Annotated in this window: 60 protein-coding genes and 1 pseudogene (2 of these 61 cut by a window edge); 34 read left to right on the top strand and 27 right to left on the bottom strand. The window is 70.0% G+C overall.

The window, feature by feature from the left end:
* Positions 1–515, bottom strand: the 5' portion of a protein-coding gene (locus tag ACGFY5_RS25295) for a TetR family transcriptional regulator (RefSeq protein WP_392723462.1). It extends 88 nt beyond the left edge of the window; 515 of the gene's 603 nt are visible here — the first part of the coding sequence; its start codon is at positions 513–515; its stop codon lies beyond the left edge, outside the window.
* A gap of 82 nt (positions 516–597) precedes the next feature.
* Here ACGFY5_RS25295 and ACGFY5_RS25290 point away from each other — a divergent pair, with 82 nt between their 5' ends.
* Positions 598–1977 carry a serine hydrolase domain-containing protein gene (locus tag ACGFY5_RS25290; RefSeq protein ID WP_392723461.1) on the top strand — a complete coding sequence of 460 codons (1380 nt, stop codon included), beginning with the start codon at positions 598–600 and terminating at the stop codon, positions 1975–1977.
* Positions 1978–1983: 6 nt separating this feature from the next.
* Here the strand turns inward: ACGFY5_RS25290 and ACGFY5_RS25285 are convergent, their stop codons facing one another.
* Both ACGFY5_RS25285 and ACGFY5_RS25280 read right to left on the bottom strand, forming a co-directional pair.
* Entirely contained in the window at positions 1984–2820 is an 837-nt protein-coding gene (locus ACGFY5_RS25285) for a DNA-3-methyladenine glycosylase family protein (RefSeq protein ID WP_392723460.1), read from the bottom strand.
* Positions 2817–3143: a MerR family transcriptional regulator gene (locus ACGFY5_RS25280; protein ID WP_392723459.1), complete on the bottom strand. Its 327-nt coding sequence runs from the start codon at positions 3141–3143 to the stop codon at positions 2817–2819. Before ACGFY5_RS25280 ends, ACGFY5_RS25285 begins: the two co-directional genes overlap by 4 nt.
* 93 nt (positions 3144–3236) lie before the next feature.
* On the opposite strand from ACGFY5_RS25280, the gene ACGFY5_RS25275 reads away from it, so the two are divergent.
* The gene (locus ACGFY5_RS25275) at positions 3237–3467 is read left to right on the top strand and encodes an NmrA family NAD(P)-binding protein (RefSeq protein WP_392723458.1); all 231 of its coding nucleotides are present in this window, start codon (positions 3237–3239) and stop codon (positions 3465–3467) included.
* A 239-nt stretch (positions 3468–3706) separates the two neighbouring features.
* On the opposite strand, the gene ACGFY5_RS25270 is transcribed toward ACGFY5_RS25275, so the two are convergent.
* On the bottom strand, positions 3707–3940 hold the full coding sequence (locus tag ACGFY5_RS25270) for a hypothetical protein (protein ID WP_392723457.1): 234 nt from the start codon (positions 3938–3940) through the stop codon (positions 3707–3709).
* 67 nt (positions 3941–4007) lie between these two features.
* Positions 4008–4955, bottom strand: coding sequence for a helix-turn-helix transcriptional regulator (locus ACGFY5_RS25265; RefSeq protein ID WP_392723456.1), 948 nt, complete (start codon positions 4953–4955; stop codon positions 4008–4010).
* Between the two features lie 115 nt (positions 4956–5070).
* Between ACGFY5_RS25265 and ACGFY5_RS25260 the strand changes: the two genes are divergently transcribed.
* The 4 genes and pseudogenes from ACGFY5_RS25260 to ACGFY5_RS25245 all read left to right on the top strand — a co-directional run bounded on the left by ACGFY5_RS25260 (position 5071) and on the right by ACGFY5_RS25245 (position 7361).
* On the top strand, positions 5071–5532 hold the full coding sequence (locus ACGFY5_RS25260; RefSeq protein ID WP_392723454.1) for a VOC family protein: 462 nt from the start codon (positions 5071–5073) through the stop codon (positions 5530–5532).
* Between the two features lie 69 nt (positions 5533–5601).
* Positions 5602–6304 (top strand): annotated as a pseudogene (locus ACGFY5_RS25255) (aldo/keto reductase).
* Positions 6305–6351: 47 nt separating this feature from the next.
* Positions 6352–6681 (top strand): ArsR/SmtB family transcription factor, encoded by a 330-nt coding sequence (locus ACGFY5_RS25250; RefSeq protein WP_392723453.1) that lies wholly within the window; start codon positions 6352–6354, stop codon positions 6679–6681.
* Positions 6681–7361 carry a cation transporter gene (locus ACGFY5_RS25245; RefSeq protein ID WP_392723452.1) on the top strand — a complete coding sequence of 227 codons (681 nt, stop codon included), beginning with the start codon at positions 6681–6683 and terminating at the stop codon, positions 7359–7361. Before ACGFY5_RS25250 ends, ACGFY5_RS25245 begins: the two co-directional genes overlap by 1 nt.
* A 15-nt stretch (positions 7362–7376) precedes the next feature.
* Here the strand turns inward: ACGFY5_RS25245 and ACGFY5_RS25240 are convergent, their stop codons facing one another.
* Positions 7377–7529 carry a hypothetical protein gene (locus tag ACGFY5_RS25240; RefSeq protein WP_392723451.1) on the bottom strand — a complete coding sequence of 51 codons (153 nt, stop codon included), beginning with the start codon at positions 7527–7529 and terminating at the stop codon, positions 7377–7379.
* Positions 7530–7695: 166 nt separating this feature from the next.
* On the opposite strand from ACGFY5_RS25240, the gene ACGFY5_RS25235 reads away from it, so the two are divergent.
* Positions 7696–9963 carry a protein kinase gene (locus ACGFY5_RS25235; protein WP_392723450.1) on the top strand — a complete coding sequence of 756 codons (2268 nt, stop codon included), beginning with the start codon at positions 7696–7698 and terminating at the stop codon, positions 9961–9963.
* 70 nt (positions 9964–10033) lie between these two features.
* The gene (locus tag ACGFY5_RS25230; protein WP_392723448.1) at positions 10034–12019 is read left to right on the top strand and encodes an amino acid transporter; all 1986 of its coding nucleotides are present in this window, start codon (positions 10034–10036) and stop codon (positions 12017–12019) included.
* On the opposite strand, the gene ACGFY5_RS25225 is transcribed toward ACGFY5_RS25230, so the two are convergent.
* The 3 genes from ACGFY5_RS25225 to ACGFY5_RS25215 all read right to left on the bottom strand — a co-directional run bounded on the left by ACGFY5_RS25225 (position 11987) and on the right by ACGFY5_RS25215 (position 14415).
* Entirely contained in the window at positions 11987–12814 is an 828-nt protein-coding gene (locus ACGFY5_RS25225; RefSeq protein ID WP_392723447.1) for an SAM-dependent methyltransferase, read from the bottom strand. The genes ACGFY5_RS25230 and ACGFY5_RS25225 overlap by 33 nt on opposite strands.
* A gap of 97 nt (positions 12815–12911) precedes the next feature.
* Positions 12912–13085, bottom strand: coding sequence for a CsbD family protein (locus tag ACGFY5_RS25220; RefSeq protein ID WP_392723445.1), 174 nt, complete (start codon positions 13083–13085; stop codon positions 12912–12914).
* A 94-nt stretch (positions 13086–13179) separates the two neighbouring features.
* Positions 13180–14415, bottom strand: a complete 1236-nt coding sequence (locus tag ACGFY5_RS25215) for an FAD-dependent monooxygenase (RefSeq protein WP_392723443.1) — start codon at positions 14413–14415, stop codon at positions 13180–13182.
* A gap of 43 nt (positions 14416–14458) precedes the next feature.
* Here ACGFY5_RS25215 and ACGFY5_RS25210 point away from each other — a divergent pair, with 43 nt between their 5' ends.
* Complete coding sequence (locus ACGFY5_RS25210) at positions 14459–15040, top strand: TetR/AcrR family transcriptional regulator C-terminal domain-containing protein (RefSeq protein ID WP_392723441.1); 582 nt, start codon at positions 14459–14461, stop codon at positions 15038–15040.
* Here ACGFY5_RS25210 and ACGFY5_RS25205 read toward each other — a convergent pair.
* Both ACGFY5_RS25205 and ACGFY5_RS25200 read right to left on the bottom strand, forming a co-directional pair.
* Complete coding sequence (locus tag ACGFY5_RS25205; RefSeq protein ID WP_392723440.1) at positions 15012–15641, bottom strand: trimeric intracellular cation channel family protein; 630 nt, start codon at positions 15639–15641, stop codon at positions 15012–15014. The two genes, ACGFY5_RS25210 and ACGFY5_RS25205, sit on opposite strands and share 29 nt — an antisense overlap.
* Before the next feature lie 21 nt (positions 15642–15662).
* Positions 15663–16226 (bottom strand): TetR family transcriptional regulator, encoded by a 564-nt coding sequence (locus ACGFY5_RS25200; RefSeq protein ID WP_392723438.1) that lies wholly within the window; start codon positions 16224–16226, stop codon positions 15663–15665.
* Positions 16227–16294: 68 nt separating this feature from the next.
* On the opposite strand from ACGFY5_RS25200, the gene ACGFY5_RS25195 reads away from it, so the two are divergent.
* Complete coding sequence (locus tag ACGFY5_RS25195) at positions 16295–16879, top strand: hemerythrin domain-containing protein (protein WP_392723436.1); 585 nt, start codon at positions 16295–16297, stop codon at positions 16877–16879.
* Entirely contained in the window at positions 16876–17562 is a 687-nt protein-coding gene (locus ACGFY5_RS25190) for an SDR family oxidoreductase (RefSeq protein WP_392723434.1), read from the top strand. The genes ACGFY5_RS25195 and ACGFY5_RS25190 overlap by 4 nt, the downstream gene beginning before the upstream one ends.
* Here the strand turns inward: ACGFY5_RS25190 and ACGFY5_RS25185 are convergent.
* A complete protein-coding gene (locus ACGFY5_RS25185) occupies positions 17551–18177 on the bottom strand; it encodes a TetR family transcriptional regulator (protein ID WP_392723433.1) in 627 nt (208 codons plus the stop codon). The genes ACGFY5_RS25190 and ACGFY5_RS25185 overlap by 12 nt on opposite strands.
* 84 nt (positions 18178–18261) lie before the next feature.
* Between ACGFY5_RS25185 and ACGFY5_RS25180 the strand changes: the two genes are divergently transcribed.
* A complete protein-coding gene (locus ACGFY5_RS25180) occupies positions 18262–19533 on the top strand; it encodes a glycosyltransferase (protein WP_392723432.1) in 1272 nt (423 codons plus the stop codon).
* On the opposite strand, the gene ACGFY5_RS25175 is transcribed toward ACGFY5_RS25180, so the two are convergent.
* Both ACGFY5_RS25175 and ACGFY5_RS25170 read right to left on the bottom strand, forming a co-directional pair.
* Complete coding sequence (locus tag ACGFY5_RS25175; RefSeq protein WP_392723430.1) at positions 19530–21014, bottom strand: aldehyde dehydrogenase family protein; 1485 nt, start codon at positions 21012–21014, stop codon at positions 19530–19532. The genes ACGFY5_RS25180 and ACGFY5_RS25175 overlap by 4 nt on opposite strands.
* Positions 21011–22267 carry an amidohydrolase family protein gene (locus tag ACGFY5_RS25170; protein ID WP_392723428.1) on the bottom strand — a complete coding sequence of 419 codons (1257 nt, stop codon included), beginning with the start codon at positions 22265–22267 and terminating at the stop codon, positions 21011–21013. The genes ACGFY5_RS25175 and ACGFY5_RS25170 overlap by 4 nt, the downstream gene beginning before the upstream one ends.
* A gap of 113 nt (positions 22268–22380) precedes the next feature.
* Here ACGFY5_RS25170 and ACGFY5_RS25165 point away from each other — a divergent pair, with 113 nt between their 5' ends.
* Genes ACGFY5_RS25165 through ACGFY5_RS25155 form a run of 3 tightly spaced genes read left to right on the top strand, consistent with a single transcriptional unit; the run spans position 22381 to position 23844 of the window.
* Positions 22381–22977, top strand: a complete 597-nt coding sequence (locus ACGFY5_RS25165; protein WP_392723426.1) for a TetR/AcrR family transcriptional regulator — start codon at positions 22381–22383, stop codon at positions 22975–22977.
* On the top strand, positions 22970–23467 hold the full coding sequence (locus tag ACGFY5_RS25160; RefSeq protein ID WP_392723424.1) for a hypothetical protein: 498 nt from the start codon (positions 22970–22972) through the stop codon (positions 23465–23467). Before ACGFY5_RS25165 ends, ACGFY5_RS25160 begins: the two co-directional genes overlap by 8 nt.
* A 47-nt stretch (positions 23468–23514) precedes the next feature.
* Positions 23515–23844, top strand: coding sequence for a hypothetical protein (locus ACGFY5_RS25155; RefSeq protein WP_392723422.1), 330 nt, complete (start codon positions 23515–23517; stop codon positions 23842–23844).
* A gap of 47 nt (positions 23845–23891) precedes the next feature.
* Here ACGFY5_RS25155 and ACGFY5_RS25150 read toward each other — a convergent pair whose 3' ends face one another.
* The 5 genes from ACGFY5_RS25150 to ACGFY5_RS25130 all read right to left on the bottom strand — a co-directional run bounded on the left by ACGFY5_RS25150 (position 23892) and on the right by ACGFY5_RS25130 (position 30923).
* The gene (locus tag ACGFY5_RS25150; RefSeq protein WP_392723419.1) at positions 23892–24812 is read right to left on the bottom strand and encodes an SDR family oxidoreductase; all 921 of its coding nucleotides are present in this window, start codon (positions 24810–24812) and stop codon (positions 23892–23894) included.
* Positions 24813–24866: 54 nt separating this feature from the next.
* Positions 24867–25889 carry a medium chain dehydrogenase/reductase family protein gene (locus ACGFY5_RS25145; protein ID WP_392723418.1) on the bottom strand — a complete coding sequence of 341 codons (1023 nt, stop codon included), beginning with the start codon at positions 25887–25889 and terminating at the stop codon, positions 24867–24869.
* Positions 25890–25897: 8 nt separating this feature from the next.
* Positions 25898–27649, bottom strand: coding sequence for a multicopper oxidase domain-containing protein (locus ACGFY5_RS25140; RefSeq protein WP_392723416.1), 1752 nt, complete (start codon positions 27647–27649; stop codon positions 25898–25900).
* Positions 27650–27732: 83 nt separating this feature from the next.
* Positions 27733–30432, bottom strand: coding sequence for an AAA family ATPase (locus tag ACGFY5_RS25135; protein ID WP_392723414.1), 2700 nt, complete (start codon positions 30430–30432; stop codon positions 27733–27735).
* Positions 30433–30455: 23 nt separating this feature from the next.
* Complete coding sequence (locus tag ACGFY5_RS25130; protein WP_392723413.1) at positions 30456–30923, bottom strand: GNAT family N-acetyltransferase; 468 nt, start codon at positions 30921–30923, stop codon at positions 30456–30458.
* 53 nt (positions 30924–30976) lie between these two features.
* Between ACGFY5_RS25130 and ACGFY5_RS25125 the strand changes: the two genes are divergently transcribed.
* From ACGFY5_RS25125 to ACGFY5_RS25100, 6 genes are all read left to right on the top strand, one after another.
* A complete protein-coding gene (locus ACGFY5_RS25125; protein WP_392723411.1) occupies positions 30977–31549 on the top strand; it encodes a TetR/AcrR family transcriptional regulator in 573 nt (190 codons plus the stop codon).
* A gap of 23 nt (positions 31550–31572) precedes the next feature.
* On the top strand, positions 31573–31776 hold the full coding sequence (locus tag ACGFY5_RS25120) for a hypothetical protein (RefSeq protein WP_392723409.1): 204 nt from the start codon (positions 31573–31575) through the stop codon (positions 31774–31776).
* A 25-nt stretch (positions 31777–31801) separates the two neighbouring features.
* Positions 31802–31966 carry a hypothetical protein gene (locus tag ACGFY5_RS25115; RefSeq protein WP_392723406.1) on the top strand — a complete coding sequence of 55 codons (165 nt, stop codon included), beginning with the start codon at positions 31802–31804 and terminating at the stop codon, positions 31964–31966.
* A gap of 97 nt (positions 31967–32063) precedes the next feature.
* Positions 32064–32357 (top strand): hypothetical protein, encoded by a 294-nt coding sequence (locus tag ACGFY5_RS25110; RefSeq protein WP_392723405.1) that lies wholly within the window; start codon positions 32064–32066, stop codon positions 32355–32357.
* 53 nt (positions 32358–32410) lie between these two features.
* Positions 32411–32995, top strand: coding sequence for an ArsR/SmtB family transcription factor (locus ACGFY5_RS25105; RefSeq protein WP_392723402.1), 585 nt, complete (start codon positions 32411–32413; stop codon positions 32993–32995).
* Positions 32996–33084: 89 nt separating this feature from the next.
* Positions 33085–34404: an alpha/beta hydrolase family protein gene (locus tag ACGFY5_RS25100; protein WP_392723401.1), complete on the top strand. Its 1320-nt coding sequence runs from the start codon at positions 33085–33087 to the stop codon at positions 34402–34404.
* A gap of 43 nt (positions 34405–34447) precedes the next feature.
* Here ACGFY5_RS25100 and ACGFY5_RS25095 read toward each other — a convergent pair whose 3' ends face one another.
* The 4 genes from ACGFY5_RS25095 to ACGFY5_RS25080 are packed head-to-tail and all read right to left on the bottom strand — an operon-like array spanning position 34448 to position 38991.
* Positions 34448–34828 carry a DUF3592 domain-containing protein gene (locus ACGFY5_RS25095; RefSeq protein WP_392723399.1) on the bottom strand — a complete coding sequence of 127 codons (381 nt, stop codon included), beginning with the start codon at positions 34826–34828 and terminating at the stop codon, positions 34448–34450.
* A gap of 19 nt (positions 34829–34847) precedes the next feature.
* Positions 34848–36038 (bottom strand): MFS transporter, encoded by a 1191-nt coding sequence (locus ACGFY5_RS25090; RefSeq protein ID WP_392723398.1) that lies wholly within the window; start codon positions 36036–36038, stop codon positions 34848–34850.
* 37 nt (positions 36039–36075) lie between these two features.
* The gene (locus ACGFY5_RS25085) at positions 36076–37056 is read right to left on the bottom strand and encodes a LacI family DNA-binding transcriptional regulator (protein ID WP_392723397.1); all 981 of its coding nucleotides are present in this window, start codon (positions 37054–37056) and stop codon (positions 36076–36078) included.
* Between the two features lie 15 nt (positions 37057–37071).
* Complete coding sequence (locus ACGFY5_RS25080) at positions 37072–38991, bottom strand: potassium transporter Kup (RefSeq protein WP_392723396.1); 1920 nt, start codon at positions 38989–38991, stop codon at positions 37072–37074.
* Positions 38992–39227: 236 nt separating this feature from the next.
* Here ACGFY5_RS25080 and ACGFY5_RS25075 point away from each other — a divergent pair, with 236 nt between their 5' ends.
* Complete coding sequence (locus ACGFY5_RS25075) at positions 39228–39584, top strand: hypothetical protein (protein ID WP_392723394.1); 357 nt, start codon at positions 39228–39230, stop codon at positions 39582–39584.
* Positions 39585–39764: 180 nt separating this feature from the next.
* Entirely contained in the window at positions 39765–39965 is a 201-nt protein-coding gene (locus ACGFY5_RS25070) for a winged helix-turn-helix transcriptional regulator (protein WP_392723392.1), read from the top strand.
* Here ACGFY5_RS25070 and ACGFY5_RS25065 read toward each other — a convergent pair.
* Entirely contained in the window at positions 39949–40236 is a 288-nt protein-coding gene (locus ACGFY5_RS25065; protein ID WP_392723389.1) for an NAD(P)H-dependent oxidoreductase, read from the bottom strand. The genes ACGFY5_RS25070 and ACGFY5_RS25065 overlap by 17 nt on opposite strands.
* 261 nt (positions 40237–40497) lie before the next feature.
* Between ACGFY5_RS25065 and ACGFY5_RS25060 the strand changes: the two genes are divergently transcribed.
* Both ACGFY5_RS25060 and ACGFY5_RS25055 read left to right on the top strand, forming a co-directional pair.
* A complete protein-coding gene (locus tag ACGFY5_RS25060; RefSeq protein WP_392723387.1) occupies positions 40498–40959 on the top strand; it encodes a hypothetical protein in 462 nt (153 codons plus the stop codon).
* Positions 40956–41279: a winged helix-turn-helix domain-containing protein gene (locus ACGFY5_RS25055; RefSeq protein WP_392723384.1), complete on the top strand. Its 324-nt coding sequence runs from the start codon at positions 40956–40958 to the stop codon at positions 41277–41279. The genes ACGFY5_RS25060 and ACGFY5_RS25055 overlap by 4 nt, the downstream gene beginning before the upstream one ends.
* Before the next feature lie 47 nt (positions 41280–41326).
* On the opposite strand, the gene ACGFY5_RS25050 is transcribed toward ACGFY5_RS25055, so the two are convergent.
* Both ACGFY5_RS25050 and ACGFY5_RS25045 read right to left on the bottom strand, forming a co-directional pair.
* A complete protein-coding gene (locus tag ACGFY5_RS25050) occupies positions 41327–42145 on the bottom strand; it encodes a mycofactocin-coupled SDR family oxidoreductase (RefSeq protein ID WP_392723382.1) in 819 nt (272 codons plus the stop codon).
* 1 nt (position 42146) lies between these two features.
* Positions 42147–43346, bottom strand: a complete 1200-nt coding sequence (locus tag ACGFY5_RS25045; RefSeq protein ID WP_392723380.1) for a cytochrome P450 — start codon at positions 43344–43346, stop codon at positions 42147–42149.
* Positions 43347–43473: 127 nt separating this feature from the next.
* Between ACGFY5_RS25045 and ACGFY5_RS25040 the strand changes: the two genes are divergently transcribed.
* On the top strand, positions 43474–44076 hold the full coding sequence (locus ACGFY5_RS25040) for a TetR/AcrR family transcriptional regulator (protein ID WP_392723379.1): 603 nt from the start codon (positions 43474–43476) through the stop codon (positions 44074–44076).
* Here the strand turns inward: ACGFY5_RS25040 and ACGFY5_RS25035 are convergent.
* On the bottom strand, positions 44056–47430 hold the full coding sequence (locus tag ACGFY5_RS25035; protein ID WP_392723377.1) for a pyruvate carboxylase: 3375 nt from the start codon (positions 47428–47430) through the stop codon (positions 44056–44058). The two genes, ACGFY5_RS25040 and ACGFY5_RS25035, sit on opposite strands and share 21 nt — an antisense overlap.
* A gap of 54 nt (positions 47431–47484) precedes the next feature.
* Between ACGFY5_RS25035 and ACGFY5_RS25030 the strand changes: the two genes are divergently transcribed.
* The 8 genes from ACGFY5_RS25030 to tuf form a co-directional block, all read left to right on the top strand.
* Positions 47485–47904 (top strand): MerR family transcriptional regulator, encoded by a 420-nt coding sequence (locus ACGFY5_RS25030; RefSeq protein WP_392723376.1) that lies wholly within the window; start codon positions 47485–47487, stop codon positions 47902–47904.
* A gap of 1 nt (position 47905) precedes the next feature.
* Positions 47906–48886: an SDR family oxidoreductase gene (locus ACGFY5_RS25025; protein WP_392723374.1), complete on the top strand. Its 981-nt coding sequence runs from the start codon at positions 47906–47908 to the stop codon at positions 48884–48886.
* Positions 48862–49308, top strand: a complete 447-nt coding sequence (locus ACGFY5_RS25020) for a hypothetical protein (RefSeq protein WP_392723372.1) — start codon at positions 48862–48864, stop codon at positions 49306–49308. The genes ACGFY5_RS25025 and ACGFY5_RS25020 overlap by 25 nt, the downstream gene beginning before the upstream one ends.
* Positions 49309–49399: 91 nt before the next feature.
* On the top strand, positions 49400–49948 hold the full coding sequence (locus ACGFY5_RS25015) for a carboxymuconolactone decarboxylase family protein (RefSeq protein ID WP_392723371.1): 549 nt from the start codon (positions 49400–49402) through the stop codon (positions 49946–49948).
* A gap of 57 nt (positions 49949–50005) precedes the next feature.
* Positions 50006–50605: a MarR family winged helix-turn-helix transcriptional regulator gene (locus ACGFY5_RS25010; protein WP_392723369.1), complete on the top strand. Its 600-nt coding sequence runs from the start codon at positions 50006–50008 to the stop codon at positions 50603–50605.
* Positions 50602–51777 (top strand): pyridoxal phosphate-dependent aminotransferase, encoded by a 1176-nt coding sequence (locus ACGFY5_RS25005; RefSeq protein WP_392723367.1) that lies wholly within the window; start codon positions 50602–50604, stop codon positions 51775–51777. The genes ACGFY5_RS25010 and ACGFY5_RS25005 overlap by 4 nt, the downstream gene beginning before the upstream one ends.
* A gap of 48 nt (positions 51778–51825) precedes the next feature.
* A complete protein-coding gene (locus ACGFY5_RS25000; protein WP_392723365.1) occupies positions 51826–52602 on the top strand; it encodes an SAM-dependent methyltransferase in 777 nt (258 codons plus the stop codon).
* A gap of 251 nt (positions 52603–52853) precedes the next feature.
* Positions 52854–53591, top strand: partial view of an elongation factor Tu gene (gene tuf, locus ACGFY5_RS24995; RefSeq protein WP_392723363.1) — the 5' portion only. It continues 453 nt past the right edge of the window; only the first 738 of its 1191 coding nucleotides appear in the window; it begins with the start codon at positions 52854–52856; its stop codon lies off the right edge, out of view.

Raw genomic sequence — 53591 nt, 5'->3', positions numbered from 1 at the left:
GAGCGGACGAGCGGGAAGGCGTCGGCCGGCAGGTCGTCCAGGCGGGTCTCCCGATCCTCGCCCCGGGCGCTGTGGCTCTGCTCCCGCCCGACCGACGTGGCGAGCAGGACGACGGTCTTCACGGCGGCGTAGGCGTCGGGCGTGGAGAGGCCGGCTTGGACGAACGCGGCAATGGCGATCTCGAACGACGCCGTGGCCCGCGCTCCCTGGACGGGTCGTTGCTGCAGGACGTAGAACGCGCCGGAATGGGTGGTGGCGATGTCGCTGATCGCGGCGAAGAAGCGGCGCGCCCACTCTTCCCACGACACCGGGCGCGTCGGCAGCTTCGCCTCGGTGAGAAGCACCTCGAGCATGCCGTCGGTGATCGCGTCGCGGGTGGGCACGTGGTTGTAGAGGGACGTCACGTGCACCCCCAGTTCGCTGCTGATGCGGCGCAGCGTGACGGCGTCCGGGCCCTGCTCGTCGGCGATGCGGATCGCGGCCCACAGGATCTGGTCACGCGTCAACGGGGGCATGCCGCCGATTATCCACTCCCCTTGACGCCTACCTACAGTGTAGGTACAAACGACCTACATTGTAGGTAGGGAAGTGGGAGCCATGGAACTCGAGAAGAAGCTGGCTGAGTTGATCGAGCGGCACGGGGTGCCCGGGGCGCAACTCGCGGTCCTCGACGGCGACACGGTCACCGAGGTGGCCGCCGGCGTACTGAGCCTGCGTACCGGCACTCCGACGACCACCGACGCGTTATTCCTGCCGGGGTCGATCGGCAAGCTGTACACGGCGACCCTCGTGTTGATGCTGGTCGACGAGAGGCTGGTGGAGCTGGACGCCCCGGTCCGCCGGTACCTGACCGATTTCGAGGTCGCCGACAGGCACGCACGGGACACCGTGACGATTCGCGACCTGCTGTGCCACACCAGCGGCTTCGACGGGGACGTGTTCGTGGACACCGGCCGCGGCGACGACGCCCTGCGGCGCTACGTCGACCGGATCGCCGATCTTCCGCAGATCTGTCCGCCCGGCACGGTCTGGAGCTACAGCAACAGCGGGTACGCGGTTCTCGGCCGCGTGATCGAAGTGATCACCGGCGTCCCGTTCGAGGAAGCCCTGCGGACCCGTCTGTTCGAGGCGCTCAGCCTCCACCACACCGTCGCGTTCCCCGAGGAGGCGATCCTGCACCCGGCTGCCGTCGGACACGTCCCCGACCCGCAGAATCCCTCGTCGCTGATGGTGAGCACCACCTGGGGGCTGTTCCGGTCCTGCGGTCCGATGGGGGCGTCGATCGTGGCGAGCGCGGGCGACGTGCTGGAGTTCGTGCGCCTGCACCTGCGCGACGGTCTGACGGCCGGCGGCACCAGGCTGCTGTCCGCCGACGCTGTCGCCGCCATGCAGGCCCGGCAGATCGACCTCGTCGACGACAGCGTCCTGGGCGACGGGTGGGGACTCGGCTGGATCCTGGACCGGTGGGGCGACGTCACGGTCATCGGCCACGACGGCAATTCGATCGGCCAGAACGCGTTCATGCGGGTCGCGCCTGAGCACCGATTCGGGTTCTGCCTGCAGACGAACACGGAAAGCGCCCTGAGCCTCTACCGGGAACTGGCCGCGTGGCTGTTCGGCGAACGGCTCGGCGTCGGCCCCCGGCCCGACCCCGAAAAGCTCACCTCTTCCGTCGTCGCCGACCCCGCGCGGTACGTCGGGACGTACGAACGCTCTGGCGTCCGCTTGGAGGTGGCCGAGTCCGAGGAGTCGAGTCTTGTCGCGTCGTTCCTCGTGACCCGCACCGGGCCGGACGTGGAGGACATGCCGCCGATGGTCGACCTTCCCCTGGAGCCGACCGCCCGCGAGGACGGTTTCCTGTTGAAGCTCCCGATCGCCGACACCGCTCTGTTGGCGGCCTTCTTCAACCCCGACGAACCGGGCGGCCGACCGACCTATGTGCACTTCGGCGGCCGCGCCCACCGGCGCATCGACTGAACCAGGTCAGCCGGCACCGAGTGCGCGGAGATGGACCGCTGCCCACGAGCGGAACGGGCGCCACGCGGCAGCGACGTCGTCGAGCGTGGTTCCCGGGCCGTAGCGACGCTCGATCTCCGCATCGAGGCGACGCTCGGCGCGCGGCAGGACGTCGACGGCGTTCGCTCCGCGGATCAGGACGAGGTCGGCGGCGAACGGACCGATGCCGGTGATCGACGACAGGCGGGCCCGCGCCTCCTCTTCCGGCAGGCCGCGGAGCACCGGACCGTCCAGCGCGCCGCCGAGGGCGGCCTCGGCGACCGCGACGAGGTACTCGCCCTTTCGGCCGGGAAGGACCAACCGCCCGCTCCCGACCGCCGCGATCAGGTCGGCGGGCGCGGGGAACGCGCCGCCGCGCCCGTGCTCGGCGATGACCCGTTCGCGCACCCGCGCGGCCTCGGACACCCGGGTCCGCTGGGACAGCACGGCCCATGCCGCGGCCTCGTACGGAGAGTGAAACCCGCAGGGCCGGAACCCGGGCAGCGTTCGCTGCGCATCCGCGATGACCGGATCCCGGTCGCCGATCGCCGGCCAGCCGGTCGCATCGACGTCCAGCGAGAGGAACCGGGTGACCTGCCCGGCCGCTGCGTCCAGGTCGCCGTCTCCGGACAACTCCAGGCGGGCCGTCGTGCCGTGCTGGGCCACCCGAGCCGTGACCGGCGTCCAGTCGTGCTCGCTCAGGAACTGGGCGTCGAGCACGTCGGGATCGCCGCCGGCCGGGATCGCCGCGGGTGCGAATTCTTCCCAGAACCGTTTGCTCGTCCGCAGCGACCACGGCCCGACGACCGGCAGTTCCGTCCTCATGCTTGGGCGACGAACCGTGTCAGCGCCTCGCTCGTCTCGCTCAGCCGACGAATCTTCTGGTCGATCTCGCCGCGGATCTCGGTCGCGTGCTCGACCAGCGCCGAGCAGTCCCCGACCGGTCCGGCATCTCCGGTACACGGGAGGATGCGCTCGACCAGTGCCGTCGGAAACCCCAGGTCGAGCAACGACCGGATCGTCAGGACGTCCGCGACGGCCGATGGACCGTAGTCACGGTAACCGTTCGGTCGCCTCGGAGCCCGGATCAAACCGAGCTCCTCGTAGTAGCGCAGCGAGCGAGGGCTAGTGCCGGTCGCCTCACTCAACTCACCGATTTCATCGTCGACCCATTTCGGGCTTGACCTTCACACCAATGTCAAAGTTTACCGTCGCTCAGTCACACTTAGTAAGGAGCGACAGTGAAGATCTTCGTTACCGGTGGGACCGGCTACCTCGGTTCGGTCCTCGTCGAGCACTTCGTCGAGGCCGGTCACGAGGTGAGCGCGCTCGCACGGTCCGAGACGAGCGTCCGGTCCCTCGCCGTCGCCGGCGCCACCCCGATTCCCGGGGCGCTGAGTGACGTCGATGTGTTGGAAAGCGCAGCAGCACAGGCGGACGTGACGGTGCACGCAGCCGTGGACTACACCTAGACGGAGGAATCCGACGCGATCGAGCTGGCCGCGGTCACCGCTCTCGTACGCGGCGCCGGCCCCAAACCGGTGCTGTACACCAGCACGGGTCGCCCACGGGCCCTGCTCGTCTCGACGACGTGCGCGCGGGCTCCTATACCGCTGGGCGCCCGTAAGTCTCCCGACCGGGGTCAAGGGACTCACGGGCGCCCGGCGTCGGTGGTGGGGGCCGGGCCGCCGACGGCCCGGTTCCCGCTCGGCTACGGACCTTCGTCGGTCGGCGGGTCGACCGGGCGCCCGCGACGCGACGCATTTTGGATGAAGATCAGGCCGACGACCAGGCCCACACCCGGACCTAGCGCGGTGCCAAGAGCGAGGTTTCCGAAGACAGTTCCAACCAGGACACCGAAGGCAGCGCCGAAGACGATCCAAACCCCGAGATTCATCCAGATCCCGGCGCCCTCGGAGCCTCGAGGCGTTTCGTTGTTCGTCATCGCATCTCCTGGGACGCGGACGGAAAGACTGACAATCTGGCGCCATCCTACCGATCCCGGTCAAGGCCTAACCGTCACCAGAGGCTCTGCTGAACCGGACAGCGAGGCGTGCGAACGCGTCGGTGAGTTCGGAGGGCCCGACGATTTCGATGTCGGCGTCGTAACGGGCGATGGCGGCGGCGAGGGCGGCCCAGGACCAGGCGCCGAGAGTGAGCCGGCAGCGGTGTGGGCCGGCTTCTTCGATGATGCCCTCGCGGGTGTAGAGGGCCACGGTGGCGGCGGGCAGGCCGAGGAGGACGGTGCCTTGACAGGGCCAATTTCCGTCGTTCGAGCCGCGGAACTTGCCGAGCACGTAGGTGGCGACGTCGCCACCGGGTAGCTCGCGCGGGGTGAAGCGGGGCCCGTTGGGCGTCCGCGGGGTGATCCGGTCGATGCGGAAGGTGCGCCAGTCCGCGCGGTCGAGGTCCCAGGCGACGAGGTACCAGCGTCCGCCCCAGGTGACGACGTGATGCGGTTCGGCGCGGCGCGGAAACTCGTCCGAGCCGTAGTCGAATCGCAGCATCTCGTGGGCGTGGACAGCAGCGCTGATCGCCAGGAGCACCTCCCCGTCGACGGACGGGGCCGATCGTTCGATCGCAGTGACTTGCAGGGCCTCGACGCGGTTGCGCAGCCGGGCGGGCATGACCTGCCGGATTGTGTTCAGCGCTCGGAGGGCGGCCTCGGCGAGGTTGTCGCCCGCGGTGGTGGCGGCGACCTGCAATGCGATGGTCAGCGCGATGGCCTGTTCGTCGTCGAACAACAGCGGTGGCAGTTCAGTGCCGGCGCTCAGCCGGTAGCCGCCGTCGGGCCCTTTCACCGCGGCGATGGGATAGCCGAGCTCGCGGAGCCGGTCGACGTCGCGGCGCACGGTACGCAGGCTGATGTCGAGGCGCTCGGCCAGCAGCGTGCCGGGCCAGTCCCGACGAGCCTGAAGCAGGGAGAGCAGCGCCAGCAGGCGAGCGGACGTCTTCGGCATGAACCTGATTCTCCCCGAAGTAGGTGACACAACCTGGCACCTATGCCTGCGAATCTTGGTTCACGGCCGAACGCGGCCGATTGACCGTAGGACAACGCACCAAGGAGTCATCACCATGGCGATCACCACCAACACGCACCTGAACTTCCGGGGCGACGCGCGTTCGGCGCTGGAGTTCTACCAGTCCGTGTTCGGCGGTCACCTCATGGCCGTCGCCTACAGCGACTTCGGCATGCCGAAGGAGCTGCCCGACGCCGACAAGATCGTCTTCGGTCAGGTCACCGCCGACAACGGCTTCACCATCCTGGCCTACGACGTTCCCAGCCACGCCGTCCCCACGGCTCCGCTGACCGCGACGACCCGGGAGAACAACCTGACACTGACCGGCGAGCGGTTCTTCGTCGCGATCGGCGGCGACACCGCCGAGGAGATCAGCGCACTGTGGGACAAGCTCTCCGACGGCGCCGAGATCGTCGAGAAGTTCGGCCCGTCGCACTTCAGCCCCGGCTTCGGGATGCTCACCGACCGCTTCGGCGTCACCTGGATCCTCCAGGTCAACGTCGCTCACGCCGGCTGATTCCCACCCGTACGCACTCGACCGCTCGGCCGTACCGGAATCCAGGTCAGCCCCTACTGCCTGGGCACCATGATGTTCGGCCCGTACGGCAATCCCGACCCCGACGACTGCATCCGAATCATCCACAGAGCACCCGACGCGGGCATCAATTCCATCGACACCGCCGATGTCTACGGCAGCGGCGGCGGTGACGGCGAAACCGAACGTATCGTCGGCAGAGCGCTGCGCGGTCGGCGCGACGACGTCGTGCTCCGATCGGCCACTCCAGCCTGCCCGCCGCGGAGATCGTGGAGGCCCAATGGGTCGCCGAGCGGCGCAACCTGGCCCGCTTCCGCACGGAACAACCGCCGTACTCGATCCTCAACCGCGGCATCGAACGCGACGTGCTGCCGGTCTGCGAACGCTAGGACTCGGCACCCTCGTCCGGAGCCCGCTGGCCATGACCGACGAGAGGAAGCTCGATGCCGTCGAGAAGCTCGTCCCGATCGCCGAGCAGGCCGGGCTGTCACTGACCCACCTGGCCATGGCCTTCGCCATCAGCCACCCAGCGGTCACCTCGGCGATCATCGGCCCGCGGACCATGGCCCACCTCGACGACCTGCTCGCCGGCGCCGATTCGGTCCTCGACGACGAAGTCCTCGACCAGATCGACGAGGTCGTCCCGCCCGGCGTGGACCTGAGTCCTCTCGACGTGTCGTACGTTCCGCCGGCACGGGCGCAACCCGAGCTGCGCCGCCGGCGGCGCAGCTCGGGTTGCGCCGCAAAAGGCTGAGAGAGTTCATGGTTCTCTGAATTCACTGTACGCTGTACTGTCAACGAATGGAGACGGCGACCTACGGCGAAGTTCTCGCCCGGTTCGGGCACGCGCTGTCGGACCCGGTGCGCGCCCGGGTACTGCTCGCGTTGCGCGACGGGCCGGCCTATCCCGCAGACCTGGCCGAGGCGCTGGGCACCTCGCGGCAGAACCTGTCCAACCACCTGGCCTGCCTGCGTGGCTGTGGCCTGGTCGTGGCCGCGCCGGAAGGCAGACGGACCCGCTACGAATTGGCCGATCCACGGCTCACGCATGCCCTGGGTGACCTACTCGGACTGGTCCTCGCCGTCGACCCGGCCGCGTGCCGGGACGCCGATGAGAAGGGCTGCTGCTGATGACGGTGCTCCGGCTCGGCCCCTCCCCTGCCCGCCGCGCCGTCCTTGCACGGCGGATCCGGCTGCTCGTGGCCGCGACGATCACCTACAACGTCGTCGAGGCCGTCGTCGCGATCACCGCAGGGCACATCGCGTCCTCGACCGCGCTGATCGGGTTCGGGCTCGACTCGGTCATCGAGGTGTCGTCGGCCGCCGCGGTGGCCTGGCAATTCGCCGGTCGGGATCCGCAAGCACGCGAGCGGGTGGCACTGCGGATCATCGCGGTCTCGTTCTACGCGCTCGCCGCCTACGTCAGCGTCGGGTCCGCGCGCGCCCTGATCGGTGGGGAGCGGGCCGAACACTCGACGGTCGGGTTGGTCCTCGCTGCGCTGTCCCTGGCGATCATGCCCGTGCTCTCCGCGGCTCAGCGCCGCGCCGGCCGTGAGCTGGGCTCGGCGTCCGCGGTCGCCGACTCCACGCAGACGCTCCTGTGTACGTACCTGTCGGGAGTGCTGTTGGTCGGCCTGGCCGTGAACTCACTGTTCGGCTGGTGGTGGGCTGATCCGGTGGCCGCGTTGGTCATCGCCGCGGTCGCAGTGAAGGAAGGCCGGGAAGCCTGGCGCGGCGACGCCTGCTGCGCGCCGACGACCGGGCCCGGTCACCCCCCAGGCGACGGGTGCTGCGGCAACGTCGCTTCCTAGCGGCCATACGGTTACTCAGCCGAACGCCGCAGCGTTCCGGGCCACCCAGCCGGCGAACGACCCCCGCGCCCGGTGCAGCACCGCCTCGACGTCCGGGCTGACCGCTCGTTCAGCTGGAAGCGGGGATCCGAGGACATCGAGGGAGCCCGCGGCCATTTCCTCAACCATGAACTGCGTCCTCGACCTGGCCGCGCTGCGGTTCGTCGATGTCAGGGGTACCCGGGCTGTTGCGGCCTCCGACGTGGGGGTGCAACTGGTAGCTACCATCACTTCAGCCCCAGTGGCGACAGTATCGTCGTAATCAGTCCTGAAGTGAACGCAGACAGAGTGGACGATGGTGATCATCGACCGGGCGCAGTTGGTGGCCGCGTTACCGCAGTACGAGGTCGGCGAGCCGATCGGACGGGGCGCGCACGGGGTGGTCTTCACCGCCAGACACCGGCGTCTGGGCTCGACGCACGCGGTCAAGGCGCTGATGACCGTCGAGAGCGACGCGGTGAGTGCCTCGCAGCGGTTCCTCACCGAGGCGCGGGTGCTGACGTCGTTGGACCATCCGCACATCGTCCGGGTGAACGAGTACGCCGAGCACGGCATGGTGCTGCTGCTGGTGATGGAGTTCCTGGGTGGCGGCACGCTCGCCGATCGGATGGGGCGGGCCGTGGATCCGGGGGTCGCGTCGGCGTGGATGCTCGCGGTCACCGAGGCGTTGTCCGTTGCTCACCGGCAAGGGGTCGTGCATCGGGACATCAAGCCGGCGAATCTGCTGTTCACGTCCGAGGGGTTGCTGAAGGTCGGCGACTTCGGGATCGCGAAGTTGTTTGCCGGGACCGATGCGTCGGCGAGCGTCAACATCGTGGGGACGCCGCGGTACATCGCGCCGGAGCAGATAGCGGGTGGGCGGATCGGGCCCGCGACGGATCTGTACGCGCTCGGGGCGACGTTTTACGAGTTGCTTGCCGGGCGGTCGCCGTTTCCGTCCGAGTTGCCGATGCCTGGGTTGTTGCATCACCACATGACGGTGCCGCCTCGGCCGATGGAGGGAGTTCCGCCGGCGTTGTCGGCGCTCGTTCTGCGGTTGTTGGAGAAGGATCCGGGGGATCGGCCGGAGTCGGCGCGGGACTTCGCGGTGGAGCTCGTTCGGGCCGCCGACCAGGACCTCGGTCACGACTGGATCGCCCGCTCCGGCGTCCCCTTACGGATCGACAGCGCCCTACTCCCCCGCGAACCAGCCCAGGCCTGGCGCTCCGCGCCCACAGTGTCCGCCGCGCCAGCCGCAGGCGACCCGTCCCCCGCAGGGCCGCCCCGGAATGGGCCGGCCTGGAACGGCCCCACAGCCAGCGCCCCGCCGAACGGCGCCGCGAGCAGCGGCCCGGATTCGGGCGGCGCCGCGGGCAGCGGGCCGCCGCCGAATGGGCTGGGCCAGGGCGGCGCGGCGGACAGCCACTCGCCCACCGATTCTGGGTCGCGGTCCGGGAGGAAGAGTCGCAACATCCTGATCGTTGTGGCGGCGGCGATTGCGGTGCTCATCGTCACCGGGGTGTCGGTGTTGGTGGCCAATCGGGACGTGTTCAACGCTTCGGAGGACGAGCCGGTCGTCTCGAGCCCGGCGCCGTCGGCCAGTGCCACCCCCGGCACCGGCGCGCCGACGAACCTGCTCACGTTCAAGGCCGACAAAGGCGCCGACCGCCTCGCGGTCAACTCCACCGCCAGCCAGGTGGCTTATGTCGGCTCCGACGGCCGGGCCTACGTCAGGTCGACCAAAGCGGACGGTCGCGTCATCGGCCCCCTCGGCGGCACCGCGACCAACGTCAACGACCTGGCCTTTGCAGTGGGCGCGGAAGAACCCGGGGGCGACGACCCGGCGCGCACGCCGGACGGCTCCGAACCGCTGCTGACCGGCGGCGACTTCGGCGACCTCAAGCAGTGGGACCCGGCGACGGGTACGCAGAAGGACGCGGCAGTCAGCAAGGGAGAGGGCCAGGTCGGAGCCGTCGCGTACAGCCTCGACGGACGCACGATGGCCGGCGCGGCCGACGACGGCGAAGTCTGGGTCTACGAGTCCGGCTTCGGCGACGTCAACGGCGACGGCCCGCTGCGCTCGCCGGAGAGCGAGGACCACGGCCACGACGTGGTCGCGTTCTCCCCCGACAAGAAGCTGGTAGCCACCGCCGGCTACGACGGCATACACATCTGGGACCTCACCTCCCACAAACTGGAACGCACGATCCGCAACTGGACCGGCGACCGCCTCATCGTCACGATGGCGTTCAGCCCGGACGGCACCCGCCTGGCCGCCGGGGTGGTCGGCCAGGGCGTGATGATCTTCGACCCGTCCACCGGCGAGCAGGTCGGCACGCTGATCGACCCGGGCAGCCAGGGCGGCGACGTGCTCACGCTCGGCTTCAACGCCGACGGCAGCCAGCTCTCGGTGTTCGCCGGGAACACGCTCACCCACTGGAGCGCGGACGACGCCAAGCCGGCGGGACGGTCGGTGACCATGCACACCAGGGCGGTCGCGAAATCCGCAACGTTCAACCACACCTCCGCGGTGATCGCGCTCGGCCTCGCCAACGGCGAAGTCCAGCTGTGGAAGGTCGCCTGACCCGCGGCGCGTCCGCCTGATCGCTGGACGTAGCGTGTCAGCGACAGTGCCATCGAGACCGGGACAGTTCATGGACGACACGGCCGACCACGTGGTACCCGCCGTGGTGGAGACACCGGCACCGGGCCAGCAGCCCACCAGCGGTCTCTCCCGGTGGTTACTGAAGCACCAGGTGCAGCCGGTCGGGCCCGCGGCCGGGGAGGCCCACGCCGAGCAGCACGCCTGGTGGAAGGTCATGTGCCTGACGGGCGTCGACTACTTCTCCAGTCTCGCCTACGTACCGGCGATCGCCGCGACCGCCGCCGGTGCGGTGTCTCCGCTGGCGACGCTGCTGATCGTCGCGCTGACGCTGCTGGGCATGTTGCCGATGTACCGGCGGGTGGCCAAGGAGAGCCCGCACGGCGCCGGGTCGGTCGCGATGCTCGAGGAGCTGCTGCCGTTCTGGCGCGGCAAGATCTTCGTGCTGGTGCTGCTGGGTTTCGTGTGCACGTCGTGGATCATCACGATCACGTTGTCCGCGGCCGACGCGTCACTCCACGTGCTGGAGAACCCGCACTTCCCGACGGCGTTGCACGGCCACGCCGTCGCGTTGACCGTCATCATGCTGTTGATCTTGGGCGGGGTGTTCCTGCTCGGGTTCTCCGAGGCGGTCAGCGTCGCGATTCCGCTGGTGACGGTGTTCCTGGGGCTCAACGCGGTCGTGATCGTCGTCGGTCTGGTGGACGTCGTGACGACCGACGGGGCGTGGTCGGCGTGGACGAGTGCGCTGACCGACGGAAGCGGCGGGCTGTTCTCGAACCTCGCGGTGCCGGCCATCCTCGCGTTCCCCGCCCTGGTGCTGGGCCTGTCGGGGTTCGAGACCGGCGTCAGCATGATGCCGCTGATCGCCACCGACGGCGCGGACGCCGAGCAGCGGCTGCGGTCGCGGATCCGCAATGCCCGCAAGCTACTCACCGGCGCCGCGCTGATCATGAGTGTCTACCTCCTGGCCAGCAGCTTCGTGACGACGATCCTGATCCCCGAGGCCGAGTTCGACGAGGGCGGCGAGGCCAACGGACGCGCGCTGGCGTGGCTGGCGCACGAGAAGCTCGGCGAGACGTTCGGCACGGTCTACGACATCAGCACCGTACTGATCCTGTGGTTCGCCGGTGCGTCGGCGATGGCCGGGCTGGTGAACATCGTGCCGCGCTACCTGCCCGGCTACGGCATGGCGCCGGAGTGGGGCCGGGCCGTGCGGCCGGTCGTGCTCGTCTACACGACGATCAGCGTCATTCTGACGATCGCGTTCGGCGCGGACGTCGACGCGCAGGCCGGCGCCTACGCCACCGGGATCCTGGCGATGATGGTGTCGGGTGCGTTCGCGGTGACGGTTTCCGCGGTCCGCCACGGTCGGCGACTGTCGGGCGTCGGGTTCGGTCTGCTCACCGCGGTGCTCGTGTACGCCCTGGTCGACAACGTCGTCGAGAAGCCCGACGGCATCGCGATCTCGGCGCTGTTCATCGCCGGGATCATCGTCATCTCGCTGATCTCCCGCGTCTCGCGGACCACCGAGCTGCGCGCGGACCGCATCACGTTCGACGAGACCGCGCGCCAGTTCATCACCGACACGATCGCCCACGACCACCGCATCAACCTGATCGCCAACCGCCGCCAGGCCGGCAACGCCGCCGAGTACGCGGACAAGGAACGCGAGCAGCGGGGCGACAACCCCGTGCCGGGCGGGGCGGACGTGATCTTCCTGGAGATCGCGGTGATCGACCCGTCCAGCTTCAGCAACACGCTCGAGGTGCGGGGCGTGGAGGTGGACGGGCACCGGGTGCTGCGTGCCGACGCACCGGCGGCCCCGAACGCGATCGCGGCGATCCTGCTGGCGCTGCGCGACACCACCGGCGTCCGCCCGCACTGCTACTTCGCGTGGGCCGAAGGCAGCCCGCTGGTGCACATGGTGCGCTACTTCCTGCTCGGCCGCGGGGACACTGCCCCGGTCACCCGCGAGATCCTCCGCGAAGCCGAGCCCGACCCGTCACGCCGTCCCGGCATCCACGTCGGCGCGTGAGACTTTGCGTGCCACGCCGCTGTAGACGGCCAGTTCGGTCGGGTGCGTGCCGGGTTCCGGGCGCCACAGCGGATTCGAGACGACGCCCGGCTCGACCAGCTCCAAGCCGTCGAAAAAGGCGGTGATCTGTTCGACGGTCCGCAGCGTGTAGTCGACAGCACCCTCGCTCTGGGCAGCCTCCGCCGCGTCGTCGTTCCGCGGGGTGGTGATGGTGTCGTTGATCGCGAGGTAACTACCGGGCGCCAGCGCGTCGACGATCGTGCGCACGACGTCTGCGGGACCCTCCTCGTCCGAGATGTGCCCCAGGATGCCGATCATCATGACCGCGACCGGGCGGGAGAAATCCAGCGTGGCCGCAGCGGCCCGCAGAATCGTCTTCGGGTCCCGCGCGTCGGCGTCGACGTAGTCGGTAGCGCCTTCCGGACTGCTGGTCAGCAACGCACGGGCGTGCACCAGCACCAACGGATCGTTGTCGACGTACACGACCCGGGAGTCGGGCGCGATGCGCTGGGCCACTTCGTGCGTGTTGTTGGCCGTCGGAAGTCCGGGCCCGATGTCGAGGAACTGGCGGATCCCGGCCTCACCGGCCAGGAACCCCACGGCACGCGCGAGGAACTGACGACCGGCCCGGGCGAACTCGGCCATCTCCGGCTGCTGCGCGACGATGGCGTCGGCGGCAGTGCGGTCCGCGGCGAAATTGTCCTTACCGCCGAGCAGGTAGTCCCACATCCGCGCACTGGCCGGCTGATCGGTGCGTAAGCGGGCCTGCAGGTCAAACTTGGGGCCACTGGTCATTCGTCTGCCTCCCGGGTCGGCTGAAGACCATCCTGCAACGATCAGCATAGTGACGGTCTCTCAGCCGACCCGGTTCAGCGTCGGTAGTGGAGGTCGATCAGGACTTGAAGACGTCCTTGATCTTCTCGCCGGCCTGCTTGAGGTTGGCGCCGGCCTGGTCGCCCTTGCCTTCGGCTTCCAGGTCCGGGTTGTCGGTCGCCTTGCCGGCGCCCTCCTTGACCTTGCCGCCGATCTCTTCGGCCTTGTTGTTCAGCTTGTCGTCGGCGCCCATAGGTGTGGCCTCCCTCTGCTGGCCTCGCGTTCTGCGAAGCACACACCATGGGCTACCCCGCGCCGCCGTATCCACGCCCTTGACGTGACCCTCCTCACCCTGAGAGAGCGAAGTGCCCGTCCGGCCGCACGACGCCCAGATCCGTGGTGACGTGCTGTCCGGTGCGCAGCGCAGCGAACAGACCGTCCCGGTCCGGCACGCGCCGACCCGACGCGTACGCCACGCTCAACCCCGACAGCCGCTCCGCCAGCTCCCGCGACAGATCCGGCGCGATCGCGATCATCTCGCTGAGCACCGACCGCAACGCCTGCCCTTCGGCCGAGTACGCGTTGATCAGCGCGGTCTGCGCCCGCGTGTGCCGCAGCAGCTCCGCACCGACCGGGTGACGCTCCTCGTGATACGTATCGAGCAGGCTCTCGTCGGCTCGGCCGGTGACCACTGCGGCGAGTTTCCAGCCCAGGTTGTGCGCGTCCTGAATGCCGACGTTCATGCCGACGCCACCGGTCGGGAAGTGCATGTGGGCAGCGTCGCCGGCAAGTAACACGTTCCCCCGACGGTACGAAGCTGCCTGCCGGGTCGCGTTGCCGAAGCGGGACAGCCACACCGGGTCGCGCATGCCGAAGTCGGTGCCAGCGATGCGTCGCACTGTCGCGCGGAATTCGTCGAACTGCAGTTCACCGGGGCGGTCGCCGACCGGATCGCCGCCGACGAACCGGTGGATCCCGCCGGGCAGCGGCACGATCATCAGGCCGCCCTCGACGCCGGCGATGCTGGCGAAGCCGCGCTCGGGCGGGGCGTCGAGCACGACGTCGCCGAGCCAGCCCCAGGTGGTGGCGTCGGTGCCGGGGAAGTCGATGCCGGCGGCTTCCCGCACCGTGCTGCGCACACCGTCACACCCGACGATGTACCGCGCCTCGATCACGCTGCCGTCGGCCAATTCCACGCCGGCCGCCGCGAGACCGACAACCGAACAACCCCGCCGAACGGTTGCGCCCAGAGAGACGGCGCGCGCCTCGAGCAGCTCCTCGGTCCGCGCCTGCACCAGCGCGAGCGTGAACGGATACGGCGTATCGAGCACCGAGAAGTCCATCCGATCCGGCAGCGCTCCGAAGTGTCCGTTCGGGATACGCAACCCTTCGGCCAGGAACGGCTCGACGACACCCCGGCAGTCGAAGATCTCGATCGTGCGCGGATGAATCGTCAGCGCCTTCGAGTTTGGATCCCGCTGGGCGCGCGCCTCCACGACCGTGACGGTTGCCCCACCGAGCCGCAGCTCACCGGCCAACCACAGACCGGTCGGCCCGGCCCCGACAACAACGACATCCACCATGCCTCATCCTCCTTGGTCACTGACCAAGTACTAGACTAGGTCAGTGACCAAGAGTCAAGAGGACGTCGTTCGAGCGGCAATCCACGTCCTGAACCAGAAGGGGGCCTCGGCGGTCTCGATGCGCACGATCGCCGACCGGCTCGGCGTCCGGATGAACACCGTCCTGTGGCACGCCAAGAGCAAAGCCCGGCTGATGGAGCTGATGGCCGACGCGATCGTCGCCGGCGCCTCACTCGAGGACCTACCGGAACACTGGCGCGACCGCGCCGCCGAGCTCATGCGCCGCTACCGCCGCGCCATGCTCGCTCACCGCGACGGCGCGATCGTCGTCAGCGGCACGTACGCGGCCGAACCGGCGACGCTGGACTTCGCCGAGGCGCTGGTCGGCGCCCTGCTCGAGGGCGGATTGCCGGAAAAAGAAGCCGTCTGGACCTGCTGGAGCCTCGTCTACCTGACGCTCGGCCTCACCCAGGAGGAACAGGCACAGGTCATCCGACCTCTCGACGTCGGTCCGCGCCCCGCGCTCCAACGCACCACGCCGAACCTGCTCGAGGAATCCTTCGACGAGCGCTTCGAGTTCGCCGTCGCGAAACTGCTCACCGCCGACGCGGCGTCGGGGCGTTGACCTGGTACTTCCACCCGATCAGCCGGACGACGATGCACACCAGCGCCCCCAGCACCGTGAACACCGCGCTGGTGCTCCCGACGCGGTGCGCGACGACGACGACCGCGGCCCCGAGGAGCGCCGGAACGGCGTACAGCCCCTCCCGGAGCACGGCCGGAACCTCGCGGAGCAGGACGTCACGCAGCATTCCGCCGCCGATCCCGGTCACCGCACCGAGGATGATCGCCTGGATCGGGCCGAGGCCGAACTGCAGCGCCTTGCTCGCCCCGGTCACCGCGACCAGACCGAGGCCGAGGGCGTCGAAGATCGTGACGCTCGACTCCGCCCGCTCCAGCAGATGGCCACCGAAGAAACACACCAGCCCGGCCGCCGCGGCGGCCACCAGGTAGCGCCAGTCGCGGAACGTGGCCGGCGGTGTCCCGATCAGCACGTCGCGAACGATTCCGCCGGTCATCGCGACGACCGTCGCCAGCACGACGACGCCGAACAGGTCGAGGTTCGCGCGCACTGCGGCCAGTCCCCCGCTGAGTCCGAACACGAACGTCCCCAGCAGGTTGAGGCTGAGGATGAGCAGGGGGCTCGCACTTCCGCTGATGTCCATTGACCAGCAGCGTAAGGGGGCTCAGCCGAACAGAATGCTCCGCAGTATCCGGGCGAGATGCGTGGTCAACTGCTCCGGCGGCATCGACGCCAACGGCTCGGTGCGCGCGATGTGACGCACGAACGCGACCCCGATCATCTGCGCTCCGACGAGCGTGACCCGGGCGTCCAGATCGTCGACCGGCAGGCCGCGCAGAACGGACCCGTAGACGTCGATGCTGTGTTCCTGCATCGCGGCGAGCAGGCTGGCCGCGGTGCGCTCGTCGGAGGCCGCGCTGCGGATCAGGATGATGAGCGGATCCGTCGTCGCACCGGCCTCCATGCGTTGCACGAACCCCTGCGCGAGCCGTTCCGGCAGGGTTTCCGGATCACCCACGGCGACGCTCGCCAAGTCGCTGTTGCCGGGCACCGCGGCGAGGAACAGCCGCTCCTTGGACGCGAACTGCTGCGTGATCAGCCCGTGGGTGACCCCGGCGCGGCGCGCGATCTCCCGGAGCGTCGTACCGGAGTAGCCACGCTCGCCGAACGCCTCCCGGGCCGCCGCCAGGATCGCCGCCCGATGCCCCTCGGGGTCACGCCTGCTCATCAGTCCCCTTTGCACGGTGAGTTAATATCCAACTGGATATTAGCCGAGCCACCTACCGGAGAACACTCGTGAGCCAAGCAATTGCCGAGACCCGGCTGCTCCACAAGATGCATCGCGCGGCAACGTCGTTGCTGGCCGATGCCGCCCAGCGGCCCAGCAGCCCGCACGATGCACTCACCGAGTTACGCGACTTCACCGTCGCGGCGCTGCGGCACCACCACGAGAGCGAGGACGACGTCCTCTGGCCACAGCTCCTCGCGGCCGGCGCCACCCTGACCGACTTCCACGAAGAACACGATGCGCTGGACGCCGCCCTCGGCCAACTCGCAGACGCACCCGTCCCCAGCGCACAGCTGGCCACGGCCGCCACCGAGGTACGCAACCTCGTCCACGAGCACCTCGAACACGAGGAGCCCGTGCTGTTCCCCGCGCTGGCCGCCCACATGCCCGACGAGACGTGGGCCCCGTTCGCGCGGTCGGTGATCGCGTCCTCCCCGCCCGTCGGCGCCCACCTCAACATCGGCTTCTTCGAACGGGTCGGAACCCCGGACGAACTCGCGGCCGTCGCGGCGAACATGCCGCCGGCTGCCCTCGAAGCCTTCCCCGTCCTGCGTGAGCAGGCCAACCGCACCCTGGAGAGCCTGAGCGCATGACCACCACGATCGTGATCGGCGGCAGCGGCGGAGTCGGCCGCGTGATCGCCCGGCGCTTCGCCGAGCGCGGCGACGACGTCGTCATCACCAGTCGCGACAAGGCGACCGCCGAGGCCGCCGCCGCCGAGGTCGGCCCCCGCACCGGAACGCTGACGCTCGACCTCGCCCGGCCCGAGACGCTCGACGCCTCACTGGCGTCCGTGCGCGAGGTCGACAACCTGATCATCACCGCCGTCGGCCAGGCACCCAACACGCTCGCGAACCTGAACGTGCCCGACGCGATCGCCGCGGTGACGATGAAGCTGGTCGGGTACGCGGAAGCCGTCCGCGTGCTGCGCGACCGGTTCACCCCGGGCGCCGCCGTCGTGCTGTTCGGCGGGCTCGCCAAGGAGCGCCCGTACCCCGGTTCGACGATCGTGACGACGTTCAACGCCGGCATCACCGGGCTGGTGAAGACGCTCGCGCTGGAGATCGCGCCGCACCGCGTCAACGCGCTGCACTCGGGCCTGATCGGTGACAGCCCGAAGTGGCGGGACGTGCCGAACCCGCCCCACGCCGACCGGACGCCGATCGGGCGCCTGGTCACGATGGCCGAGGTCGCCGACGCCACCGAATTCCTGCTCCGCAACACCGGGATGAACGCCCACGACCTCTACGTCGACGGCGGCATCCTAGCCACGTAGCAGTTCCAGGTACCGCTCGACCAGCCACTCCTGGTACTGCGCGGGCGTCCAGCCGGCGTGCGTCACCATGAGCGTGTAGGTGCTCGGGTGGGAGGCGGTCCAACCCAGGTCGACGGTGCGGACCAGGTCCACGGGCGCCGGACAGAGCCCCCAGTCGACGAACCGCTGGAACAGTTTGATCCCCTCGCTGCGCATGTCGGCGATGCGCTGGGCGAACGCGGCGGCGAGCGCCGCATCGGTGTTGGCGCCTTCGAGGAAGGCGGTCCAGAGGCCGACAGCGCGCCGGTTCGCGCCCACCACCGCAGCCACGACGTCCTCGACGACGTCCCGGAGCGTGGCCCCGGGCGGTGGTGAGGCGAGGTCGGGACGGTCGAAGAGCGGCGTGCCGTCGGTCAGGCCGCTCAGCGTCATCTCCAGCGCCCGCAGGAAGACGTCGGACTTCGACCCGAGGCTGTACATCGTGTCCATCGAGACACCGGCGGCGGTGGCGAGCTGCCGCATCGACGTCGCGGCGTAGCCCTGCGTGGCGAAGAGCGGCGCGGCCGCCAGACAGATCCGGACCTTCGTCTCCTCGGCCTGCTGCTCCCGGGCCGGGGAGCGGTAGGTGCGGGCCACGGGCCTCCTTTCGCGACTTGCGTCCATAGTCTACGGTTTCTAATTGACCAGAACAACGTTACGCTCAATTGAGGAGATCTTGTCGTGAGTCGTGTGATCGTGGCTTCTGTCCCCCTGGCAGGTCACGTCTTCCCGATGATCCAGATCGCCGGTGACCTCGTCGCCGCCGGCCACGACGTCACCGTCGTCACCGGCGAGCGTTTCACCGACTTGGCCGAGCGCGCGGGCGCCCGGATGCGTCCGCTGTCCGGCAAAGCCGCTTTCGACGACCGGCGCCTGAACGAGCTGTTCCCCGCGCGCGTCTCCCTGCCGCCCGGCCCGGCGATGCTCGTGCACGACTTCTCGCACGTCTTCGGCGATCCGATCCCGGACCAGCACGCGCTGCTCCAGGAGTTACTGGCCGAGGACCCGGACAGCGTGGTCGTCGGCGACCTGATGTTCCTCGGCGTGCTGCCGTCGATGCACGGAGCCGGAATCCGTCCCCGGCGCTGGATCTCGGTGGGCATCACGCCGGTCTACTACCCGAGCGACGACACCACGCCGTTCGGCCCGGCGCCCGCACCGGACGGCACCGACCAGGTCGAGGCCAACCGCGGGTTCAACGCCGGTCTGGCCGGCGCGGTGTCCGGTGCCAGCCAGTACATCGAGGACATCGTGCACAGCGTCGGCGGCACAGGCCTGTCGTTCCCGAACATCTTCGCGTCGCTCTACCACGAGCCCGACGTGCTCGCGCAACTCACCGTTCCGGAGTTCGAGTTCCCGCGCTCGGACCTGCCGGAGGGTCTGATCCAGTTCGTCGGCCCGCTGACGCCTGCCGTGCCGGAGGGCTGGGAGCCGCCGGCCTGGTGGCCCGAGCTGGACGGCACGCGGCCGGTCGTCGTCGTGAGCCAGGGGACGCTGGCCAACGGGGACCTGTCCGAACTGATCGAGCCGACGCTCGAGGCGCTCGCCGACCAGGACGTCCTGGTCGTGGCCGCACTCGGCCGCCCGATCGCGGACCTGGACGTCGAGGTGCCGGCCAACGTCATCGTCGAGGAGTTCGTGCCGTTCTCCCAGCTGCTGCCGCGGGCGGACGTCTTCGTCACGAACGGCGGGTACGGCTCCACGCAGCAGGCTCTCGCCGCCGGTGTCCCGGTCGTGGTGGCCGGCGAGACCGAGGACAAGCCGTCGACGGCGGCCCGCGTCGGCCTGCTGGAACTGGGCGTCGACCTGCACACCCAGCGGCCGAAGCCCGACCAGATCACCGAAGCGGTCCGCCACCTCCTGGACACCGCGTCCTACCGCGAACGGGTCACCCGCGTCGCCGAGGCGTACCGGAAGGTGGACGGACCGCGCATGATCCGTGATCTGATCTAGACGGGCAGCCCCAGGGTCTTGATCTCCAAGTACTCCTGGAACCCGTGCAGGCCGTTGCGGCGCCCGAGCCCGCTCTGCTTCGTGCCGCCGAAGGGACTGGTCAGCCCGAACGACTGTCCGCCGTTGATGTTGGCGCTGCCGGTGCGCAGCCGCAGCGCCACCGTCAGCGCCCGGTCCTCGTCCGCGCTGCTGACCTGACCGGCCAGACCGTAGATCGAGTTGTTCGCGATCGTGATCGCCTCGTCGTCGGTGTCGAACGGGGTGACGGTCAGCACCGGGCCGAAGATCTCCTCCTGCGCCACGCGGGCGTCGGGGTCGACGTCGGCCAGCAGCGTCGGCTGCACGTAGTAGCCGACCGGAAGGTCGGACGGGACACCGCCGCCGGTGACCAGCCGGGCGCCGGACGCGATGCCGTCGGCGATCAGGCCGAGCACCTTCGCGCGCTGGCCCTGGCTGATCTGCGGGCCCTGCATGTTCTTCGGGTCCCAGGGGTCACCGACCGGGAAGCCCTCCATCGTCGCCTGCAGGATCGCGAGTCCCTCGTCGTAGCGGGACCGCGGCAGCAGGATCCGGCTGGGTAACACGCAGCTCTGACCGGACATGATGCACGCCAGCATCGCTGCCATCGGCAGCGCCGCGGTCAGGTCGGCGTCGTCCAGCACGATGTGCGCGGACTTCCCGCCGAGCTCCAGCAGCGTCCGTTTCACCGTCGACGCTCCGGCGGCGAGGATCGCGCGGCCGGTCGCGGTGGAGCCGGTGAACGTGATCATGTCGACGCGCGGGTCGGCCGACAGGGCGGCGCCGACCTCGTTGGCGTTCGAGACGACGACGTTGAACACCCCGGCCGGGATGTCGGTCTCCTCGGCGACGATCCGGCCCAGCTCGCTGCCCGCCCAGGGGGTGAGCTGGGCCGGCTTGAGCACGACCGTGTTGCCGGCCATCAGCGCGGGCACGGTCTCGGCGACGTTGAGGTAGAACGGCACGTTCCACGGGGTAATCGCACCGACGACACCGACCGGGTCGTAGTGCAGCAGCCGCCGCGACGGCCCGGCCAACGACTGGTGCACGCCGGTGTCCTGCAGGTACTCGAAGTTCCGGCCGATCTCGGCCCAGTGGGCGACCTCGTCGATCGGGCTCTCGATGTGGCTGCCGGTCATGCTGACCGGGCAGCCGACCTCGGTCACCGTGATCCGCCGCAGTCGTTCCTTGTTGCGTTCCAGAGCGGTGTGCAGCTGGGTGAGGCAGTGGTAGCGGAACTCGACGTCGCGCGACCATTCGGTGGTGTCGAACGCGCGCCGTGCGGCGGCGACCGCGCGGCCCAGATCCTCGACGGTGCCGTCGGTGGCCCGCCCGGCGACCTCCTCGGTCGCCGGGTGCACGACGTCGAACGTCGCACCGCTGCCGGTCAGCTGCAGCTCACCGTCGATGAGCATCCGCTCGTCGCCGGCGAGCACCCCGCTGTCGGTCTCCGTGGTCGTCATCGCGACGCGGCCTCGTACATCTTCGCCCACTCGGCGCGGGGCCGGATCGAGACGTCCACATCGGTGGCGGTGGCGCGCAGGGCGCCGACAGTGGCGTCTTCTGCCGAGATGTGCTTGAACGGGTCCCAGCCGAAGAACCGGGCGCTGTTCTGCCAGGTGATCATGTTGATCTCTTCGTCGTTCACGCCGGCGTTGTTCATCTCGTTGAGCACGAACTCCGGCGCGTTCGGGAAGATCGAGTCCGAGTGCGGGTAGTCGCACTCCCACGCGATCGTCTCGATGCCGATCTCGTGCCGGTTCTTCAGCGCCGCCGGGTCGGTGACGTAACACGCCAGCGAGTGGGCCTTGAACACCTCGCTGGGCAGCGAGCCACCGAAGTCGCGGCGCAACCAGCGCTGGTTCGTGTAGTGCCGGTCGCTGCGGTCGAGGTAGAACGGGATCCACCCGATACCCGCCTCCGACCAGGCGATCTTCAGGTCGGGGAATGTCCGCATGGCCGGGCCCCACAGCAGGTCCTGCGCCGCCAGCACCGACACCTGGGTGGCCAGGATGATCATGTTGTCGATCGGCGCACCCGGGGTGAGCTTCAACGCGCCGAGGCCCGCGCCGATGTGCAGGCACATCACGGTGCCGGTGTCGCTGCAGGCCTGGAACACCGGGCCCCAGTAGTCCATGTCGTGGTACGACGGCACACCCTGCAGGTGCGGCAACTCCGGCATCGTCACCGCGCGTACGCCCTTGGCCGAGAGCCGGTGGATCTCCGAGACCATCTGCTCCTGGTTCCACACCGGCGAGATGCCGATCGGGATCATCCGGCCCGGGTAGGCCGCGCACCACTCGTCGACGTGCCAGTCGTTGTAGGCCTGCAGCATCGCGAACGCGAGGTCCTTGTCCGGGGCCTTCTGGAAGAAGCCGGCGGAGAAGCCCGCGAACGTCGGGAAGCACATCGACGCGAGGATGCCGTTGCGGTCCATGTCGCGGATACGCGAGTGGATGTCGTAGGCGCCCGGCCGCATCTCGGCGTAGCCGGCGGGGTCCATGCCCCACTCCTCGGCCGGCCAGCTGACCACGGCGTTCAAGCCCATCGTGCCCATCGACGCGCCCTGGAACATCCAGGTGTCGTTGCCCTGCTCGTTCTTGACGACCTTCGGAGCCTCGTCCTTGTACTTCTCCGGGACGTGGCCCTCGAACATGTCGGGGGGCTCGACGACGTGGTCGTCGATGCTGATCAGGGTCATGTCCTCGATGCGCATGATTCCCTCTCTTTACCGTAAGCATGCTTTTACAGTAAGCATTTCCGGACCGTAGCAAGAGTGTGGCAGACTCTGCCAGTGTTCGACAGAGACTGACTCCCGGAGGGTGCGGCGTGAGCTTCCGTACGCAGACCGCCAACGCCCGCCGCGAAGCCGGGCGCGACCTGATCACCGCGCAGGCAGTGGAGCTCTTCGAGAACAAGGACTACGACGACATCACGGTCGCGGACCTGGCCGCCGCCGCGGAGATCTCCGAGCGCACCTTCTACCGCTACTTCGCCTCCCGCGACGACGTGCTGATCGCGTTCGGCGTCCAAGGCGGGTCCCGCATCCCCGACCAACTGGCCGCGCGACCGGCCGACGAAGCGCCCCTCCAGGCGCTGATCCACGCGTTCGCCCACCGCAACGCGGCCGCGCAGGAACACTCCCGGGCCTGGAACGCGATCGTCGGGCGCCTCCCGTCGAAGTACGCGTTCATCGGCGAGGCGGTCGGCCGGCGCCTGCAGAAGATGATCCAGCCGGTCCTGCGTCAGCGGCTCTCCGCCGAGCAGATCGAGCGCGGCGACGACGTCCTGCTGCTCGGCCTCGCGTGGACGATCGTCACCAGCGCGAACCACAGCATCACCTACACCGAACCGCTCGTCCTCGAAGCCGCCGCCCGCGCCCGGGAGGCCTTTCTGGCGATGGACCCTGGAGGAACCCGTGACTGAAGCGTCGTACACCCCGACCGACGAGCAGGCCCGCGCCGTCGGCCGGTACGTGCTGACCTACTCGATGGTGATCGACGCGCTGCGCTGGCGGATCCAGGTCATGGCCGACCGGTTGGACGAGAAGCCGGAGTCCGACGACCTGGTCACGGAGTTCAGCCGCCTCACCCGCAAATACAAGGACGATCTCCGGATCGACGCCCTGCTGGAGTCGATCGAGACCGAGCTGACCGCCGCGTTCGCGACCCGGGAGGCCCAGGCGCACGGCGACTGGCTCACCGGGTACGCCCGGATCGACCCGGCGATCGGCGTCGAGGCCCGCCAGCAGCCGTCGCTCACGCACCTGAGCATCGCCGAGCTCAACGAGGCCTCCGACCGCTTCGAGGCGCTCGAGCGCGTCTTCCGCATGTGGATGCACGCGATCAGCCCGCTCACCGGCGACCTCGGCGCGTCCCCGTACTTCAAGATCGTCGACGGAACCGTGCGCTGCTGAGCCCCACCGCGCGGGTACCGGCGGGGTGCCGGGCCTAGGGTCGAGCCATGACCGATGACGACCGGGGACGCCGTTCGGCGAGCAAGCGGCGCCGGGGTGGCGAGATCAACGCCCTGGCCGGGCAGCTGGCCCGCGCCTCGTCGCTCGTCGCCGGCCGCGACTGGGACGCGATGGTCGACGAGGAGCGGGCCGAGTGGATGGCGGCCTGGCAACCGATCGCACTGTCGATGCGCGCCCGCCGGGCCCTGCCCCTGTCGGACCGCGAGATCACCACGATCGCCGAAACCCAGCACCGCATCGCGCCCACCGCGTCCGGGCCACCGTCCCGGGGACTTGCCGAGGCCGCCCAGATGGTCGTCGACCTGCGCGTCCGGTAGTGACCCGCAGATGGAACCCGAGCGTGAATCGCGGAGCCCAGGGCACGTCAGGCGTGATCGGCCAGGAACGAGACACCGGTGAGCTTCTCGGAGATCTCCCAGCTGCGGCGGGCGTCGTCCTCGCTGCGCAAGCGCGAGTAGATCTCCTGCTCGGCGGGCGGGCCGGAGATGTGCCCGAGTCCGCGGGGGCCGTAGAACCGGCCACCGCGTGAGTCCGGGGACGTCGCCGCCAGCAGGGCAGGCAGCGCTCCCGACTCGGGCGTACCCGCGAGACCGAGGCGGGCCAGCACCCGGATCAGCCGTACCGCGCCCGAGTCCTTGGCCCGGCTCACCTCCGGACGCGCGGCCAGCAGGTTCGTCGGTGCGACCCCGGGGTGGGAGATGTTGCTGGTGATCCCCCAGCCCGCGGCCCGGCTGCGCCGGTCCAGCTCGAGCCCGAACAGCCCGAACGCGATCTTCGACGAGCTGTACGCGTCGCGCCCCACGTAGGAGCGCTGCCAGTTCAGGTCGTCCCAGTGGATCGCCCCGGCGTTCGCCGCGACGCTCAGCTGGGACGTCACCCGGGCGTTCCCCGCGCGCAGCAGCGGCAGCAGGTGGGCGACCAGCGCGAAGTGCCCCAGGTGATTGCTGCCGAACTGCAGCTCGAAGCCGTCAGCGGTGGTCTGCCGGGTCGGCGGGGTCATCACGCCCGCGTTGTTGATCAGGATGTGGATCGGGCGGCCCTCGCCGCGCAGCGTGGAGCCCAGCGCGGCGACGGACGCCAGCGACGACAGGTCCAGGTCCCGCAGCGAGACGTCCCCGGCGATCCTCGCGACCGCCGCCTCGCCCTTCCGCCGGTTGCGGACCGGCATGACGACCTCGGCTCCGGCCGCAGCGAGCCGCGTCGCGATGTGGAACCCGAAGCCGTCGCTGGCGCCGGTCACGACGGCGAGTTTCCCGGTCAGGTCAGGAACAGTGAATGTGCTCATGCACTTCAGGCTGCACCTCGTCGCGCAGGCTATCCACGGCCTGACGATCCGAGGCTACTGAGTCAGGATCACCTTCCCGGCGACCGTGCGGGACTCGGCGAGGGCCAGCGCCTCCGCGGCGCGGTGCAGCGGGATCCGCGCCGCGACGTGCGGAACGACCACCCCGTCGGCCAGGAGACCGAACACCGCGGTGAGGTCCTCGCTCAGCTTCTGCCGGAACGTCGCCGGCCGCCGGCGACCGGACCAGAAGTTGTAGAAGTGCGCGCTCCGCGCAGTGGGCGAGCTGTTCCACATCGCGATCTGGGCGTAGATCTTCACGTACGGCAGCTGCGGCGACCCGGAGTCGTCCTTCGACGCGGCCGCACCGTAGGACACCAACGTCCCGCGCTTGTTCAGCATCCGCCACGACTGCCTCAGCCCGGCCCCGCCGACGTGGTCGAACACCGCGTCGACGCCGGACGGCGCGAGGTCGGCGATCCGGCGGAACATGGCCGGGTCCCGGTAGTCGACAGCTGTCGCGCCCAGCTTCTCCACCGTCTCGAAGTGCCGCGCCGACGCCGTGCCGATGACGTTGATGCCGGCGTGCCGCGCCAGCTGCACGAGCGTCGACCCGACTCCCCCGTTCGCGCCGAGCACCACGATCGTCTGCCCGGCCCGAACCTTCGCGACCCGGAACAGCATCTGGCGCGCGGTCACGCCGTTGACCACGACGGTCTCGGCTTCTGCGGGATCGACGCCGTCCGGCACGGCCACGAGATCGGCGGCGTCGACCAGGATGTGGCTGGCCCAGCCGCCGACCTTCGTGACGACTGCGAACCGGCGGCCGACGATCACGGGATCCACGCCCGGGCCGGGCTCGACCACCGTGCCCACCGCGTCGTAGCCCGGCACGAACGGGAACGCCGGCTGCCCGTAATACCGCCCCAGCCGCATCTGCTGCTCGGCGAACGACACACCCGTGGCGTCGACCTGCAGGAGCACGTGGCCCGCCGCAGGCGCCGGCAGTTCACGCGTGCGGATCTGCAGACCGCTCGGCTCGACGATGCCGGGCAGTACGACCTCGGTCACAAGGGTCACGGGAATTCCTATTCCGGAGAGTGGTCGGCCGTGAACGGCGTGCTGACGCCCAGGTACGCGAGGTGCAGGATCATGCCGTTCGCGCCGTGTTGGAAGTTGTGGCAGTGGTCCATCCAGATGCCGGGGTTGTCCGCGACGAACTCGACCTCGTACACGTCACCGGTGTCGACGTCGAGCGTGTCGGTCCACCAGGGACTGCCCGTGGCCGCGTCGCCGTTGCGCGAGATCACGCGCACCCGGTGTCCGTGCAGGTGGAACGGGTGCACGATCGTGCTGCGGCTGACGATGCGGATCTTCACCCGGTCGCCCTCGGCCACTTCCAGTGGCGGCACGGCGGGCCACAGCCGCCCGTTGATCAGGCTGCTGACGTAGGACAGCCGGCCCTCGCTGAACCCGAATCCGTCGTCCAGGCGCAGGTCGAACGTGCGCTGGTAGTCGCCTTTCGGCGCCGGTCCCCCGGTTCCGTACGTCAGCGGGTCGAACTGCCCGCTGCCCGACGTCGATACGGGACTGGCCTTGCCGTCTTGGCTGAACGTGAGGGTGGATCCGCCGACGGCCACTGTCACCGCGCCGGACGGCATCGTGAACTCGACGTCGTAGCGCCCACCGGCCGCGAGCGTGAGTTCGGTGCCCGGCTCGAGCGGCGTGGCGCCCTCGACCGGATTGCCGTCGATCGCCGCGACCCGGAACTTCGTGCCGCCGACCAGCACGCGCTGCGGCTCCCGGGAACTGTTCACCGTCCGCAGCCGCACCTCGCGGCCCGCCGCAACGGCCTGCTTCCCGGGCCCGGTCAGCGTGACGTCGGCCCCGGGGTACAGGTGCGTGAACGTCGTCCGCTCCACGCCGTCGAACGGCTGCTCTTCTACGACAAAAGCTCCGAACAGCCCTTTCTCGACGTTGTGCAAGCCGTCGCTGTGGGTGTGGTACCAGAACGATCCGGCCCGGTCGGGGACGAACCGGTACACGTGCTTCTGCCCCGGCTGCACGGCGTCCTGCGTAACGCCCGGCACGCCGTCCTCCGCGTTGGGCACGTCGACGCCGTGCCAGTGCACGGTGACGCCCTCCGCGACGTCGCGGTTGACCAGCGTGACCTCGACGAGCTGGCCCACCTTCGCGCGGATCTCCGGACCCGGCGAGGTCCCGTTGAACGTGAGGCGGTCCCCGGTGCGGGCGGCGGTCAACGTCAGCCGGACGTCCGGCGTCCCGGTCTTCGGACCGGTGAGTTGGGCGACGCTGCGCTCACCGCCTCCGCCGTGCTGGTGACCGCCCGCGGACGCGCTCGCCTGGCCCGCGACCAGCAGCGTCACGGCCGGGACCAGCAGGAACGCCGCGACCGTCCACGGCAGGCGCGCGACCCGGGACTCCGAGCGCCCGACCGCCGTCGAGACGACGCCGATCAGCGCGAGCGCCAACGCGGACCCGCCGAGGATCGCGGCGGCGTCGGAGGGCGGGAACGGGGTGAGCAGCCACCACACGGACAGCGCACCGGCGGCCGCGCTGACGTTGGCCGCCACCCGGCTGGGCTTCCACACCGCCCAGGCCGCGGGTAAGAGTGCCAGCGGCACCTGCACGGTGAGCCGCGAATCGGCCAGCACGAAGCCGCCGCTGAACGCCAACCCGAGGGCCATCAGGAGGCGCCCGGCCGCGAGCACCGCGAGGATCCACAGCCAGCGGCGGGTCGCCCTGATGCCGGCGATCGGCGCGGCGATCAGCGTCAGGACGGCCAGCGTCAGATCGATGTAGAGGAGAATCGCTTGCACCGCACCACGGTGCAGTTTCTGGACGCGAACTCGCATCGGCAACGAATACCTAGACGCACGACCTAGGCATCACGAGGAGTACATCATCGTGCAGCGGACGCTGGCTCCGCTGGCCCGCCGGGCGAAGGAAGAAGCTCCGGTCGGTCCTTCAACTGTCGGCGTGAGCTGATCCCGAGCTTGCGGAAGATGTTGCGCAGGTGGGCGTCGACGGTGCGTTTGCTGACGAACAGCGCGACGGCGACCTCGTTGGACGTGGCACCGTGCGCCACCCGCCGGGCGACGGCCAGCTCCTGGAGCGTGAGGCTCTCGTCGGTTCCCTGCGCGTGCCGGTCGACCTGTTCGCCGGCCGCGCGGAGCTCGTCGGCGGCGCGCCGGGCGAAAGCCTCGGCTCCGGCGGCGGAGAGCAGCTCGTGGGCGATCCGGAGCTGCTCGACGCCGTCCCGGCGGCGGTTCTGCCGCCGGAGCCACTCCCCGTAGAGCAGGTGCGCGCGGCCCCGGTACGGCAGCAGTGGGGTCTCGGCGAGGCGACTGACCGCCTCCCGGTAGGAGTCCTCGACGCCGGTCACGAGCCCGCGTGCGTACGCGGCGACCCCCAGCCCGGTCGCGGTGCCGCTGGCCTCCGTGCGCACGGTGAGCGACTCCAGCGCGGTGGCGGCGACCCTGTGCTCGCGGCAGCGCACCGCGGCTTCGATCAGTTCGACCAGGGCCGGCCCTGCGTGGAACAGGTCCGGGGATTCGACGGCCGCGCGGGCTGCCGCCAGCGCAGCGGGGTAGTCACCGAGGCCGTTGTTCAGGACCGCGGTGGCCCAATGCAGGTTGGTGACCTGGCCGGCGCCGTCGGCGGTCACCGCGCGGTCCGCGAGCACGAAGAGCTCGTTCGCTTCGTCGCGGCGGCCACGGAACGCAGCCACCTGCAGCCGGGGGTAGACCAGCGGTGGTTCGCCTGCGGCGTCGGCGATCGCGCCCTCCTCCGCGACCGCGGCCAAGGCCTGCCCGAGATCGCCGGTGAGCGAGGCGTCGGTGGCTTTCTGGGCGAGGCCGAGGCGGAGCAGCAGCGGGGAGCCGGACTCGCGGCCGACCTTCACGAGGTGCTCGGCGATCGCGGTGAGGGTGTGGGGGTCCCAGAGTTGGGTGGCGATCATCGTTGCCAGGGAGGGCCAGCGGTTCCACATCGGGCGGTGGTCGCCCTTCAGCAGTTGGATGGCGGTGGCGTGGTCACCGGCGGCCAGCGTGATCAGTGCGTCGAGGACGTCCCGGAACTCGGTCTCCGGTGCTTCGGCGCGGGCCTTGGCGAGGATCTCGGTGACGAAACCGCCGCCTCGGCCGACGACGAGGCTCATCTCGAGCGCGTCGAGGTAACACTCGCGGGCGGCGACCGGGTCGGACAGGCGTTGCGCGGCACGCGCGATCAGCGCCGGTCCGGTGCCGTCACCCGGCCGCAGGAACGCGATCCGGCCCTGCAGCAGTTCGAGGCGGGAGCGCTGGACGTCGTCCAGCACCGCGGTTTCGACGGTCGTGAGCAACTTTCCCGCGGCCTCGCTGCTGCCGGCCTCGATGTGGGCCTGCGCGGCGTCGAGGGTCCGGCCGATGCGGCGGTCGGCGTCCGGCGACAGTTCGGCCGAGCGCTCCAGGAACGCGGCTGCTGCGGCCACCCCGCCGCGGGCCTGGGCGCGTGCTGCACTGCGGGCCAGTTCCCCGGCGACGTCGTCGTCCGGGCTGACCGCCGCCTGGGCGCGGTGCCACGCCTTGCGGTCGGGCGCGGTGACCGCATCGGTGACGTCGGCCAGGACGCCGTGGACGATCCGGCGCTCCTCGGGCGACGCCGCGCGATAGACCGCCGACCGCGCCAGCGGATGGCAGAACCGGATCCGCATGCCGAACTCGGCCAACTCGGTGGCCTCGGCGTCCGCGCTCGCCTGACTGACGTCGATCTGAAGTGCTTCGGCGGACGACCAGAGCAGCTCGGGATCCCCGGTCGGGTCGGCGCTGGCGAGCAGGAGCAGCGTGTGGGCACCACCGGTCAGCGTGGCCAGCCGACGCCGGAACGCGTGCTCGACGCGGCTGGGCACCGACGCGGTCTCCGGCGGCGCGAATCCCCCGGCCCGCGGGAGTTCGAGCAGCGCCAGGGGGTTGCCGTGCGCTTCGGCGACGAGCCGGTCACGCACCCGTTCGTCGAGGGGGAACGGGCTGCGGATGGTCAGCAGTTGCCGGGCGTTCTCGTCGCTCAGGCCGGCAACGAGCAGCTGCGGCAGCGTGGCCAGCTCGCCGAGCGGGGCGGGGATGCGGACCGCGAAGACCACGGCGATCGGGTCGGCGGCGATCCGGCGGGCGAGGAACGCCATCGCAGCGCGTGACGCGGTGTCCAGCCAGTGGGCGTCGTCGACGACGCACAACAACGGCCGGGTGCGGGCCGCGGTGGTCATCAGCTCCAGCATCGCCAGGCCGACGCGGAACGGCTCGGGCGTGCCGGGCGCGAGGCCGAACGCGACCCGCAGCGCAGCGGGGATCTCGGTCGTCTGGTTCAGCACGGGTACGCAGAGCTGGTGCAGCGCCGCATAGGGCAGTTCCTGCTCGAACTCCGCGCCCGAGGCACGCACGACGGTGAACCCCGACGCGGCGGCGTCCGCGGCGTCGAGCAGGGCGCTCTTGCCGATCCCCGCCTCACCCTTGAGCACCAGCGCCCCGCCGCGACCGGCACGCGCCCCGGCCACGAGGTCGGCGACGCCCCGCGCCTCGGCGTTCCGGCCGAGCAACTGGCCGGGTTTCGGGGCCACGAGATGCACACCGGAACCGTAGATGATTCCCGCTAATCGGTCACAGTCCGGGCGTAACAGACCGAGAGCACCTCGCCCCGGTACGGCCCGAAGTTCCCGATCCGGTGGTAGCCCTCACGCTCGTAGAAGCGGATGGCGTCGGGCTGAGCGGTTCCCGTCTCCAGCACCACGGTCCGCACGCCGAGTACGCAAGCTTCGGTCTCCAGGGCACGGAGCAACGCGGTGGCGACGCCGGTGCCCCGGGCGGACGGATCGACGTACATGCGCTTGATCTCCGCGGCCCGCGGGGCACCTGCTGCCGGTACGCGCAGCCCTCCGCAGCCCAGCGCGCGGCCATCGCTGTCGCGGGCGATCAGGAACGCGGTCATCGACGCGGCGTCGGGCTCCCCACCGGGCTCGTGGTCGCCGTTGCCGTACCGGCCGTCCAACTCCCGCCGCTGCGCCGCCCGCAACCGCACGCTGTCAGCAGAGTCCCACTGGGACTTCTCGATGGTGAGCACGCCAACCTCCATGCCGCGACAGATGTTCCGGGAACATATGTTACGGTAAGCGTGTGCCTCGCAGCAAAGATCTGGAAGCGACGCAGGAGCGGCTGTCGGCCGCGGTGTGGGCGGTACTGGCCGAACGAGGGCCGGCCGGGCTGACGGTGCGCGCGGTCGCCGAGCGCGCCGGGTGCAGCACCGGCCTGGTGCTGCACACGTTCCGCGACAAGCGCGCACTGCTCGCCCACGCGCGTGTCGTCCTGCACGAGCGCACGGCCCGCCGCGCGGACGCGGCCGAGACCGGCGACGACGCACTCAGCGCGGTTCTGCTGGGTGCTCTCCTTCTCACCGAGGAGAAGCGTGACGAGGCGCGCGTCTGGGTGGGCTTCCTGGCCGAGGCGCTCGCCGATCCGGCGCTGGCCGCCTTGCACACGGAGTACAACCGAGCGTTCGTCAGCCGACTGGAGCGGCTGGTGACGGCCGTGCGACCGGACTGGGACGCCGGTCGACTGTCGAATGTGGCGAAGCAACTCGTCGCGCTCGTGGAAGGCCTCAACGCCCTTGCGGCGATCGATGCGGAGACCTACGACGTCGACACCCAACGCGTCGCGATCCGCGCCGCCCTCGACCGCGCGCTGGCCTGAGCGCCTCGCGCTACAGTCCGGGCGTGGCCGACGCCGTCGTGATTCCCGGCCGGATGTTCGGCCCCGGGGCGCCGCTGCCGATGTACGCCGGGGACGTGGCGGAGCGGCGGGGCGCGAACGTGCACCGGCATTACTGGTCGGAGACCCCGCAGGTGCCGACGTCGGCGAGTTGGGTGCGGGCGCAGATCGAGCCGGTGCTCGATCGGTCGGTGGCACACCGTTGCTGATCGGGAAGTCGGCACCGCCGACACCGTGTGGGACGGAGCGCTCGCCCGCCGGGTGACGCCGCACGTGCTCGAAATCGAGGGCGCGGACCACGGCATGTACGTCCCCGGCCCGCTATCGGACTCGATCGCGGTCCTGGCCCGGGTGGCCGACGCCGTCGATCACTTCCTGGCCACGATCAGCTGGCCGTAGCAACCGGTCGGACCCGTGCTGCGTCAGAGCGCCATGCGAATCTGGCTGCTCCGCGTCCACAGTGACCAACTGCCCGGACCAGTCAACCTGGTGGGCAATGCGGCCGCGCCTCACCGAGAAGAACTCCGTGGACATGCCGGCCGAGCAGTTCGACGAGTTCGTCCGGTGCCCCGTGTCGTTCAGCCAGTCCCAGGACCCCAGGCCCGTGCAGGTGCTTGCGGGTTCGCACGACTTCGGCGTCACGATGCAGTGGCTCCGTGAGGGACGGCCGTACCAGTCCTGTCCGCGCCCCGGCGAGATCGTCGACGGCCCACCGGACGATCACGTGATCCTGGCGCGCCTCGGTTCACGCACCTACGTCGTCGGGTTCCCCGGCGCCGACTGCTGGTAGCGCCGGGGTCATCCCTGATGCACGGGAAGTGATGCACGACTTATCGTGCATGCATGCCACCCCCCGACGACGTCGCCGACCTGCGCTCGGTACGCGCGCTGGCCAACCCGCTCCGCCAGCGCATCCTGCGCGAGCTGCGGACCGTCGGCGAGGCGACGGCCACCGCGCTCGCGGGCAGGCTCGGCGTCACATCCGGCGGCACCAGCTACAACCTGCGGGTGCTCGCCGAAGCCGGGCTCGTCACCGAGGTCCCGGAGCGGGCCCGCGGCCGGGAGCGCTGGTGGCGCGCCGCCGACCGCGACCTGCGTTTCGCCCCGCGCAGCGAGCAGGACCCCGCGTTCCGCGAGGCGATCGGCGAGCTCCACCGCCTCTGGATCGCCGAGGACCTGGAGACGTTCGCCCGCTTCCAGCTCGGCCGCGAGAACGAGGGCCCCTGGTCCGACGCGGTCCCGTACTCCCGCGGCGAAATCCAGGTGACGCTCGACGAGCTGCGGTCGTTCTTCGAGGACTACCTCGCGCTCCTGCGCCGCTACCAACGCTCGCCCGCGGGCACCCCAGCCGACGCCCGGTCCGTGCTCACACGATTCCTGGCGTTCCCCGAGCCGATCGATTCCCGGGAAGGAGATCCCAGCACGTAGCTGGGCCGCTCAGCGGTCACTGAGCGGCCCAGTAGTCGGAGAAACAAATACACCACGCATCCGCATCTCCAGGGACAGGAGAGCATCCCGTGCTGCCCAAAAACAAGCTGCTCGCCCTACTACTCCTGATCGTCGTCGTCCTCATTCCCTTACCGGCCGCCGCCGCGGACACCGACGTCCACTACGGCGCCCTCAACGGAACGGTGATCACCCCACCCACCCCCGGACGCCACCCCGCGGTCGTTCTCGTCGCCGGCGCCGGACCCACCCAGCGCGACGCCTACCGCGCCGAGGCGGAAGCGTTCGCCCGCGCCGGCATCGTCACGCTCATCTACGACAAGCGCGCCGGCTACTCACGCGCCACCACGTCGTTCAGCGACCTCGCCGACGACGCCCTCGCCGGAGTCCGGATGCTGCGCGCGCGCCCCGACGTCGATCCGGAGCGGGTCGGGCTCTGGGGTCACAGCCAGGGCGGGTGGGTGGTGCCGCTCGCGGCGACCCGGTCGTCGGACGTGAAGTTCGTGGTCGTGGTGGCCGCCGGAGGCCACCGCCCCGACCGCAGCCAGTTGTGGAGCAACCGGGTGTATCTGGAGCACGCGGGTGTCGAGTCGCGCCTCATCCGGCCGATCGGGGAGAACCTGAGTCGGATGATGATCGACGCCGGGTTGTTCGGGGACACCGAGAACGATCCGGTCGCGGTGCTCGAGCGGGTGGATCAGCCGGTGTTGGGGGTGTGGGGGGCGCTCGATCGGTCGGTCGTGCCGGGCGAGAGCCTGACGATCTACCAGCGGGCGCTGGACCGGGGACGTCACGCCGGCTATTCGCTCCGCGTAGTGCCGGGAGCCGACCACAGCCTCCGTTCGACGCCCGACGGGTTCGTCGACGAGGGCACGTTCGCCCCCGGATACCTCGAGATGGTCACCTCGTGGATCACGGGGGCACGCACCCCGACGATCGACGCCGCACCCGCACAGCCGGTCGCGAGTCAGCCGGTCCGTGCCCTGTCCTGGTACGAGAATCCGGCGCTGCATCTCGTCGCCCTGGGCTTGATGCTGGTGGCTTTCCTGGCCTTTCCGGTCGGTGCGGTGGTCCGCCGGATCCGCGGCCGGAAGAGTTCCGGCTGGGCGCCCCGGCTCTGCGTGGCGGCCGGGCTCGCGGCGGTGCTGGGGACCGCCGCGTACGTCTTCTCGATCGTGGTGACCGGCTCGACAGCGATCGGCGGCGTGGTGCTCGGGCGCCCCGTACCGTGGTTGATCCTGCAGCTGCTGGCCGTGGGCGTCGTCGCGGCGGGCATCGCGACGGCCGTCAGCTGGCCCCGCGCGGGCTCCAAGGCCAGGCTCGTCGCACCCCTGATCGGCACAGCCGTGTTCCTGCCCTGGGCGTTCTACTGGGGCTTGTTCACGCTGTGACCCGCCGGTGCGGCCGAGCTGAAATCAGCCCGGCCGCACCCCGTCACCGGAGTACGGCGAACACGAAGAACGCGATCAGCACCACAGTGATCGACCCGAGGATCACCGTCGACTTACGGCCGACCACCACCCGCTCCGGATTCTGCACGTCGTAGCGGATCGTCACCTGCGACCCGGTCGCACAGGAAGGCCGGCTGCTCCACGACCGGTCGTGCGACCGCACCACACGCCCCTCGTGCGTCCGGAACTCCACCACCGACTGGTACATCCCGCCGCCGTTCTCCCCCCGGTGCGGGTCGTAGACGTTGTCGACGACGGTCGCGGCCACCGGCGGCCAGGCCCGCATCCGCAGCACGTCCCGGACGGTCAGCCCGCCGAACACCACGATGAAGAAGATGATGACGAGAAGCGCGCCGACTCCCATGGCCCCGGAAGATAGCCGCTCACTTCGTCCGCAGGGAACCGGCCATGACGGCCAGCCCGGCCGTGGCGATCAACGCCAGCATCGCGGGCACGAAGAACACGTGCGGAAGCCCCAGCTGCCCCACACCCAGCCCACCCGCCAGCCCACCGAGCGCGGTGCTCAGCGGCTCCGCGCTGATGTAGATCGCCGACGCCGTCGCGATCGACGCGGGCAGCAGACGCTGGGCGACGATGATGCCGAGCCCGCCGAAGATGCCCCACAGGAACCCGATCAGGATCTGCCCGGCGAACATGCCCGCGGCGCTGCCGATCACCGCGAAACACACAGCACCCAGCGCCGAGAGCAGACACCCGGCGATGAGCAGCGGCATCGCGCCGATCTTGCGGGCCAGCGCGATCGCCACCGGGATCACGCAGATCTCGACCAGCGGCTGCGCACCGATGATCGCCCCGCGTAATCCCGACGACAGGTCCAGGTCGCGGATCATGTAGATCGGCAGATAGGCGAACTTGATCGTGTCGCCGGCGTAGGCCAGAACGGTCAGCACCGTGAACGCGATCAGCGGCATCATCTGCGTGACCCCCGGCGCGACCTGCGGCCGGGTCTCGTCGTGTGCCGTCACCGTCGTCCGCAGCCGACCGAGGGGCAGAATCTGCGCCAGCAGGCATAACCCGGTTGCGAAGAACAGGAACCGGATGCTCGTCCACGACGCGAGCACGGACCCGAGTACCGGTCCGACCACCCACCCGGCGACCAGCGCGATCCGGGCGATCGCGATGACCCCGTCGATCTCCGGCACCGGATCGTCCTGCACGGCCGCGAACAGCTGCGACGTCGCGGCACCGGCAAACCCCAGCACCAGCGTGTTCACCAGGATCGGAACCCACAGCTGCGTGGACACCGCGATGATCGCCCACCCGACGAACCCCAGCACCGCGCAGACCCGGAACAGCCCAAGCCGTGCGCCGATCCGGTCGGAGTGAGCGCCCACGAAATAGCCCGCCAGCGGCGCGGCGAGGTTCGTGAGCGCGAAGAAGCCGGCCGTCGTCAGCGACGCGTGCAGTTCGTCGATCAGGAACAGCGACATCAGCGGCGCGGCGGACGAGAGCCCGACGCCCGCCAGGAACAGCGCGATCGTCGCGCCCCGGTACAGCGGGGTGCCGATCACGACACGGATCGCCGGTCGAGGGGCGATGGCGGCGGTCGTCACCGCCGGAACTATACGTATAGATGCAGGTCAAAACAATTCAGCACCCGCACGACTCACGCACCACCAGACGCGCCGGCTCCACGACCCGACGCACCTCCCCGTCGAGCACGAGATCCACCGCCAGCCGGGCCATCCGCTCGATCGGCTGCACCACCGCCGTCAGCGCCGGAGCCGTGAAGCGCGAGTCGACGGTTCCGTCGAAACACACGATGGCGACGTCCTGCGGAACCCGAAGTTGCAGCTCCCAGAGCGCCCGCAGACACCCGACGGCCTGCATGTCGGAGCTCACGAACACCGCACGCGGACGGTCGGGCGCGCTGAACATGCGCCGCGCCGCCTCGTAGCCGCCCTGCCGCGTGGAGGCGTCACGCTCGACGGGTCCGAGGGGCTTGTTGCGCTTCTCGAGCGCGTACCGCCACCCCTGCTCACGGACCTCGACCTCGTCGGCGGAGTGAATGATCAGCCCGACGCTGTCGTAGCCATGGTCGAGCAGGTGCTCGACGCCGTCGATCGCCCCCTGCCGAGCGTCGACGCCGATCGTCGTGGCGCCCGGCACGTCGGAGAACACGTTGAGGAACACGGTCGGGATCCCGGCGGCGCCCCGGACGTCCGGGGCGATCATCTCGACCGACGTGACGAGCAGCCCTTCGACCTGACGCCCGGCGAGACGCTGGATCTGGTCGTGCTCCAGGTTCGCGTCACCGTCGCTGCTGGCGGTGATCAACGCGTACCCGCGCCGGTTCGCGTGCCGGCTGACCGCCACCGCCAGATCCGCCCAGATCGAGTTGTCGAACTCCGGCACGACCAGGCCGAGCAGCTTGGACGACCCGGTCCGCAGGGCCGCTGCGCTGGCGTTCGGCCGGTAGCCGAGCGCCCGGATCGCCTCCCGGACCTTCGCCGCGGTCTCCGGCGCCACCGACCGCGGCCCGTCGTGCACGACGTAACTCACGACCGCCCCGCTGACGCCCGCGTACCGCGCGACGTCCGCCTGCGTCACCGCGCGCTTCGGATGCTTCACACCCGAAAACTATCGTCAGACCTCGACGTGCGAGCCCATGATCACCGTGCGGTCGCGGGGCAAACCGAAGTGCTCGGCCGCGTCCGCGGTGATGTACGACGTCGCGATGAACAGCCGTTTGCGCCAGCGGGCCATCGTCGGTTCCGGCCCGGGCCGCAGCTCGATCTTCGACAGGAAGTACGACGCCCGGTCCAGGTCGAGGGGCCGCTCGGGGGCGTCCGGAGCGATCTGACGCAGGGCGCCGAGCAGGTCGGGGGTGTCCATGTACCCGAACCGGGCGCGGATGTAGCTGATCCCGTCGTCGGAGTAGCCGAGATCGTCGACGACGACCCGCTCGTCGGCCGGCATGCGCGGCACCGGCTTGGTCTCGACCGACAGGATCAGCACGTGCTCGTGGCGCACGTGGTTGTGTTCGACGTTCGCCCGCAGCGCCAGCGGGGCGGTCTGCTTCCCGCGGTTGAGGAACACTGCGGTGCCCGGGACGCGGGTGATCGGGGGTGTGGCCGCGTGCATCGACTCGATGAACTCGCTGAGCGAGCCTTCCTGCCGGGTGCGTTCGGCGGTCACGATCGAGCGGCCGCGCTGCCACGTCGTCATGATCGTGAAGGCGGTGAGCGCGATGAGCAGCGGCAGCCACGCGCCGTGGGCGAGCTTGGTGAGGTTGGCCGCGACGAAAAGTAGGTCGACGAGCAGCAGCAGCGTCGCTCCCCCGATCAGCACCCACGTCGGCACGTTCTTCCACTTCGCGTGGGCGACGTAGAAGAACAGCAGCGTCGCGATCGTGATCGTGCCGGTGACGGCCATACCGAACGCGTACGCGAGCGCGGCCGAGCTGCGGAACGCGAACACGAGCGTGAGCACGGAGGCGAGCAGGAGCCAGTTGATCCACGGGACGTAGATCTGGCCCATCGTGGTGGCCGACGTGTGCGCGATGCGGAGCCGGGGCAGGTAGCCCAGCTCCGCGGCCTGCGCGGCGACCGAGTACGCGCCCGTGATCACCGCCTGCGACGCGATGACGGTCGCCGCGGTGGCCAGCAGCACCAGCGGTAGCCGTGCCCAGCCCGGGGCGAGCAGGAAGAAGGGGCCGTCGATGTTGCTGTTGTCCTCCAGAATGAGCGCGCCCTGCCCGAGGTAGCTGAGCACGCACGCCGGAAGAACCAGGAACATCCAGCCGCGGACGATGGCCCGGCGGCCGAAGTGCCCCATGTCGGCGTAGAGCGCCTCGGCGCCGGTCACCGACAGCACGATCGCGGCCAGCGCGAAGAACGCGATGCCGAAGTGCCCGGCGAGGAACCCGATCGCGTAGGTGGGCGAGAGCGCCTCGAGGATCGCGGGGTGCTTCGCGATCCCGGTGATGCCGAGCGTCCCGATGCTGACGAACCAGAGGATCATCACGGGGCCGAAGAAGCGTCCGACCGTGGCCGTGCCGCGGCGCTGCACCAGGAACAGCACGACGATGATCACCGCGGTGACCGGCACGACCCAGTCGTCGAACGACGGCTCGATGAGCTTCACACCCTCGACGGCCGAGAGCACCGAGATGGCCGGGGTGATCATGCTGTCGCCGAAGAACAGCGCGGCGCCGAAGATGCCCAGGCCGGCCAGGATGAGGGCGGCGCGCCCGGTCCGCGGCCCGCCGAGCCGGCGCAGCAGCGTGATCAGGGCCATGATGCCGCCCTCGCCGTCGTTGTCGGCGCGTGTCGCCAGCAGGACGTAGGTGACGGTGACGATGATCATCACCGACCAGAAGATCAGCGAGACGACGCCGAACACGTTGTCGGTGCTGACCGGGACCGGATGCGGGTCGCCGGGGTTGAAGACCGTCTGCAGGGTGTAGATCGGACTGGTCCCGATGTCCCCGAACACGACGCCGAGCGCTCCGACGACGACGGCGAGCCGCGCCGTGTCATGGCCGCCTGGTTTCCGATCGGACATGACGGCGTCTCCCCGTGACAGTTGCCTCGGCCAGACAGTACGACCTGTTCACCCCGCGCCCGTGGCGACACCCCCGCTTTAGGGTGGGGCGCGTGTTCACGCACATCGACGACTTCGGATCCGCGCTCACCGCCAGCGGCTTACCGCCGGTGCTCAGCGGCCGGCACGACAGCGCCGACTGATGACGTGGGGCCGGTCGCGCGTCGAGCAGGGCCGGCGCGTCGCCGAGCGACCTGGTGCTGGTCGACCCGGCCCGACCCGTCCGCTACGCCAGCACCGCTTCGCGGCACGTGACCCTGCTGCTGCCACGGGCCGCGTTGCGGCTGCGTTCCGCTGACCGCCTGATCGGCGTCCGCATCCGGGGCGACCGGGGTCCGGCCGCGCTGGTGGCCTCACTCGTGCGCGACGCGGCACGGTCGCTGACCGGATTCCGCGCCGACGACGCCCAGCGATCCGCGAACGCGGTGATCGAGCTGGTCTCGGTCGCGCTGCAGGCCCAGCTCGGCGACGTCCGGCCGGGCGCGGACGACGCACTGCGCGACCGGATCGTCGGCTACATCGAGGCGCACCTGTCCGACCGCGGCCACCAGTAGTCGTCGGCGGCGGGAAGCCGACGCTTCGATAGGTGGCCCAAGACGGGTTCCAGGGCCTACGACGGGTTCTCGGCCCTACCTCGGCGGATCGTAGGCCCGGCGAGTCGTCGTAGGCCCTGGAACTTGCAGCAGGGGGTCCGCTCGAACTCGATTCTTACGGAATGTGCGTAGGGTGCGGGCATGGACAAGAGCGCCTGCGGGAGCCTCCCGATCGAGCACGGTGACTTCGTCCGTGAGCTCGCCGAGGTGCCGCCGCGCGTCGAGTACGCGCTGACGCCGCTCGGCGAGAGCCTGCTCGGAGCGGCGTCCGCGCTGGTGCAGTGGGCCGCGGACAACTACGTCGAGATCCGCGACCACCGCGAGCTCACGCAGCGAGCCTGAACGACTCCCCCAACTTCCGGGCCTGCTCGTGAGCCTCGGCCAGCGACCCCTCGTGCAGGCTCCTGAACTCGGCCATCTGCGGCACGACCGGCGCCAGCCCGGACGACGGCAGCACGAAGTCCAGCTCGAGGCCCCGGTACCCGCACATTACGATCGCGTGCCGGCCCTTCGCCGGCGGACCGTCCGGTAGCGCGATCCTGCGACCCACGACCACGATCTGATCGATCCACGCCTTGAACGACGTCGGAACACCGTAGTTGTACAGCGGCACGGTGAAGAGGTAGCCACCGGCGCCAGGTGAGGAACCGGCGCCGCGGCGAGATCAGTTTCGCTTTGCTTACAAAACGAACGCCGGTGTGCGTAAGCGGTCCTTGACGCGGATCGGCGCGAGTTCGGCGGCGAGCGACGGGGGCTCGGCCGATCGTGCGCCGAGGGTGACGAGGGCCTGGCAATAGGGGAAGTACTTGCTCTCGCGGAAAGAGCAGGCTACTTTCTCTAAGAGAAAGTACTTCCCTAGAAGCTGGAGGACGTCATGGCTGCACCGACACCCGAGGAAGCTCAGCGAGCGCTGCGTGACGTCGAGACGCGTAAGCAGCAGTCTCTCGAGGGCTCGCGGTCGTCGCGGTGGTGGTGGATCGGCGGTGGGGTGGCCGTGATCGCCTACGGGTTCGTCGGCGAGTTCGCGTCCGACTTCATCGAGGACTGGGGCGCGACGATCACCGGGGTGTTACTGCTGCTCGCGGTGCTTTCGACCACGCGGTGGGGCGGTTCGCTGCTGGGGCGGCGCACGCAGCCGCGGCGGGCGAGTGCTTCGCGGCAGCTCGGGCTGGGGTTGATCGGCGCGGTCGGTGCGCTCGCCATCATCCTGGTGGCCCAGTTGCTGGACGTGCCGCACCTGGCGCTCGGGCTCGCCATCGTGGGCGGTCTGCTGCTGGCGTTCGTGGGGCCGTGGTGGGAGGGCCGTGTGCTCGCGCACCGCGGCGCCCGCGGATGAGCGAACCGGGCGGCGAGCCGCGGCTCGACCAGCAACTGTTGGAGCCCGTGCGGCTTTCCATCGTGGCACTGCTGGCGGGCACCGAGTGGGCGGAGTTCGGATTCGTGCGTGACTCCGTCCAGCTCACGGACTCGGCGCTGTCGAAGCGCATCGCGAGCCTGAGCGACACCGGCCACGTCGAGGTCCGCAAGGGCTACGTCGGCAAGCGCCCCCGCACCTGGGTCAAGCTCTCCGACGAGGGCCGGGCCGCGCTGAGCGCCCACATCGCCAAGCTGCAAGAGATAGCGACCCAGGCCGGGCAGCCCACCCGCCCGACCTGAGCCCGCGCCCAGCGCCGCCGAGCCACGCGGCCCGGCGGCTGGGGGCGTCAGCGCTTGTTCAGCAGGCCCGCGTCGACGGGGACGACTGTGCCGGTCACGTAGCGGGCGTCGTCCGAGACGAGCCACGCGATCGCGTTCGAGATGTCGAGCGGCTCGACCAGGTCGACGGGCATCGCGTTCGTCAACGCGTTGGCGAGCTGCGGCGCGCGCTCCAGGATCGCCGTCAGATCGCCGTCCGCGGCCATCGGCGTCCGCACCGCGGTCGGGGCGACGCTGTTCACCCGGATGCTGAACGGCGCCAGGAAGTTGGCCCAGGACCGCATCAACCCCACCACCCCGTGCTTCGCAGCGGTGTACCCGAGGAACCCGGCCGTCGGGATACCCACCCCCACCAGCCCCCCGGTGGAACTGGTCAGCACGATCGACCCACCCTGATTCCGCTCCAGCATCGACGGAATCGCGACCCGCCCGGTGTTCCACACACCGGTCAGGTTCACGGCGACGACCTCGTCCCACTCCTGCTCCTCGGACACCGCGGCCCCACCCGCCCCGATCCCGGCGTTCGCGAGCACGATCTCCACCGGCCCGAGCGCCGCCACCCCCTCGTCGAACGCCTTCCGCAGCGAGTTGACGTCCCGCACGTCGGCCTGCCGGGCGACGATCCGCCGGTCCAGCGCCTCGACCGCCCGCACGGTCTCCTCGAGCTCCTCCGCGGTACCCATCGGATACCGCACGGACTCCATCTGCGCGAGCAGGTCGATCGCGATGATGTCGGCGCCTTCCTGCGCCAACCGGATCGCGTGGCTGCGGCCCTGCCCGCGGGCGGCGCCGGTGATGAAGGCGACTTTGCCGTCCAGCTTTCCCATGTCACTTCCTCCGGATGGTGATGGGTAAGGTCTCCCAGCCGCGCATCGTCGAGGTCGACGACAGTGCGGCCCGGTCCCAGTCGACGTCCCACGCCGAGTAGCGCTGCAGGATCTCGTCGAGTGCGATGCGGCCTTCGAGGCGCGCGAGCGCGTTGCCCAGGCAGTGGTGGACACCGCGGCCGAACGTCATGTGCCGGTCGATCCTGCGGTGGACGTCGAACCGATCGGCGTCGTCGAAGCGCTCGTCGTCGCGGTTGGCCGACGCGACGATCAGCATCATCGCGCTGCCCTCGGGCACCTTCGTGCCGTGGAACTCCAGGTCACGGGTGACGTAGCGCGCGATCGCGTGACCGGTCGGCTCGAAGCGCAGCGCTTCCTCGATCGCGTTGGGGATCAGCGACCGGTCCGCCACGAGCGACGCCCTCTGGTCGGGGTGGCGATCGAGCAGCGCGACGAGCCAGCCGATCAGCCGCGCGGTCGTCTCGTTGCCGGCTCCGGCGAGCACCGTGACGTACGTCAGGATCTCCTCGCGCCGCAGCGTGCGGCGGACACCGTGCTCGTCCTCGAACTCGGCGTTGATGAGCTCGGTCATCAGGTCGTCGGACGGATGGTCGGCGCGCCAGTCGATGTACTCCGAGAACATCTCGGTGTCCATCAGCGCGCTTTCCTTCACCTGCATCTGCTCGCCGGGTTCGGTGCGCAGCCGCGCGTCGGCACGGTCGCGCACCCGCTGCTGGTCGGCCTCGGGGATGCCGAGCAGCATGCCGATCACGCGCATCGGCACTTCGTTGGCGAATTCCGTCATCATGTCGAAGTTGTCGACGCCGTCGAGGCGGTCGAGGCACCGCTTGGCGTAGTCGCGGATCTCTGGTTCGAGCTCGATCACCCTGCGGGGGGTGAAGACGCGCGCGAGGAGCCGCCGGTAGATGTCGTGGGTGGGCGGGTCCTCCATCAGGAGCGTGCCGGGCGGGATCTCGATGTTCGCCTGGATGAGCTCGAGGATCGGGCCTCGGGAGGACGAGAGCGCGCCCCAGTCGACCAGCGCCTGGTCGATGTCGCTCCACCGCGTGAGCGCGTAGAAGTCGTGCTTCTCGTTGTAGAAGAGCGGCTGTTCGGCCCGCATCCGGCGGTAGACCGGATACGGGTCCGCCGCGATCTCGCGATCGAACGGATCCCAGTAGATCGGGGGTGCGGTGCTCACTCGGACGCCTCCCAGCGGTGCGCGGGCAGCAGAGTTTGAACGCTTAGTAAAACTTCGCCGTAGAGTGTCGTCAAGGGACTCACGTCGACTTGGCAGAATGGGGAGCCGTACCGGAGAAAGGGGCGAATTGGCGCAGCCACGTCGCCGTCGTGCGGCAACAGAAGAAAAGGTCACCCGCGTCCTCGACGCGGCCGCGGAGATCATGCTGCGCGAGGGCTACGCGGCCGTGACCTCACGCAGCGTCGCCGCGCGCCTCGGGATTCAGCCGCCGCTCGTGCACTACTACTTCCCGACGATCGACGATCTGTTCGTCGCGATCCTGCGTCGGGTGTCGGAGCTCAACGTGGAGCGGCTGACCGCGGCGATGGCGTCGCCCGAGCCGCTGCGGGCGTGGTGGGCGCTGGCGTCCGACCCGCGCGGCACGGGGCTGCTCGTCGAGTTCCTCGCCGCGGCGAACCACCGGCCGGCGCTGAAGGAGGAGATGGGCGAGGTCGCGCGGCGGGTGCGTCAGATGCAGATGGCCGCGCTGGAGGACCTGCTGCCCGAGTACGGCCTCGACCCCGACGAGTTCCCGCCGTCGCTCGTCGCCGCGACGATGCACGGCGTGGGGCTCGGCATCGTCGCGGACCAGGTGGCGGGCTACAAGACCGAACACGAGGAGGCCCGAGAGGCGGTCACCCGCCTCCTCGACCGCCTCGAGAAACGGCGCTCAGCTCAGCTCGATCAGTAGGTCGCCGCCCTCGACCTGCTGGACGGCGCCGATGGCCCGGCGCTTCACGGTGCCCGCGCGGTTCGCGGTGATCGACGCCTCCATCTTCATCGCCTCGATCGTCGCGACGACCTGCCCGTCGGCGACCTCGTCGCCTTCCGACACCTGCAGCGTGACGACACCCGCGAACGGCGCGGCCACGTGGGCGTCGTTCGCCCGATCGGCCTTCTCCGCGGCCTTGACGACAGAGGACACCTCCTGGTCCCGCACCGACACCGGCCGCAACTGCCCATTCAGTGTGGTCAACAAGGTGCGGTAACCCCGCTCGTCGGGCCCCGACACCGCCTCGAGCTCGATCAGCAGCGTCACGCCCGGCTCCAGCTCGACCGTGTGCTCCTTCGACTCCTCCAGACCGTAGAAAAAGTCCTTCGAGCTGAGCACCGACGTGTCGCCGTATTGCTCGCGATGGGCGTCGAAGTCGCGAGTCGGGCCCGGAAACAGCAGCCGGTTGAGCGTGTGACGCCGGTCGGCGACGAGACCCGCGCGGTCCTCGTCGGACAACGACGCTTTCGGCGCCGCAGGCGCACGTCCCTCCAACGCCCGGGTACGGAACGGCTCCGGCCACCCACCGGGAGGCTCCCCCAGCTCCCCCCGCAGGAACCCGACCACCGAGTCCGGCACGTCGAAGCTCGCTGGGTCCTTCTCGAAGTCCGCGGCGCTCACCCCGGCGCCGACCAGGTGCAGCGCGAGGTCACCGACCACCTTCGACGACGGCGTCACCTTCACCAGCCGCCCGAGCATCCGGTCCGCGGCCGCGTAGCAGTCCTCGATCAGCTCGAACCGGTCACCGAGGCCGAGTGCGATCGCCTGCTGGCGCAGGTTGGACAGCTGTCCACCGGGGATCTCGTGCGTGTAGACGCGCCCGGTCGGCGACGCGAGCCCGGACTCGAACGGCGCGTAGACCTTCCGCACGGCCTCCCAGTAGGGCTCCAGGTCACTCACCGCGGCCAGCGACAACCCGGTGGCCCGCTCGGTGTGGTCGGTCGCTGCGACCAGCGCCGACAGCGACGGCTGCGACGTCGTTCCGGCCATCGACGCGACAGCACCGTCGACGGCGTCCACCCCGGCGTCGATCGCCGCGATCAGAGTGGCGAGCTGACCTCCCGCGGTGTCGTGGGTGTGCAGGTGGACCGGCAGGTCGAACCGTTCCCGCAGCGCGGTGACGAGCGTCCGCGCCGCCGGTGGACGCAGGAGCCCGGCCATGTCCTTGATCGCCAGCACGTGGGCACCGGCGTCGACGATCTGCTCGGCCAGCCGCAGGTAGTAGTCGAGCGTGTAGAGGCTCTCACCCGGGTCCGACAGATCCGCCGTGTAGCAGAGCGCCACCTCGGCCAGCATCGTTCCGGTGTTGCGCACCGCGTCGATCGCCGGACGCATCTCGGCGATGTCGTTGAGCGCGTCGAAGATCCGGACGATGTCCATTCCGGTGTCGGCGGCCTCCTGCACGAAGGCGTCGGTCACCTCGGTCGGATACGGCGTGTAGCCGACGGTGTTGCGGCCGCGCAGCAGCATCTGGGTGCAGATGTTCGGCGCCGCCTGCTTGATCGCGGCGAGCCGCTCCCAGGGATCCTCGGCGAGGAACCGCAGGGCGACGTCATACGTCGCACCGCCCCAGCACTCCAGCGACAGGAGCTGCGGCACCGTGCGGGCCACGTAGGGCGCCACCGCCACGAGATCGCGAGTACGCACGCGGGTCGCGAGCAGCGACTGGTGGGCGTCCCGGAACGTGGTGTCGGTGACCGCCACCGCGGTCTGCTCGCGCAACCGTCGGGCGAAGCGCTCCGGTCCGAGTTCCCGGAGCAGCTGCGCCGATCCGGCGGGCGCCACTGCGTCCAGATCGACGTCGATCGGAAGCTTGAAAGCGGGCTCGACGACGACGGGCCGCGGACCGTTCGGGCGGTTGACCGTCACCTCACCGAGGAACTGCAGGACGCGGGAACCGCGGTCGGCCGACGGGCGGGCACTGAGCAGGTGCGGACGGTCCTCGATGAAGCTGGTCGTGACCCGGCCGGCCTGGAAGTCCTCGTCCTCGAGCACCGCGGCCAGGAACGGCAGGTTGGTGGCGACGCCCCGAATGCGGAACTCCGCGATCGCACGGCGGGCGCGGCGGGCGGCGTTGGCGAAGTCGTGGCCGTGGCAGGTGAGCTTCACGAGCATCGAGTCGAAGTGCGCGGACACCTCGGCGCCGACGTGCACGGTGCCGCCGTCGAGCCGCACGCCCGGCCCGCCCGGCGACCGGTACACCGAGATCGTGCCGACGTCGGGCCGGAAGCCGTTGGCCGGGTCCTCGGTGGTGATGCGGGTCTGCATCGCCGCGCCGTTGAGCGTGATGTCGTCCTGCATGAGCCGCAGCTCGGGCAGCGTCATCCCGGACGCGATGCGCAGCTGAGCGATGACCAGGTCCCGGTCGGTGACCTGCTCGGTGACCGTGTGTTCGACCTGGATGCGCGGGTTCATCTCGATGAAGTGGTGGTTGCCGCGCTCGTCGAGCAGGAACTCGACGGTGCCCGCGTTGACGTAGCCGATGCGCTGGGCGAAGTTGACCGCGTCGGCGCAGATGCGGTCGCGCAGCGCCGGGTCCAGGTTCGGCGCCGGCGCGATCTCGACGACCTTCTGGTGACGACGCTGGACCGAGCAGTCCCGCTCGTAGAGGTGGACGACGTTGCCGGCCGAGTCCGCGAGGATCTGCACCTCGATGTGGCGGGGGTTGACCACCGCCTGCTCCAGGAAGACCGTCGGGTCACCGAACGCGGATTCGGCCTCGCGCATCGCGACCTCGATCGCCTCGCGCAGGCCGCCGGGCTCCTGGACCCGGCGCATGCCTCGTCCGCCGCCGCCGGCGACGGCTTTGACGAAGACGGGGAAGTCGAGATCTGTTTTCAGCAGTTCCTCGACGTCCGCCGACGGAGCGGACGACTTGAGCACCGGGACCCCGGCCTCGCGGGCGGCCGCGACCGCACGGGCCTTGTTGCCGGTCAGGTGCAGCACGTCGGCGGGCGGCCCGACGAACGTGATGCCGGCTTCGTGGCACGCGTGCGCGAGGTCGGGGTTCTCCGACAGGAAGCCGTAGCCGGGGTAGACCGCGTCCGCACCGGCCTTCTTCGCCGCGCGGATGACCTCGTCGACCGACAGGTACGCGCGCACCGGATGACCGGGCTCGCCGATCTGATACGACTCGTCGGCTTTCGCGCGGTGCAGCGAATTGCGGTCCTCGTGCGGGAAGACCGCGACCGTGGAGACGTCCAGCTCGTACGCTGCCCGGAAGGCCCGGATGGCGATCTCGCCGCGGTTGGCCACCAGCATTTTGCGGAACATGAGCCGACTCTACGGCCTTGACTTGAAGCGCTTCAGGGTCCGCACACTCGGCTCATGACGGTTGAAACAATGCCGATCCACGAGGTGACGCGACGCAGCGGGCTGCCCGAGGCCACGCTGCGGTACTACGAACGCATCGGGCTGATCGCGCCGGTGCCCCGTGACGAGTGCAGCGGCCACCGCCGCTACGACCCCGACGTCGTGCAGACGATCGAGGCGCTCGCGTGCCTGCGCACCGCAGGGATGAGCATCGAGGACATGCGCGCGTACCTGCGCAACGAGTCGCCGACGCAGCAGCGCGAGCTGTTCGCGCGGCACGCGGCACTCCTCGCCGAGCAGATCGAGACGCTGCGGATCCGGCAGCGGTATCTCGAGGCGAAGGTGGGTCTGTGGGGTGCGCGCGAGCGCGGCGACGCCGCGGCCGAGGAGCTTGCGGTCGACGAGGTCGTGCGGGCCACTGCGGAGTTGAGGTGACATGGCTCGGGTGCTCGTGACTGGTGGCAGTGGCTTTGTCGGTTCGCACACGATCAGGCGGTTGCTCGCGGATGGGCATGCGGTGCGGGCGACGGTGCGTTCTTCCCGGCCGGCGCCGTTACCCGTTGAGACGGTCGTTGCTGATTTGACCAGCGATGACGGGTGGGCGGATGCCGTCGACGGGTGTGAGTACGTGCTGCACGTGGCTTCGCCGTTTCCGGCTGTCGAGCCGGAGGACGAGAACGAGGTGATCGTGCCGGCGCGGGACGGTGCCCTGCGCGTGTTGCGGGCTGCGCATGCGGCTGGAGTGCGCCGCACTGTCCTGACGTCGTCGTTCGCTGCGATCGGGTACAGCGGAGTGTTCGACCGGCCCTATGACGAGAACGACTGGACGAACCCCGCCGACCCGTTGCCCGCCTACGTCAGATCCAAGACGATCGCCGAGCGCACGGCCTGGGATTACGCCGCCGAGGCGGGCCTGGACCTCGTGGTGATCAACCCGACCGGCATCTTCGGCCCGGTGCTCGGGTCGGGGCTTTCCGCCTCGGTGGCGCAGGTGAAAGCCATGCTCGACGGCACGATGCCCGCGGTGCCGAAAGCGTCGTTCGGCGTGGTCGACGTCCGTGACGTGGCCGACGCGCACGTCCTGGCAATGACCACACCGGAAGCCGGTGGCCACCGTTTCCTGGCCACCACCGAGGCCCTGAGCTACCTCGACGTCGCGAACATCCTGCGTCGCCGCTACCCCGACGCACCCCTCCCCCGACCGCGAACTCGACGGCCCGGACGTCCCACCCAAGACGTTCGACACCGACCGCATCCGCACGGTCCTCGACTGGAAACCCCGCTCCCCCGAAGAAGCCATCCTCGCCACCGCCGAGAGCCTGCCCTGACCTCTCAGATGAGGGTCCGACCCGTCGATGCAGGCCGTACGCCCGCAACGACGAGGAGAGACCCGTGTTCCGCTTGCTCAGTGCCTTAACCGCGGCAGTGACCGCCGGTCTGCTGTTCGTCGCCGGCTCGCCCGCCGCAGCGGCGACGACGCCGGGCGTCATCGTCGACTACGGCAGCCCGTCGGTCGTCAAGCAGCGGCCGACCAGCATCTGGGCCGCGAAGGACGTGCAGTTCACGAAGGTGGCCTGGAAACGCGTCGGGGCCACGACGGCAACCGCTTCGGCGGTTATGCGCCTCAACACGTGCACCCCCTCCTGCGCCGACGCCAGATACGTGTCACAGCGGGCCACGCTGACGTTCCGGGTGGTCTCGAAGGGGCGCACGCCGTACTTCAACTGCGTCCGCGCCGACCTGGGCACCGGTCCGGTGGCGTCGCTGTGGCGCTCGAAGCGCATCACCCTCCCCCTCTCTCCCGCCGCGTTCGACGGCAAGATCCGCTGCTCCGTGTAATCCACGCCACTTCGGCATTGCGCACCGGCCCGACCTCCGTATTGTTGGCACTGCCAAAAGATACTTGGCAGTGCCAAACGAAGGACGTGTCATGCCTCGCCTCAGCACCGTTGACCCCACCTCCGCCGAGCCCCAGGCCCGTGCCCTCCTCGGTAAGGTCGAGCGCGCGCTCGGCACCACGCCGAACATGATGCGGGCGATGGCCGCGTCCCCGGCCGTCCTCGACGCCTACCTGCAGTTCAGCGGCGCCCTCTCGAAGGGCAAGCTCCCCGGACGCGTCCAGGAACAGATCGCACTGGTCGCGGCCGTCGAGAACGACTGCGGCTACTGCCTCGCCGCCCACACCGTGCTCGGCGCGAAGGCGGGCGTCAGCGAGGACGACCTCGCCGCCGGCCGCAGCGCCCGCGCGTCGGACCCGAAGACCGAGGCCGCGCTCACGTTCGCCAAGGCGGTCATCACCACGAAAGGCTTCGTGACCGACGAAGACCTCGACGCGGTCCGGAAAGCCGGATACACCGACGGCGAGATCGGCGAAATCGTCGCCGCGGTCGCGCTCAACACGTTCACCAACTACTTCAATTCGGTCGGCCAGACCACGCTGGACTTCCCGGCCGTCCCCGGCGTCATCATCAGCCACTGAACCCGTGGCCGGCTGGGTCGACGGGTCCAGCCGGCCCGCCTAGCTAGGGTGGTCGGCATGTCGGACGTACCCGGACCACCGCCGGCCAGCCAGCTCCTCGTGGGGCTCGCCCGGCTCGGCCAGGCCGTCCGCATGGAGGCCTGGCGCAACGCCGGGCCACACAACCTTTCACCGCTGCAGGCCGACATCCTCACGCTCCTCTCCGGCGGCCGCGCCCCCCTGCGCCAGGGCGACATCGTCACCGCTCTCGCGTCCACCCCGCCGACGGTTTCCGACGCCGTGAAGGTCCTCCGTCGCAAAGAACTGCTCGAGGCGACGAAAAGCCCGGAGGACGCGCGCGTCATCCTCCTGAGCCTCACCCCGTCGGGCAGCGCCGAGGCGGCGCGGGTGAACGTCGCCTCCGAGGAGCTCAGCGGTGCGGTGTCCACGCTGCCGGGCGACGACTTCGCGGCCATGCTCCGCAGCACTGTCACGCTGATGCGCGAACTGCAGGACCGCCGGCTCATCCCCGTCTCCCAGATGTGCCTGACCTGCCGCTTCTACGTACCGGACGCCCATCCGGGCACCGATCGCCCGCATCACTGCAACTTCGTCGACGAACCCTTCGGTGACGCCGAGTTGCGCGTGACCTGCCCCGATCATGAGGTAGTGCAATGAACCATTCCCTCGCTCCCTCCGGCCGCTCCGGCGTCGAGCCGTTCCACGTCATGGACGTGTGGTCGGCCGCCGCCGAGCGGCAGCGCACCCGCGGCGACCTGATCAACCTCTCGGCCGGCCAGCCGTCGACGCCCGCACCCGCGCCGGTCCGAGCCGCCGCTGCGGCAGCGCTCGAGACGGAGGTGCTCGGCTACACCGTCGCGCTCGGCATCCCCGAGCTGCGCGAGGGCATCGCGGCACACTACGGCCGCGTCTACGGCCTCGACGTCACTCCCGACGACGTCGTGGTCACCACCGCCGGCTCCGGCGGGTTCCAGCTGGCGTTCCTCGCCGCGTTCGACGCCGGGGACCGCGTGGCCATGGCCCGGCCCGGCTACCCGTGCTACCGCAACATCCTCACCGCGCTCGGCTGCGAGGTCGTCGAGCTGCCGTGCGGGCCCGAGACGCGCTTCCAGCCGACCGTCGCCATGCTCGAGGCGCTGGACGAGCCGGTGCGCGGCCTGGTCGTCGCGAGCCCGGCCAACCCGACCGGCACCGTTCTCGACGCCGCGGAGCTCGCCGCGCTGGTCACGTACTGCCGGAACCACGGCATCTGGCTGATCAGCGACGAGATCTACCACGGCCTGAGCTACCTGGGCTCCCCCGCGACGGCCAGCGCCTGGGAGACCTCCCGCGAGGCGATCGTCGTCAATTCGTTCTCGAAGTATTTTTCGATGACCGGGTGGCGGCTCGGGTGGCTACTGGTGCCGGAGGCGCTGCGCCGCGCAGTCGATCGCCTCACCGGCAACCTGACGATCTGCCCGCCCGCGTTGCCGCAGTACGCGGCCGTCGCGGCGTTCACCCCCGAGTCGTACGCCGAGGCCGACTCGCACGTCGAGCGCTACGCGCGCAACCGTTCGCTGCTGCTCGAGGGCCTGCCGACGCTCGGCATCGACCGGCTCGCGCCGGCCGACGGCGCGTTCTACGTCTTCGCCGACGTCGGGCACCTGACCGACGACTCGATGCGGTTCACCTACGAGCTGCTCGACGAGACGGGCGTGGCCGTGGCCCCGGGCATCGACTTCGACCCGGTCGAGGGCCACCACTTCATCCGCATCTCCTTCGCCGGCGCCACCACCCCCATCGAAGAGGCCCTGAACCGCCTCGGCCCCTTCGTCCACAAGCGCGTGTAGTGCTTCCCTAGGATCGCGGGGAACGGTGCCTCCGCAAAGGACTTCGTGATGACCGATCCCGCCATCGACGTGACGCGGCCGAGCAGTGCCCGGGTGTGGAACTACCTCCTGGACGGTAAGGACAACTTCGCCGTCGACCGCGAGTTGGCCGAGGCGCTCCGCGCGGCGAACCCCGGCATCGCAGCGGTGGCCCAGGCCCAGCGCAGGTTCCTCATCCAGGCCGTCACGCTCCTCGCCGGCGAGGTGGGCATCCGGCAGTTCCTGGACATCGGAACCGGCCTCCCGACGGCCGACAACACCCACCAGGTCGCGCAACGCGTCGCCCCCGACTCGCGCGTCGTCTACGTCGACAACGATCCCCTCGTGCTGGTGCACGCCCGTGCTTTGCTGACGAGCTCCGGTGCGGGCCGGACCGCCTACATCGACTCCGACGTGCAGAACCCCGAGCGGATCCTGAGCGAGGCCGCCCAGACGCTCGACTTCAGCAAGCCCGTCGCGCTGACGATGATCGGCATCCTGGGCAACGTCGCCGACTACGCCGAAGCCCGCTCGATCGTCGAGCGCCTGCTCGCCGCCGTGCCGTCGGGTAGCTACCTGGCCGTGAGCGACGGGACGCTCACCAGCGCGCAGAGTATCGAGAGCCAGCGGGTCGCCAAGGAGGGCGGCCACCCCTACAACCTGCGCACCCCCCAAGAGATCGCCGGCTACTTCGCGGGCCTGGAACTCCTCGAGCCCGGCGTCGTCTCGACCTCCCAGTGGCGCCCCCGGCCGGGAACAGACCGCGAAGCCCTCGACGTCTACTGCGCCGTGGGCCGCAAGCCCTGACCCCACGGAAATTCGGTGGGGGTCCGTAGCGTTACTGGCTACCGTGATCCGCATGTACGCGCCCGGTCTGCAGCTGCCCTCGTCGGTGGCTCCCGCGTGCGCGTGCTCGCTCAGCGGCGTCGATACCCGAAGCTGACCCTTCCCCACTGCCAGCAGAACCCCGGGGAAGGGTGGCTGGCACCTGCGCGGGTTCTGACGCGGCCGAGGCCGCGGTTCATCAACCACGAAGGCCTTACACCCAGTGAGGAATCATGGCCAAGAGCCAGTTCATCCGTAACAAGCCCCACGTCAACATCGGGACGATGGGGCACGTCGACCACGGCAAGACCACCCTGACCGCCGCCATCACGAAGGTGCTCGCCGACCGCGACCCGGCCGCCAACCGGTACGTCGCGTTCGAGGGCATCGACCGGGCGCCGGAGGAGGCCGCCCGCGGCATCACGATCACCATCGCGCACGTCGAGTACGAGACGCCGACGCGCCACTACGCGCACGTCGACATGCCCGGCCACGCCGACTACGTGAAGAACATGATCACGGGGGCGGCGCAGGTGGACGGTGCGATTCTCGTCGTGTCGGCGCAGGACGGGTCGATGCCGCAGACCCGCGAGCACGTGCTGCTCGCGCGGCGGGTCGGTGTTCCGTACCTGGTGGTGGCGCTCAACAAGAGTGACACCGTCGACGACCCCGAGCTGCTCGACCTCGTCGAACTGGAGGTCCGCGAGCTGCTGTCGGAGTACGGGTTCCCCGGTGACGAGGTGCCCGTGATCCCGGTCAGCGCGCTCAAGGCGCTGGAGGGCGACCCGCGCTGGGTGCAGTCCATCGTCGACCTGCTCGACGCGGTCGACGAGTACGTGCCCGTGCCTCCGCGCGAGCTCGGCGAGCCGTTCCTGATGCCGATCGAGGGCGTCCTGTCGATCAGCGGCCGGGGCACGGTCGTCACCGGCAAGGTCGAGCGTGGCACGCTGCACGTCGGCGACCAGGTCGAG

The organism is Cryptosporangium sp. NPDC048952 (assembly GCF_043197895.1).
Classification (GTDB): Bacteria; Actinomycetota; Actinomycetes; order Mycobacteriales; family Cryptosporangiaceae; genus Cryptosporangium.
Note: the sequence above shows the minus strand (reverse complement) of the source record. Positions and strands in the feature narration are given on the sequence as shown.

Bases quoted from the DNA above. Each gene is read 5' to 3' on its own strand.
- ACGFY5_RS25225 (WP_392723447.1), bottom strand. From the start codon at position 12,814: ATGACCAGTGGCCCCAAGTTTGACCTGCAGGCCCGCTTACGCACCGAT.
- ACGFY5_RS25000 (WP_392723365.1), top strand. From the start codon at position 51,826: ATGACCGATCCCGCCATCGACGTGACGCGGCCGAGCAGTGCCCGGGTG.
- ACGFY5_RS25270 (WP_392723457.1), bottom strand. From the start codon at position 3,940: ATGACGAACAACGAAACGCCTCGAGGCTCCGAGGGCGCCGGGATCTGG.
- ACGFY5_RS25010 (WP_392723369.1), top strand. From the start codon at position 50,006: ATGTCGGACGTACCCGGACCACCGCCGGCCAGCCAGCTCCTCGTGGGG.
- ACGFY5_RS25250 (WP_392723453.1), top strand. From the start codon at position 6,352: ATGGAGACGGCGACCTACGGCGAAGTTCTCGCCCGGTTCGGGCACGCG.
- ACGFY5_RS25055 (WP_392723384.1), top strand. From the start codon at position 40,956: ATGAGCGAACCGGGCGGCGAGCCGCGGCTCGACCAGCAACTGTTGGAG.
- ACGFY5_RS25050 (WP_392723382.1), bottom strand. From the start codon at position 42,145: ATGGGAAAGCTGGACGGCAAAGTCGCCTTCATCACCGGCGCCGCCCGC.
- ACGFY5_RS25035 (WP_392723377.1), bottom strand. From the start codon at position 47,430: ATGTTCCGCAAAATGCTGGTGGCCAACCGCGGCGAGATCGCCATCCGG.
- ACGFY5_RS25080 (WP_392723396.1), bottom strand. From the start codon at position 38,991: ATGTCCGATCGGAAACCAGGCGGCCATGACACGGCGCGGCTCGCCGTC.
- ACGFY5_RS25105 (WP_392723402.1), top strand. From the start codon at position 32,411: ATGCCACCCCCCGACGACGTCGCCGACCTGCGCTCGGTACGCGCGCTG.
- ACGFY5_RS25260 (WP_392723454.1), top strand. From the start codon at position 5,071: ATGGCGATCACCACCAACACGCACCTGAACTTCCGGGGCGACGCGCGT.
- ACGFY5_RS25190 (WP_392723434.1), top strand. From the start codon at position 16,876: ATGACCACCACGATCGTGATCGGCGGCAGCGGCGGAGTCGGCCGCGTG.
- ACGFY5_RS25200 (WP_392723438.1), bottom strand. From the start codon at position 16,226: ATGAGCAGGCGTGACCCCGAGGGGCATCGGGCGGCGATCCTGGCGGCG.
- ACGFY5_RS25095 (WP_392723399.1), bottom strand. From the start codon at position 34,828: ATGGGAGTCGGCGCGCTTCTCGTCATCATCTTCTTCATCGTGGTGTTC.
- ACGFY5_RS25015 (WP_392723371.1), top strand. From the start codon at position 49,400: ATGCCTCGCCTCAGCACCGTTGACCCCACCTCCGCCGAGCCCCAGGCC.
- ACGFY5_RS25175 (WP_392723430.1), bottom strand. From the start codon at position 21,014: ATGACGACCACGGAGACCGACAGCGGGGTGCTCGCCGGCGACGAGCGG.
- ACGFY5_RS25030 (WP_392723376.1), top strand. From the start codon at position 47,485: ATGACGGTTGAAACAATGCCGATCCACGAGGTGACGCGACGCAGCGGG.
- ACGFY5_RS25025 (WP_392723374.1), top strand. From the start codon at position 47,906: ATGGCTCGGGTGCTCGTGACTGGTGGCAGTGGCTTTGTCGGTTCGCAC.
- ACGFY5_RS25005 (WP_392723367.1), top strand. From the start codon at position 50,602: ATGAACCATTCCCTCGCTCCCTCCGGCCGCTCCGGCGTCGAGCCGTTC.
- ACGFY5_RS25245 (WP_392723452.1), top strand. From the start codon at position 6,681: ATGACGGTGCTCCGGCTCGGCCCCTCCCCTGCCCGCCGCGCCGTCCTT.
- ACGFY5_RS25070 (WP_392723392.1), top strand. From the start codon at position 39,765: ATGGACAAGAGCGCCTGCGGGAGCCTCCCGATCGAGCACGGTGACTTC.
- ACGFY5_RS25230 (WP_392723448.1), top strand. From the start codon at position 10,034: ATGGACGACACGGCCGACCACGTGGTACCCGCCGTGGTGGAGACACCG.
- ACGFY5_RS25290 (WP_392723461.1), top strand. From the start codon at position 598: ATGGAACTCGAGAAGAAGCTGGCTGAGTTGATCGAGCGGCACGGGGTG.
- ACGFY5_RS25170 (WP_392723428.1), bottom strand. From the start codon at position 22,267: ATGCGCATCGAGGACATGACCCTGATCAGCATCGACGACCACGTCGTC.
- ACGFY5_RS25150 (WP_392723419.1), bottom strand. From the start codon at position 24,812: ATGAGCACATTCACTGTTCCTGACCTGACCGGGAAACTCGCCGTCGTG.
- ACGFY5_RS25220 (WP_392723445.1), bottom strand. From the start codon at position 13,085: ATGGGCGCCGACGACAAGCTGAACAACAAGGCCGAAGAGATCGGCGGC.
- ACGFY5_RS25060 (WP_392723387.1), top strand. From the start codon at position 40,498: ATGGCTGCACCGACACCCGAGGAAGCTCAGCGAGCGCTGCGTGACGTC.
- ACGFY5_RS25215 (WP_392723443.1), bottom strand. From the start codon at position 14,415: ATGGTGGATGTCGTTGTTGTCGGGGCCGGGCCGACCGGTCTGTGGTTG.
- ACGFY5_RS25110 (WP_392723405.1), top strand. From the start codon at position 32,064: ATGCGGCCGCGCCTCACCGAGAAGAACTCCGTGGACATGCCGGCCGAG.
- ACGFY5_RS25235 (WP_392723450.1), top strand. From the start codon at position 7,696: ATGGTGATCATCGACCGGGCGCAGTTGGTGGCCGCGTTACCGCAGTAC.
- ACGFY5_RS25285 (WP_392723460.1), bottom strand. From the start codon at position 2,820: ATGAGGACGGAACTGCCGGTCGTCGGGCCGTGGTCGCTGCGGACGAGC.
- ACGFY5_RS25265 (WP_392723456.1), bottom strand. From the start codon at position 4,955: ATGCCGAAGACGTCCGCTCGCCTGCTGGCGCTGCTCTCCCTGCTTCAG.
- ACGFY5_RS25205 (WP_392723440.1), bottom strand. From the start codon at position 15,641: ATGGACATCAGCGGAAGTGCGAGCCCCCTGCTCATCCTCAGCCTCAAC.
- ACGFY5_RS25155 (WP_392723422.1), top strand. From the start codon at position 23,515: ATGACCGATGACGACCGGGGACGCCGTTCGGCGAGCAAGCGGCGCCGG.
- ACGFY5_RS25240 (WP_392723451.1), bottom strand. From the start codon at position 7,529: ATGGTTGAGGAAATGGCCGCGGGCTCCCTCGATGTCCTCGGATCCCCG.